This is a genomic window from Micromonospora sp. NPDC050495 (assembly GCF_040655175.1).
GTDB lineage: Bacteria > Actinomycetota > Actinomycetes > Mycobacteriales > Micromonosporaceae > Micromonospora.
Map to the genome: position 1 here is coordinate 1 of NZ_JBFAJK010000019.1, position 57671 is coordinate 57671.

The following is a 57671-nucleotide window of genomic DNA, read 5'->3' on the forward strand; positions in this document are numbered from 1 at the left end:
CGGATCTACATCTACCGCGCCGGGGAACTGGCGGCCGCAGCCATCAAAACGGCCCCCGACGCGGCCCGCCTTGCCGGATCGACGTCATACGCCCACCTGGTCATGGTGGCCGGCATCGTCGTCACCGCCGTCGGCGACGAACTCGTCATCACCCACCCGCTCGGACATACGCAACCGGCCTGGATCGCCGTCATCCTCGGCGGACCCGCACTCTTCCTCGCCGGGCGTGCCGGCTTCGAGTACGCAGTCTTCGCCCGCGTATCCCGGGATCGGCCGATCGGCCTGGTCGTGCTGGCCGCCCTGACACCGGCGATGCTCCTCCTGCCGCCGCTGCTGGTCGCCCTCGCCGCCACCACAGTCCTCGTCGGGGTCGCCATCTCCGACGCCACTCGCGCTCGAGCACATCCAGCCGAACCACCGTCGCCACCAGGAGCACCATCCTGACAGGTCGCGGGCAGCTACCCCCGGTCCGATCCACACAGAATCCCGGCCGGCCACCGCCTGTCCGCCAGCACGACTGTGCCGGGGCCCTGGGGCTGAGGTGGTGGTGCCGATGCGCTGGATCAGGGAACCCCGAGCGGAGCACGTCCCGTCGATGGCGTCCGATGTGGCCTCGGCGCCCGCGCAGGCGCCGCAGGCGGCCGGCCGCCAACCTCGCCACCGACTTGGATAGCGCAGCCCGTGCGCCGGCCATCCCGCCCCGACGCGGGATGACCTCGGTCCCGGCGCCGGCCGCCAACCCGTGGGCCGGGCAACTCTTCCACGTCGACGCCGCCCTCATGGTCGATCTGCTGTCCAGGGTGGTCATCGACGCCGCGGTCCGGCACGCCGCCGAGTCGCTGTGGTCGGGACGTGGGCGGGGTGGGAATAACGCGGAGGGCCCGGTACCGACAGCTCGACGCGGCCGCAATCGCGGTCGTCGCGCGCCCCGCCACGAGCTGAGTCAGCAGATTCCAGGGCAGAGGACCGTCCCGAGGCCGCTGGAATGTGCGCGCCGGTGGCGACCCGACTGGCAGTTACGGCCTTCCACCGCCGGTCACATCGCCGTGATCCGGTCGAGGAGGAACCGCGCGGTGGTGTCGATGACGTCGTTGAAGTACGCGCCGTTGCCGGGGTAGTGGAATCCGTGCCCGGCCCGGGCGTACTCGCGTAGCCGGCACTCGTTGCCGGAGCGCACCATCGCGTCCCGGAACCGCCGCACCCGGTCGATCGGCTCGATCGCGTCGCGGGTGCCGTGCTGAATCAGCATGGGCGGATGTCCCGGCCGGACGTACCGGATCAGCGAGTAGTCGGTCAGCCTGCCTGCGGCGACGCCGACCTGCTGGGCGAGGTGGCGCCGCGCCGCCGGGTCCAACGCGCCCAGGTCCAGTCCCGCGGGATTGAGGGCGACGACGGCTGCGACGCCGGCTTCCGGTGCCGGGGCGGGCCCGTGCGGGACGGTCATCGCGGCAACCAGGGCGAGATGCGCCCCGGCCGAGCTGCCGCCCGAGGCCAGCTGCGGTGCCGCCAGGCCACGCAGCGCGGCCAACTGCCGGACCTGTTCGACCGCGCGTCGAACGTCGGCGACGCAGTCGTCGATGCTGACCGCGCCCTGATCGAGCAGCCGGTACCCGGCGGACACCGCGAAGATCCCGCGCGACGCGAGTTTCCGGCAGTGCGGGGCGAGCCCGTCGGCCGATCCCGCGCGCAACGCACCGCCGTGGAACAGGACGATCCCGGCGCGGGGCCGCGCCCCGTCGCCCGGCTCGAAGAGCAGCAGCGGCAGGTCCCGGCCGTCATCGGCTTCGTAACGCATCGCGGATTCGCGGCAGGCCGTCATGACGGACGACGCTGCCAGGTACGGCTGTCGCGGCACCGCGGCGGTGGCCGCCTGCCGGCGCGGCTCACCAGCCGACCGAGCTGAGGCTGATCGGGGTGAGCCGGCGTACCTCCGGCTCGATCCACTGGGCCGCGGTGACCAGCTTCACCAGCCGGTCGATGGTCTCCGGCGGGCCGGCCACGAAGCTGCGCCGGTCGGCCGGGCAGCCGTACCGGTCGTCGAAACAGCCGCCGTCGAGGGCCCGGACCGCCATCCCGGCCTCGGTGGCCAGCAGCAGGCCGGCCGGCAGGTCGACCGCCTCCGGGCGGTAGCCGACGATGCCGTCGATGTCGCCGCGGGCCAGCATCACCCAGGACAGCAGCGGCGCCCACAGTTGCAGCACCCGCCGCGCGGTGGAGTCGAGCACCACCTTCAGGGCGCGGGCCGTGCTGTCGTCGCGGCGTACCTCGTGGCCCTGGGTCCAGGCCAGCACCGGCGCGGCCGGCACCGGCCGGCGCGGCGCGTGCAGCGGCCGGCCGGCGCCGCCACCGGCGTGCACGAAGGCGCCCTGGCCGCGCAGCGCCGACCAGGTGCGGCCGGCGACCGGGTCGTGCACCACGCCGAGCACCGGCGAGCCCTGCTCGCACAGGGCGATGCCCACCACGTACGCGGGCAGCCCGATCGCAAGGTTGTTGGTGCCGTCGAGCGGGTCCACCAGCCAGGCCCAGGACTCGTCGGCGGCGTACTGGCCGCCCTCCTCGGCGATCACCCCGTGCCCGGGCCAGCGGGCCCGGATCCGCTCCACGATCAGCCGTTCGGCCGCCAGGTCCAGGTCGGTGACCAGGTCACCGGAGTCGTTCTTGGCCCGGGCGTGCAGGTCGCCCCGGGTGCCCCGGCGGAGCAGCCGCCCGGCGTCCCGGGCCGCCGCCACCGCGAACCGGTGCGCCTCGCGCAGGTCGGGTCCGCCTCTGCTCGGCTCCACGTCCATGGCTCCTCCAAGCCGGTCAGCCCCGTGCCAACAGTCGGGATATCTCCCGGGCCACCCGGGCCGTCTCCGCCGGGTCGCAGCGGTCCCGGCGAATCCGGTGGCTGCGCCCGTCCACCGCGCCGAGGCTCAGGTCCCGCACGCCGGGGGTGGTCCGGCCCAGCGCCACGGTCACCGCCGGCTGCCCGGGCTCCACCTCAGAGGTGTGGAACCCGCCGGCGCGCAGCGCGTACGAGTCGCCGGCCGAGTGGCTCTCCACGGTGGCGGTCACCGCGGTGACCAGCCGGTCGGTGGCCGCCATCTCGTCGACGTCGCCCTGGCTGTGCACCTCGTACACCCGCCACGCCGGGTCGGCGCGGGTGTCGGTCACCTCGATCAGTTCGTTGCGGACCCGGCCGTGCAGCACGTGGCTGAGCAGGTCCCAGCTGTGCGAGTGCATCGTGGAGGTGGTCGGGCGCACCGGCGACGGGTCGGCCGGCCAGGCGTGCACGCAGATGCCGTCCGGGCCGGAGCGGTCCACCGGCAGGCAGGTGAAGCCGAGCGGGTGGCGTACGGCCCGTAGCGGCCGCCGCCCCGCCCCGACATCGTCGAGGACGTCCAGCACCCAGCCGCGCAGCAGCTCCGGTCGGGTGCCCCGGTCGATCTCCCGTTCGAGGTCGGCGTAACTCATCATGTGTAGGGGTTCCTCGCCTGGATGGCCCGGCCCACGATGTCGGCGACCTCGCGGTCGCCGAAGGACCGGGGCAGCGGCAGCCCGAGCGCGGTGAACAGGCGGCGGACCTGCTCCACCGAGGGCTCGTCGTCGAGTTTGACCGACGCGGCCGCCTCGATCGGCACCCGTCTGCTCTGCTCGCGGCTGTACTGGAGGTCGATGTTGAACCGGTTGTAGTAGAGCTCCTTGCGGTCGATCCGCAGCGCCGGGGTCTGCGGGTTCTCCTGGGTGATGATGACGCAGCTCGACGAGAGGTCGTAGCGGAAGGTGGTCATCTGCGCGGAGAGCCGCACGTCGATGGTGAGCAGCCCGGAGCGTTGCAGGTGCCAGCAAGCGGCCAGCACGGTGGCGTACGACTCCTTGCGGGTGCGGTCGACGGTCCACCGCTCCCCCGGCGCGTCCGGGGCGAGGCTGCGCCGGAACCGCGCGTACCGCTCGCAGACCTCCTCGTCGGTCGGGTCGATGATCTCGATGGCGACGTGCAGGGTGGCGTTGCGCCGGCGGGCGTGCTCCAGGCACTCGGGGAGGGTGACGGCCCGGGTGTAGGTGCCGGTGCCGCCCTTGAACGTCCAGCGGTCGGTGTGCCGGCGCGCCTCGGCCAGCGCCTGCCCGACCTCGCTGCCGTGCAGCACCCGGACCATGGAGACGCTGTCGATCGCCTCCCGGGCCCGGTTCAGCGCCCCCTCCGGCCCGGTGATCTCCCGCATCTGGGGCACCAGGTCGGTGAGCCGGTCCCGGGTGTCCCGGACCACCTGCCGGAGCTGGTGCTCGGCGGTCTCCCGGCGCAGCCGGTCGCGCAGCAGGGCCTGGGCGAGCAGGGCGAGGATCAGCAGGATCGCGCTGTTCACCACCTCCTGGCTGACCGTGCTGGTCAGCCCGAGGACCGCGACGGTCAGGGCGAGGAGCAGACCGATGAACGCGTCGAGATTGTTGACGACCCAGGTGAACAGGCGCGCCATGACATCCCCCGGTCGACGACGGAACCCCCATGATAGCCCTATGTCAATATCACCATCACGCGCTGTTCGGTCGCTGCGGCACGGCCGGTGACGGCGGCCCGGGCAGCCGGCGGGCCGCGCAGATCAGCGACCCGCCGAGCCCGGGCGCGACCCGGGCCAGCAGCCGGGAGGTGACCCAGCGCCCGCCGGGCAGCCGCCAGCCGACGTGGTTGGAGCGGAGAGCCACCGGCTCGAAGCCGACCCGGCGCAGCACCCGGCGTAGCAGCGACGCGGTGAACGGGCGGATGTGCAGCCACAGATACGGGTGCAGCGGGTCCACCTGGCGCGGCGCGCGGCCGGCCAGGAAGGCCAGTCGGTCCTGGACGGTCGCCAGGTTGGGGGTGGTGAGCACGAGCAGCCCGCCCGGGACGAGCACCCGGTGGCACTCGCGGAGCAGGGCCACCGGGTCGTAGACGTGCTCGATCAGCTCGCCGGTGAGCAGCCCGGCGAAGCTGCCCGCGCGGAACGGCAGGCCCCGGGTGGCGTCCAGGCAGACCGGCAGCGCCCGCCCGGCGGCGGCCCGCCGGGCCGCGCCGAGCGCGGTCTCCGCCATGTCGGCCAGCACCAGCGGGCCGGGCAGCCGCGCCGGGTCCAGCATGCCGCGCGGGCCGCAGCCCAGCTCCAGCACCGGTCCGCCGCCGCGCACCCCGGCGCGCACCAGCCGGGCCGCGACCGCCCGGCGGACCCGGTGGTACGGGTCGTCGACGTACCCGTTGACCTGCGCGCCGTCGTGATAGCTGCGCCGGTTGGCGCGGCGGCCGTGGGCCTGCGCGCTGCCCGACGGCACCCCGGTCGGCGGCTCGGCCATGGCACCTCCCCTGCGCTGGTCGCCGGCGGCGGCACGGCGGCCGCGCCCGGCGTCCAGCCTCGCACCGTCCCCGGTGTCCCGGTGGCATCCGGCGACGGTGTCGGCTCCCGGCCGCCCGCCCGCAGCCGGGCCGAAGCCGCACCGCAGCCAACCCTCATCCGGCGCTAAGACCGCCGTCACGGGCCGTTCCTAGCGTCTGCGGCGTCGGCGACACCACGCCTCGTCGCCGTCGGAGCAGGAACGGGGTACCCATGCCACCGACCATCGACGCCGCCTGGCTCAGCTGCGCGGCGGCCCGCCCGAGCGCCCGGCTGCGCCTGGTCTGCCTGCCGTACGCGGGGGCGGGCGGCGGCGCGTTCCGGCCGTGGGCGGCCCGGCTCGGCCCGGACGTGGAGCTGTGGACCGCGCAGCTGCCCGGCCGCGAGCGCCGGCTCGCCGAACCGCCGGTGACCACCATGGACGCCCTGGCCGCGCCGCTGGTGGCGGCGATCGTCGACCGGATCCGGCCACCGTACGCGATCTTCGGGCACAGCATGGGCGCCCTGATCGGCTACGAGGTGACCCGCCGGCTGGTCGACCGGGGCGGCCCGGCGCCGGAGCGGCTGGTGGTGTCCGCGGCGCTGCCGCCGCACCGCTCGGCCCGGGCCGGCGCGGCGCACACCCGCGACGACGCCGGGCTCACCGCCTGGCTGCGGGAGCTGGGCGGGGTGCCCGACGAACTGCTCGCCGACCCCGCCCTGCTCGCGCTGATCCTGCCCACCGTCCGGGCCGACCTGGCGGTGGTCGCCGGCTACCGGCCGGCGCGGGTGCCGGCGCTGCCGCTGCCGGTGGACGCCGTCGCGGCGGCCGACGACCCGCTCGTCGCGCCGGCTGCGGTGGCCGGCTGGGCCGCCTGCACCAGAGCCGGCTTCACCCACACGGTCGTCCCCGGCGGTCACCTCTACCTGCACGACTCCCCTCCCCCGCTGCACCGCCTGCTGGCCGGCGGGCCCGCGCCCGACCGGGCCGCCCACGCGTACGCCGAAGGGGCCACCCCATGACCCAGAACCTGCATCCGGACCTCGCCGACCTCACGCCGGAGCAGCGGGAGCTGCTGGCCCTGCGGCTGCGGCGGGCACGCGGGCGCCGCGCCGACCCGGGGGCGCCCCGGCCGCTGTCGGCCACCCAGGAGCAGCTGTGGTTCCTCGACCGGCTGGACCCCGGCACGCCGGTCTACAACGTGCCGTTCGCCGAGCGGATCACCGGCCGGCTGGACGTGCCGGCGCTGCACCGGGCGGTCAACGCGGTGGTGGCCCGGCACGACGCGCTGCGGGTGGTCTTCACCGAGGCCGACGGGACGGTCACCCAGCGGGTCCGGGACGCCCTGGAGGTGCCGCTGCCGGTGGTGGACCTGCGCGCGCTGCCCGATCCGGACCGCCGGGCGGCGGCCGGACGGGAGACCGTGGCGCACGCCGCCGTCCGCTTCGACCTGACCGCCGGCCCGCTGCTCGCGGTCCGGCTGCTCGCCCTCGCCGACGACGAGCACCTGCTGCTGGTCACCGTCCACCACATCGTCTTCGACGCCTGGTCGGCCGGGCTGTTCCGGGACGAACTGGTCCGCTGGTACGGGGAGTTCGCCGGTGCCGAACCGGCCCGGGTGCCGGCGCTGCCGGTGCGGTTCGTCGACCACGTGGCCGCGCGGCGGCGGCCGGACGGGGAGGCCGCGCTCGCCGCCCACCTGGCGCACTGGCGGGAGCGGCTGGCCGACGCCCCGGCCCGCTCGACGCTGCCGCCGGACCGTCCCCGCCCACCGGTGCAGACCCACCGGGGGCGCAGCCTGCCGTTCACCGTGGACGGCCCGACCGTCGCGGCCCTCGACGGGCTGGCCCGCCGGGCCGGCGCGACCGTCAACGCGGTCGCCCTGGCCGGGCTGGCCGCCCTGCTGCGCCAGGCCACCGGCCAGGACGACCTGCTGCTCGGCATGCCGGCGGCCGGTCGCTCCGGCACCGAGTTGGAGGCGCTGATCGGCTGCTTCGCCAACATGCTGGTGCTGCGGGTCGACGCCACCGGCGACCCCACGGTGCGGGACCTGGTGCGCCGGGTGCACGGCACGGTCAGCGAGGCGTACGCCCACCAGGAGGCGCCGTACGCGCGGGTGGTGGAGGAGGTCCGGCCGGCCCGGGACCCGAGCGTCAACCCGCTGTTCCAGGTGATGGCGACGATGACCGACGGCGACGCGGCCGACCGGCGGGCGGCGGGCGCGGTCTTCACCCCGTACCCGGCGGAGAACGGGCTCACCGACTTCGACCTGTTCGTCAGCCTCACCCGGCACGCCGAACGGATCGACGGCGCGGTCGACTTCAACGCCGACCTGTACCTGGACGAGACGGTGGCCGGCACGGTCGGTCGGCTGCCCGAGCTGCTGGCCGCGATGGCCGCCGCCCCGGACCGGCCGCTGTCCGAGCTGCCCGGGCTGCGCCGGCACCGGATCGCGCTGGCCGCCACCTTCACCGTCGACCCGCTGCGCGACCCGGTGCGTTTCTGGCTGGACTTCCTGCGCGCCCCCGCCGACGTCGAGCTGGTCGGCTACGGCCAGTTGGTGGCGCACCTGCTCGCCGGGCCGGCCGCGGCCGCCACGGTCGGCCTGCTGCGCTGGGAGGACTGGCTGCGCCGGCAGGACGGGTCCGACGAGGCGGCGCTCGACGCGGCCATGGACGACCTGACCGGGGCCGTGCGGGCGTACCGGGCGCGCACCGCGGCGCCGCTGCTGCTGGTGGTCTGCCCGGCCTCGCCGGCGTTCGCCGACGCGCGGGCCCGGGCGCTGTCCGGCCGCCTCGACGACCGGCTGTCGGCGCTGGCCGCGGGCACCCCCGGCGTGCGCGCCGTCTGGGCCGCCGACCAGGCCGGCCGGTACCCGGTCGGCGAGGTGTGCGACGTCCGCGCCGACGAGCTGGGCCACGTGCCGTACACCGCCGAGTACTTCGCCGCGCTCGGCACGGTGGTGGTGCGTGAGCTGCGCCGGGCCGCCGGCCAGCCGCGCCGGCTGGTGCTGGCCGACGCCGCCCGGCTGCCGGTGGACCGGATCGCCGGGGCGCTGACCGGGCACGAGGTGCGGGCCTGTCCGCCCGGCGGGTACGCCGCCGCCCTCGCCGACGCCGACCCGGCCCGCGCCGTGGTGCTCGACGCGGACCCGGCCACCGTCGCCGGGCTGCGCGCGGCGTACCCGGGGCTGCTCGCGTTGACCGTGCCGGCGGGGTGGGACGAGCTGCGGCCGTATCTGGCCCACGTCTGGGCGCTGGACCCGCCGCTGCCCACGGCCACCGCCGGCGCTCCGGCGGCCGGCGGGCCGGGCGGGCCGGGCCTCGACGGTCCGGGTGCCGGCCGGGCGGCGGCTGACGGCCTGGTCACCCCGATCGGGGCGGAGCGGGCGGCGTACCTGGCGACCGAACTGGACAGCCCGGCCGCGGTGGCCGAGCGGTGCCGGCCGGCCGCCGCCCCCGAGCCGGCCGGCGCCGAGCTGGTCGCCCCGCGCACCCCCACCGAGCGGCGGCTGGCCGGACTCTGGGCGGCCGCCCTCGGGGCCGAACAGGTCGGCGTCACCAGCGACTTCTTCGCCCTGGGTGGACACTCGCTGCTCGCCACCCACCTGCTGTCCCAGGTGCAGGCCGAGTTCGGCCGGGAGGTGTCGCTCTACACCCTCTTCACCCACCCGACGGTGGCCCAGCTTGCCAGCGTGCTCGACGGCGACGCGGCGCAGCCCGCCGGCCACGCGCCGATCACGGCGGCGGCGCCCGGCACGCCCGCCGTGGCGTCCTCGGCGCAGGTCCGGCTCTGGGCCCTCGACCAGCTCGGCGACGACGTGGTCCGGCACAACACCACCGCCGCCGTCGAGCTGCGCGGCGACCTCGACGCCGACGCGCTGCGCCGGGCCCTGGCCGACGTGGTCGCCCGGCACGAGGTGCTGCGGACCACCTTCCGGGACCGGGGCGGCGAGCCGGAGCCGGTGGTGCACGGGCACCTCGACCCCTGGCAGGAACCCCTCGACCTGACCGCGCTGCCCGACGCCCGGCAGGCCCGGGCGCTGCGGCGGGCGGTCACCGCCCACGCCGCCCACCGCTACGACCTGGCCGCCGGCCCGCTGCTGCTCGCCCGGCTGGTCCGGCTCGCCCCGCAGCGGCACCAACTGCTGCTCGGCATGCACCACATCGTCTGCGACAACACCTCGTGGAGCATCGTGCTGGCCGACCTCGCCGCCCGGTACGGCCGGCACCGCACCGGCACCGGTGGCGAGCTGCCGCCGCTGCCCGTGCAGTTCGCCGACTACGCCCGGCACCAGCGCGACTGGCTGGCCTCGGCGGCCGTCGAGCCGCACCTGGCGTACTGGCGGGAGCGGCTGCGCGACGCGCCGCCACTGCTGGCGCTGCCCACCGACCATCCCCGACCCGAGGAACGCTCCGACGTGGCCGGTTACCGGTCGCAGCGGCTGCCCGCCGGGGTCGGCGCGGCGGTCCGCGAGCTGGCCCGCGCCGAGGGGGTCACCCCGTTCGCCGTGCTGCTGGCCGGCTTCGCCGCGCTGCTGCACGCCGAGAGCGGCCAGCCGGACCTGGTGCTCGGGGTACCCACCGCCGGCCGGGACCGGGCCGAGCTGGCCGGCCTGGTCGGCTGCTTCGCCGACCTGCTGCCGCTGCGGGTCGACGTGGCCGGCCGGCCCACCTTCCGGCAGCTCGTCGGGCGGGCGTACCGCAGCGCGCGGGAGGCGTACCGGCATCAGGGGGTGCCCTTCGCCACCGTGGTGGAGGCGCTGCGGCTGCCCCGGCAGACCGCGTACCACCCGCTGTTCCAGTGCGTGCTCAACGTCATCGACGGCGCGGACGAGCTGCCCGAGTTCGCCGGCCTGGCCGCCGCCCCGGTGGACGTGCCGAGCGTCGGCGTCGACTTCGACCTGTTCCTCAGCCTCACCTGGCAGGACGGGGAGCTGCACGCCGACCTGGCGTACAGCGCCGACCTGTTCACGCCGGAACGGATGGCCCGGCTGCTCGGCGCGCTCGGCCGGGTGCTCGACGAGGGGCTGCGCCGCCCCGACGCCCCGATCGCCGGCCCGGCCACCGCCGCACCGGCCCGGCCGGCCACTCGCCCGGCGCCCCGGCTGGTGGTGGGCGGCACGGTCGAGGCGCCCGAGCTGGCCCCGACCGTACGGTTCTGGTCTGAGCTGCTCGGCGTGCCGTACGCCGTGCGGCCGTTGCCCGCCGGGGCGCTGCTGCGGCTGCTGCGCGACCCGGCCGCCGGCCTGGCCGCCGCCGCCACCGACCGCAACGCGCTGCTGCTGCGCTGGGAGGACCGGATCCCCGCCGGGCCGCTGGGCGCGGCGGTGCTCGCGCTGCGCGCCTACCGGGCCGAGCTGGCGTCCGCCCTGGCCGCCTACCGGGGCTGGTCGGCGGCCCCGCTGACGGTGCTGGTCTGCCCGGCCACACCCCGGTTCGCCGCTGCCCCGTGGGCCGGTGTGCTCGCCGAGCTCACCGCCGGGCTGCGGGCGAGCCGCCCGGCGTCCGGGGTGGACGTGGTCGCGGTGCCGGCCTGGGCACACCACTACCGAGTGCCGGCGCCGGACCGGGCCGACGGGTGCTCGCCGGAGCTGTCCGCGGTGCTCGGCACCCTGCTGGTGCGGCGGACGCTGCGGCACCCGGCGGTCGACCGGCTGGTCGTACCGGCCGGGCCGGCGCGGCGGCAGGCGGAGCTGGCCGCCGTGCTCGCGGCGCAGGCCCGAGCCGGGCGCCGGGTCCTGCTCACCACCGCGCCGCAGGCCCCCGAGCTGGCCGCCCTGGTCGCCGCCGGGCTGGTCGGCGTCGACCCGGCGCCGGCCGCCGCGCCGGGCACCCTGCTGCTGCACCCGGCGACCGAGCCGGGCCCGGCGGACCCGCTCGCGGTGCCGTTCGACCCGCAGGACGGGCCGGCGGCCGTGCTGCGCGGGCTCTGGCTGCTGGACCGCCCGGCCGGTGACGCGCCGGCCGGCGACGCCGCACCGGTCGACCCGGGCCTGCTCGCCGAGGTGGCCGTCGAGCTGGCCGACGCCGGCGCGATCCGGGCCGCGGTGGCCGACGGCTACCGGCGGCGCGCCGAGCGGGCCGCCGCCGCGCCGCGCACCGAGCGGGAACGGCAGCTCGTGGCGATCTGGTCCGACCTGCTGCGCACCGGCGGGCTGGGCATCCACGACGACTTCTTCGCCGCCGGGGGCGACTCGCTGCTGGCCATGCAGCTGGTGGCCCGGTGCGCCGAGGCCGGCATCACCGTCACCCCGCGTCAGCTCGTGCGGCATCCGACGGTCGCCGAGCTGGCCGCGAGCCTCGGCGCGGCCACCGCCGTCGACGCCGAGCAGGGCGAGGTGACCGGCGAGGCGCCGCTGACCGGGGCGCAGCGCTGGTTCACCGACCTGATCGCGCCCACCATGGGCCGGCCGGCGCTGTTCAACCATCCCTACTACCTGCGGCTGGCCCGCCCGCTCCCCGCCGACCTGCTCCGCGCGGCGGTCCGCCGGCTGGTGGCCCAGCACGACGCGCTGCGGCTGCGGCTGACCCGCCGGCCCGACGGGAGCTGGCGGCAGCACCACGCCGACCCCGCCGACGCGGTGCCGTTCACCAGCCACGACCTCACCGGCCTGCCGGTGGCCGAACGGGAGGCGGCGGCCGAGGCCCGGTGCGCCGCCGAGCAGACCGGGCTGGACCTGACCGCCGGTCCGCTGGCCCGGGTGGCGCACCTGCGGCTCGGCCCGGAGCTTCCCGACCGGCTGCTGATCGTGGCCCACCACCTGGTCGTCGACGCGGTCTCCCGGGGGCTGCTCCTGGCCGACCTGGAGGCCCTCTGCGGCCAGCTCGAGCGGGGCGAGGCGCCGGTGCTGCCGGCCAAGACCACCTCCTACCGGGCCTGGGCGGAACGGCTGGCCGGGTACGCCGGCTCGGCGCGGCTGCGCGAGCAGCTGCCGTTCTGGCTGGCCCAGACCGGGGACGGCGGGCTGGCCCGGCTCGCCGACGTCCCGGACGACGGTCCGTACCGACTCGGGGATCTGGGGCTGGCCTCGGTCACCCTCGACGCGGCGGCCACCCGTGGGCTGCACGCCGCCGCCCGACGGTTGCGCACCGGGGTGCGGGACCTGCTGGTGTGGGCGGCGGCGAGCACCGTGGCGGCGCGCACCGGCGGCCCGGTCACCGTGGCCACCACCGGCCACGGCCGGGAGCCGCTCTTCGACGACGTCGACACCACCCGCACCGCCGGCTGGTTCCAGGTGCTCTACCCGCTTCGGCTGGAGCTGCCCGCCGCCGGCCCGGCGACCCGCTCGCTGCGCGCGGTGATCCGCCAGCTCGGCCGGGTGCCGGACAACGGCATCGGGTACGGGCTGCTGCGGCACCTCTGCCCCGACGAGCCGGTACGCCGGCAGCTCGCGGCGATCCGGCCCCCGGCGATCGCGGTCAACTACATGGGCGGCTTCGGCTTCGACGACGTCTCCCCCGGCAGCCAGCTCCTCGACGTCTGCCCGGCCCCGTTCGGGCCGACCGAGGACCCGGACGGCCACTGGCCGTTCCCGTTCGACGTCACCGGCGCGCTCACCGGCGACGGGCTGCGCCTCGACCTCAGCTACGCCACCCCGGCCTTCCGGCCGGAAACCGCAGATGACCTGCTCGACGGCATCCGGACCAGCCTGCTGCGCCTGGTCGGGGACCACGGGCAACCGCCACGTCAGTAGGAGGACTTCCCATGGCGTTCCGACGCCCGTCCCGGTTCGCCGGGTTCACCACGATCTGGTTCGGCCAGCTGCTGTCGGCGCTGGGCACCCGGATGACGAACTTCGCCCTGAGCATCTGGGTGTGGGACGCCACCGGCCGGGCCTTCGACCTGACCCTGCTGATGGCGTTCGCGTTCGGCGCGACCGTCGTCTTCAGCCCGATCGCCGGTGCCCTGGTCGACCGGTGGAGCCGCCGGCTGACCGTGGTGCTCAGCGACATCGGTTCGGCGGTCACCACCGGCGCGCTACTGCTGCTCTTCCTCACCGACTCGGTGCAGGTCTGGCACCTCTACCTGGTCAACCTGGTCACCGGCGCGTTCCTGGCGTTCCAGCTGCCGGCGTACCAGGCGACCATCACGGTGATGATGGAGAAGGGCCAGTACCCGCGGGCCAACGCCATGATGTTCGCGGTCCGGACCATCCCGGTGATCTTCGCGCCCGGTTTCGCGGCGGCCCTGCTCGGGGTCCTCGACATCAAGGTCATCCTGCTGGTCGACGCGCTGTCCTACGTGGTGGCCATCGGCGCGGTGCTGCTGGTCCAGTTGCCGCCGGTGCCCCGGGCCGCGCACGACGACGGCGGTTTCTGGTCCGACACCGTGCACGGCTTCCGCTACATCCTGGCCAGCCGGGCGTTCACCGGGCTGGAGGCGATCATGTTCGCCATCAACGTGCTGGCCGCGGTCGGCTTCGCCCTGCTCGTGCCGCAGATCCTGGCCCGTACGGACAGCAGCACCAACGCGGTCGGCCTGGTGCAGACCATCGGCGCGGTCGGCGGCGTGGCGGGCGCCGCCCTGCTCGGGTTCCTGCCGAACACCCGGCACAAGATCCGCCGGATGCTGCTGGCCATCCTCGTGTTCAGCGTGCTGGGCCGGATCGTCTACGGCGTCGGTGACTCGATCATCGTCTGGTCGGTGGCGCTGCTCTTCCTGCACCTGTCCATCCCGTTCATCGACGGGTACGCCCAGTCGGTCTGGCAGGAGAAGGTCGAGCCGTCGGCCCAGGGCCGGGTCTTCGCGGCCCGGCAGTTCATTGAGGACCTGGCGTACCCGGGCGGCACCGCGCTGGCCGGCATCGCCGCGGACCGCTGGTTCGAGCCGATGATGCGCGAGGGCGGGCCGGGCGTGCCGCTCTTCGGCTGGCTGGTCGGCGACGGGCCGGGCGCCGGGATGGGGCTGATCTTCGTCATCGTCGGCGTGCTCGGCATCGGCGTGGCGGCGGCGGGCTGGCTCTCGCCGAGCATCCGCCGGATGGAGGTCGACCTGCCCGACCACGACGAGCCCGAGCCCGGCCCGGCCCCGCTGCCCGCGCCGAACGGCACCGACGAGCTGACCGACGACCGCGCGGTGGTGGCGAAATGAGGCTCGCCGAGGTGGTGGCCGGGGTGCTGGAGGTCGACCCGGCGGAGGTGACCGACGAGTCCGGGCCGGAGACCATCCCCACCTGGACCAGCCTGCGGCACCTGCAACTGGTGGTCACCCTGGAGGAGGTCTACGGGCTCTCCTTCGCCTTCGAGGAGATCCGCGACGTGCGCAGCGTCGGCGCGCTGCGCGACGTGCTGCGGGCCAAGGGCACGGTGCCGGCATGAGCGGCGACCTGTTCGCGCTGCGGTCCCGCTGGCAGGCGGTGTGCCGCACGGACCGGGCGCCGGTGCTGCGGATCGGGCTGCTGGCCAGCTACACGGTGGACCCGCTGGTGCCGTACCTGGGCCTGGCGCTGCACGACGCCGGGCTGCCGGCCACCGTCGACGTCGGACCGTTCAACCAGGTGGTCCAGCAGTGCCTGGCCGGGGACGGCTTCCCCGCCACCGTCCGCCCCGACGTGCTGCTGGTCGCGCAGCGGCTGGAGGAGGCCGGCGCGACCGGCCCGGCCGGCGCCGGCTGGGTCGAGGAGCTGCTGGCCGGCGCCGACGCGGCGGTCGCCGCCGCGCGCCGGCAGGGCGCCCTGCTGGCGTACGTGCTGCCGGCGATCCCCGAGGACCGCCCGTGCGGGTGCGGCGACGCCGTCGACGCCGACGGCGTGACCGCCGCCGCCACCGCCGCCCGGGAACGGCTGCGCGTCCGGCTGGCCGCCGACCCGAGGGTGCTGCTGGTCGACGCCGAGGAGGCGGTCCGGGCGGTGGGCGCCCGGCACGCGTACCACCCGGCGCTGTTCCGGTTCGCCAAGATCCCGTACACCGAGGAGGTGTTCGCGGCGCTCGGCGCGGCCACCGCCGGGCTGCTGCGTCGCTGGTACGGCGCGGCCCCCCGGGCGCTGGTGCTCGACGGCGACGCGCTGGCCGACCCGGCCGCCCCGCTGCCGGTCCTGCGCGAGCTGCGGGCCGCCGGGCTGGCGGTGGCGCTGCGGGCCGGCGGCCCCGGCTGGTGGTCGGCGGGGAGCTGCGCGGAACTGCTGCCTGTGCTGGACGGCTGGGTCACCGACGACCGGCCGGTGCCGGCGCAGCTCGCCGAGGTCGCCGCCGGGCTGGACCTCGCCCCGGCCCAGCTGGTCCTGGTCACGACCGGGCCGGACGCCGGCCCCGGCGGGCCGGACGCCCCCGGCCCGGTCGGTGCGACGCTGCGGCTCGGGGCGGATCCGGCGGGCTGGGCGGACACCCTGCGGGCCGCCCGGCTGACCGACCGGATCCCGGACCGCCGCTGGGCCGGCGGTGCCACCGGCGCCCCGGCGGTCGCGCCGGCGGACCCGCCGGCCGGCCTGTCCCTCGACGACTTCGTGTCCAGCCTGGACGTCCGGCTGGCGTACCGGCCGGTCGCCGCCGGCGACGTGCCACCGGTCGCTGAGCTGGTGGCCCGGGCGCACGACTTCGCGCTCTGCCCGGCCCCGCCGGCCGGCGTGCTCGCCGGCCGGGCCGGCGACCTGCTCGCCGTCGAGGTCCGCGACCGGCTCGGCGACTACGGCACCGGCGGCCTGGTGGCGGTACGCCCGGACGCCGACCGCTGGACGGTGGACCTCTTCTCGCTCTCCTGCCCGGTGCTCGGCAAGGGCGTCGAGGCCGCGGTGCTGCGCGAGGTGGCCGGCCGGGCGGCCGCCGCCGGCGCGGGCGAGGTGCGGGTCCACTGGACCGACACCGGACGCAACGGCGCCGCCGCGCGGTTCCTGTCCACCCTGGACGGGCTCACCGGCACGCCGGTGCCGGTCCGGGCCGTCCGGGTCGACGCGGCCGGCCCAATCGCGGCCGAGCCGGCCGGAGCGGTCCGGTGAGCGCGCCGCGCCACGCCGCCGGCCCGGCTGGGCCGCGGACCGCCGAGGGCCGCGCGCAGCCCGCCGGAGCGTCGGACGCCCCGCCGGTCGCGCTCGGGGTGGCCGCGCTCGCCCACGTGCTCGGCGAGCCGGTCGACGTGGCGGTGGCCGCGCCGCGGTACACGACCGACCTGGACCGGGTGCGCTCCTGGGAGTACCGGACCTTCCACCGGGCCGCCGACGGGATCGGGGTGACCGACCTGGCGGTGGTGGCCGGCGGCACCGCGCTGGACCGGGCCGGGGTGGCCGCCGCCGACCTGGACCTGGTCGTGCTGGCCGTCCCCGACCTGGTGGAACACCTCTACTGGGACGCGGCCGCGCACACCCAGGCCCGGCTCGGCGCGCACGACGCCGAGGCGGTGCTGCTCAACCAGGCGTGCGGCGGCGGGGTGGCCGGCTTCGACACGGTGGCCGGCCGGTTCGCCACCCATCCCGGCTACCGGACGGCGCTGCTGATCGGCGCCAACCGGGTCTGCGAGCCGTACTGGAACCGGATGGAGATCAACACCAGCGTCTTCTCCGACGGCGCCGCCGCGGCCGTGCTGGTCCGCGACCACGACCGGTGCCGGTGGCTGGCCACCGAGACGATCAGCGACGGCCGGTACGCCGGGTTCATGCGGATGCCCGTCGGCGGCGCGGCCGCCCCGTTCACCCCGGACGCCGGCACCCCGCGCGTCGGCGACCCGGCGGAACGGCTCAACGAGTTCTTCGCCGGGGACGTGCGGCGGATGTTCCGGTTCGTCGCCGCCATCCGGGACCGCAACCGGCGGGTGGTGGCCGCCGCGTGCGCCCGGGCCGGCGTCACCCCGGCCGACATACGCCGGTTCGTGCACTTCCACGACAACGCCCGGCAGTTCGCCGAGTTGGCCAAGGACCTCGGCGTCGAGCTGGACCGCACCAACGTCGACCTGGCCCTGGACCACGGCCACGTCGGCTGCGCCGACCAGCTCATCGGCCTGGAGCACCACCTGGCGCACGGCGACCTGACCGCCGGCGACCTGGTGGCGCTGACCAGCACCGGCAGCGGCATGCACTGGGTCTGCACCCTGCTGCGGGTCTGACCACCGACGCGACCCCGACCGACGAACCGCCCCGCCGGCCCGGCGGGGAGGAAGGACGACACGATGAGAGTCGAGGAGGCGCTCCTCCGGATCCGTCGGCTGCGCCGCCCGGACGCGGCCCCCGACCCGGAGCTGGCGGCCGCGCTGGTCCACCTGGACGACGCGCCGGTGACCACCCTCGCCACCGCCGGGCGGCTGCTGGCCGACGTGCCGGCGGAGAGGCTGGCCACCCCGGACTTCCCGCTGCGCCCGCTGCGGGTCGCGGTCACCGGCACCTTCACCTCCGGCACCGTCGAGCCGCTGCTGCGGCTGGCGCTGCTGCGCATCGGGATCGCCCCGGAGCTGCACGTCTCCGGCTTCGACCAGCTCCTGCTCGACCTCAGCGATCCGCGTTCCGCGCTGGCCGGGTTCCGCCCCGACGTGACGCTGTGCCTGCTGCACGACGGGTGGTTCCTGCCCGCCGAGTGGGACCCGGGCGACCTGGCCGGCCTGCGGGACACCCTCCTCGACCGGGCCGACGTGCTGGCCGCGGCCGTCGCCGGCCACACCGCCCGCAGCGACGGGGCGCTGCTGCTGCATACCGTGCCGCTGTCCCCGGTGGAGCACCGCAGCCTGGTCAGCTTCCGCGGCCGGGCCGGGCTGGGCCGGATCTGGCGGGAGCTGAACGGGCGGCTGCTGGAGCTGGGCGAGCGGGACGGGGCGTACACGCTGGACCTGGAGACGGTGCTGGTGGACCACGACGGGCCGGTCCGCGACGAGCGCCTCTACCGGTACGCCAGCATGGCCTGGACGCCCGGGGTGGAGCGCCGGTACGCCCACGAGGCGGCCACCTTCTGCCGCGCGGCGCTCGGCAAGGCCGCGAAGGTGCTCGCCCTGGACCTCGACAACACCCTCTGGGGCGGGGTGCTCGGCGACGACGGGCTGGCCGGCATCGCCCTCGGCACCGACTACCCGGGCAACTGCCACCGGGACGTGCAGCGCCGGGCCCTGGCGCTGCGCCGGCAGGGCGTGCTGCTCACCGTGTGCAGCAAGAACGACCCCGACGTGGTGGCCGAGGCGTTCGCGCAGCACCCGGACCTGCTGCTGCGCGCCGACGACTTCGTCGCGCAGGCGGTGAACTGGGGCCGCAAGGACGACAACCTGCGCCAGCTCGCCGGCACGCTGAACCTGGGGCTGGAGAGCGTGGTCTTCGCCGACGACAGCCCGTTCGAGTGCGAGCTGGTCCGGCGGGAGCTGCCCACCGTACGGGTGGTGGAGCTGGCCGGCGATCCCGCCGGGTTCTCCCGCCGGCTGCTCGACGAGGGGCACTTCACGGTGCTGGCCACCGGCGCCACCGACCGGGAGCGCACGGCGCTGTACCGGGCCCGCGCCGGCCGGCAGCGCTTCGCCGCCACCTTCGCCTCAGCCGAGGACTACCTGCACGAGCTGAAGCTGCGGGTGGTGGTGCGCCCGGTGGACGAGCTGAGCCTGCCCCGGCTGGCCCAGCTGGGCCTGCGGACCAACCAGTTCACCATGACCGACCGGGCGCACACCGAGGCGCAGACCCGCCAGCGGGCCGCGGACCCGGGCCGCCTGGTGCTCACCGTCGAGGTGGCCGACCGGTTCGGCGACGAGGGACTGGTCGGCGGGGTGTGGCTGGACCGCGGCGCCCCGGACCGCTGGGTGGTGGAGAACTTCGTGCTCAGCTGCCGGGTGTTCGCCCGCGGGATCGAGCAGGCGGTGCTGCACCGGGTGGCCGAGCTGGCCCGGGACGCGGGCGCCACCGGGTTGGAGGCGCTGTTCCGGCCGACCGCCCGCAACAAGCCCGGCGGCGCGGTCTGGCCGGCCGCCGGGTTCACCGTCGCCGCCGAGGAGGACGGCACCACCCGGTACGCGCTGCCGCTGCACCCGCCGCCCCGGCTGCTGCCGGCGTGGATCGCCCTGAAGGAGAAGGGAGACGTCCGTGCCTGAGCTGTTCGCCACCGTCGCGGACCTCGTCGCGCAGGTCGCCGACGTACCGGCCGGGCAGGTCACGCCCGAGGTGCGCTTCGACGCGCTGGCCAACTGGACCAGCCTGGAGGCGCTGCGGCTGCTCACCGTGATCGAGGACGACCTCGACGTCCGGCTGGACCTGCGCGAGTACCTGGCGGTGACCGACATGGCCGGGCTGGTCGCGCTCATCGCCGCCGAACGCGACGGGGTGCCCCGGTGAGCGCCACCGCGACCGCCGCGCCGGCGCCGGCGCCGGCCCCGTCCCGCCTCGACGACGACGACCTGGACCTGCTGCTGCTCATCCGGCACTTCGAGCTGGCCCTGCTGGACATGTTCGGCCGGGGCGAGCTGCACGGCACCACGCACACCTGCCTCGGGCAGGAGTACGTCCCGGTGGCGCTGCGCCCGCTGCTCGCCGACGGCGACCACGTGTTCAGCAATCACCGCGGGCACGGGCACTACCTGGCCCGGTTCGCCGACCCGCACAGCCTGCTTGCCGAGGTGATGGGCCGGCAGGGCGCGGTCTGCGCCGGGGTCGGCGGCAGCCAGCACATCCTGCGCGACCGCTACCTGTCCACCGGGGTGCAGGGCGAGAGCGTCCCGGTGGCCGCCGGGGTGGCGCTGCACCTCAAGCGGGCCGAGCCGGGACACCTGGCGCTGGTCCACCTCGGCGACGGCACCTGGGGCGAGGGCGCGGTCTACGAGGGGTTGAACATGGCCGCGCTGTGGCGGCTGCCGCTGCTGCTGGTGGTGGAGCACAACGGCATCGCCCAGTCCACCCCGACCAGCGCCCAGCTCGCCGGCGACCTCGCCGGCCGGGCCCGCGCCTTCGGCGTGGCGCACACCCTGGTCACCTCGACCGACACGAACACGGTGCGGGCCGCGCTGGCCCCGGTGCTGCGTCGGGTCCGCGAGCAGGGCACGCCCGCGGTGGTGGAGCTGCGCACCCACCGGGTCGGGCCGCACAGCAAGGGCGACGACACCCGCCGCCCGGAGGAGATCGGGTACGCCCGCGCGCAGGACTGGTACGTCCGCTACGCGCGGGCGTACCCGGAGCAGTTCGCCGCGCACGACGAGCGGCAACGGCGGCAGGTCGCCGAGGTGGTCCGGGAGGTCGCCGGGCGGCCGGCGAGCCGGTGGGAGGAGGCCGGGCGTGGCTGAGCGGGTGGTGGAGAACCTCAACCAGGCGCTGCACGCGCTGCTGGCCGACGACCCCGGGCTGTACCTGCTCGGCGAGGACCTGGTTGACCCGTACGGCGGGGCGTTCAAGGTGACCCGGGGGCTGTCCAGCCGCTGGCCGGACCGGGTGCTGTCCACCCCGCTGAGCGAGGGCGGCATCGTCGGGGTGGCCGGCGGGCTGGCGCTGGCCGGGCAGCGGGCCATCGTCGAGATCATGTTCAGCGACTTCGTGGCGATGGCCTTCGACCAGATCCTCAACTTCGCCAGCAAGTCCACCGCCATGTACGGCCGTCCGGTGCCGATGCGGCTGGTGGTGCGCTGCCCCACCGGCGGCAACCGCGGCTACGGGCCGACGCACAGCCAGAGCCTGCAGAAGCACTTCGTCGGCATCCCCGGGCTCACCCTGTGCGAGGTGTCGCCGTTCCACGACAACCGGGCGGTGCTCGCCGGGCTGCTCGACTCGGGGCGGCCGGGGCTGCTCTTCGAGGACAAGGTCCTCTACACCAACCGGATGTACGCCGACGGCGTGGTCGACGAGCTGTTCCGCTACGACCTGGTCGGCGCCGACGGCGACGTGGCCCGGGTCTGGGTGGACGACCCCGAGCAGTGCGACTGCGTCCTGGTGGTGCCCGGCGGGCTGGCCGTACGGGCCGTCGCGGTGGCCCGCGAGCTGCTGCTGCGCGACGACATCGTCTGCCAGGTGCTGGTGCCGTCCCGGCTCTGGCCGCTGGACGTCGACGGGCTGCTGCCGGCGGTCACCCGGGCCGGCCGGGTGGTGGTGGCCGAGGAGAGCACGGCCGGCGGCACCTGGGGCGCCGAGCTGGCCCAGGCCGTGCACACCCGGCGGTGGGGGGCGCTGCGCGCGCCGGTGCGGCTGGTGCACTCCGCCGACCAGGTCATCCCGACCGCCGCGCACCTGGAACGCACCGTGCTGGTGCAGGACGCGGACATCCACCGGGCCGTGAAGGAGGTGGTCACCGGTGCGTGACCTGATCGTGCCGAAACTCAACAACAACGACACGTCGTACGTGCTCACCGACTGGCTGGTCGACGACGGCGGGAAGGTCGCCGCCGGTGACCCGGTCGCCGAGGTGGAGACCTCCAAGGCCGCCGAGGAGCTGGCCTGCGACCACACCGGGGTGCTGCACCGGCTGGTCGCGGTCCAGCAGGAGTGCGCCCCCGGGCAGGTCATCGGGCACGTCTTCGACGACGAGGAGGCCCGGCAGCGCTGGCTGGCCCGGGCCACCCCCGCCGCGCCGGCCGCCGCCGGCGACGAGGCGTCCGGGCCGGTGCTCACCGACTCGGCCCGGGAGCTCGCGGCCGCGCACGGCGTCACCGACGCGGAGCTGCGGGCGCTGGGCCGGGCCGTGGTGCGCCGGACCGACGTGGAGCGACTGCTGGCCGACCGGGCGACCACCCCGGAGCCGGCCGTGGTGGTGGCCGCGGCGGCGCTCGCCGCCGGCGACGCGCCCCAGCCGGACGACCCGCGGCCGGTGCACCCGCTGCCCCGCTCGCAGCGGGCGGTCGCCGCGGTGGTCACCGAGTCGCACCGCGAGGTGCCGGCCGCGCTCGCCGTGATCAAGGTACGGGTGGACGCCGCGCTGGCGGTGGCCCGCCGGCTCACCCGCGCCACCCGCACCCTGGTCGGCCTGCCGGAGCTGCTGGTCAAGGCGGTCGGCGGGCGGCGCGAGGAGCACCCGTTGCTGTTCGCCTCCCCCGGTGACGGCAACACGGTACGGCTGGCCGAGGCGGCGAACGTCGGGGTCACCATCGACGTCGGCACCGGGCTGTTCATTCCGGTGATCCGCGACGTCGAGGAGCTGACCTGCGCCGAGCTCGCCGAGACGCTGATGGACTTCCGCACCCGGGCCGGCGCGGAGGGCTTCCGGGCCGGCGAGCTGACCGGCGGCGCCATCGTGGTCTCGCTGCACACCGACCCGGACGTGGTGCTCGCCGGGCCAATCGTCTTTCCCGGGCAGACCTGCGTGGTGGCGCTCGGCGGCACCCAGGACGAGCTGGCTCTCGATCCGGCCGGTCAGCTGGTCACCCGCCGGCACGTCAACATCAGCGCCGGCTACGACCACCGGGTGGTCAACGGCCGGGAGGCGGTCGCCTTCCTCCAGGCGGTGAAGGCGGCCCTGGAGGCGCCGGACCGGCTCGCCGAGGAGTGAGCGCCGGGGTTACCGCTGCCGGCGTCCGCGGCGGACGATGCGGACGCCGGCAGCGACCACCCCGATGATGAGCACGGCGCTGAGCAACTGGAGGCCCGGCGAGTCGTCGGCCTCCCCGTAGACGAAGCCGGCGGCGCCGAGCGCCACGGCGAGCAGACCGACGGCGGCGAGGACGTACCTCATGGGGTCTCCTTCTCGGGGTGGTGCGCGTCGTCGACCCACTCGAGCAGGTCACCGGGTTGGCAGTCGAGCACCCGGCACATGGCCTCCAGGGTGCTGAACCGGACGGCCTTGGCCCGACCGTTCTTGAGCACCGCGACGTTGGCGGGGGTGAGCCCGACCCGCTCGGCGAACTCGCCGACGCTCATCTTGCGCTTGGCCAGCTCGACGTCGATGCGGACGACGATGGGCATCAGATCACCGCCTCCATGTCGGTGCGCAGCGTGGTGGCCTGGCGCAGCAGCGCCCGCATCACCACCATCAGCAGGCCCAGCACGGCGACCCCGACGACCAGCAGGAACAGCAGCAGTGGCAGCCCCGGGTCGTGGGCGTGGAACCCGACGTAGAGGAAGACGCCCACCAGCACCACCCACGCGGCGGCGACGGCCCAGACGATCGCGTCGACCCAGACCAGGGCGGCGTCGCTGAAGATCCGGTCGTTCTTGACCATGGTGAGCAGCCGCCAGGTGGCCACGATCACCACCTGCACGCAGAGCACCCAGAACACCGACACGGCGGTCGCCGGCCAGCGCAGGTAGGCCATGTCCGGGTCCTCCTTCGCCATGTGCGCGAACTGGCCGGGCAGCGAGAGGGTCTGGAACACGACCAGGACCCCGAACAGCAGGACGAGGAAGATTCTGAGCGGGGCTACCGCTCGACGCTCGATGAACACCTACCGAGTGTCGCTAGTTTCCTATCGATTGTCAATCGGTACAGCGGAAGCCAGACGGCCCAGCGACGGCCCGGAGCCCTCATCGCCGGCATGCCACAGGACATGTCACTCCCACAGGTCGGCATCCTCGTTGCCGGACGCGTCCGTCTCCCCCAGAGATTCATGGAGCGCTCCGATCTCGCGGCCCGTCGGGTTGCACTCCGCGTCCGTCTCGATCAGGTGCCAGCCGGGGTCGCTCTCGCGCGCGTTCGGGTCCCCGCCCTCGTCAAGGACGCCAACTGCGGCGACGATCGCCTCGTACGCTTCAGCTCGTGCGACCAGCAGCACATCGTGGGGATCCGCGCCTGCGTCAATCAGCCGCTGGGCGGCCGCAATGTCGCTCAGGGCGCTGGCATCCATCCAGGGAGATATGGCCTCCCGCCACAGGGCGGGCGCGCGGTTACGGATCGGACACGAAACCCGATCGGCCTGCTGTGATCTAGGGTCAGCCCGTGGAGTACGGCACCTTCGGTCCCCTCGGCCTACTCGCCTGCGCAGGATGCAGTTGCCTGTTCCTGCTCGCTGTCATGGGGCTCCTCGCTGCTTGGTGGAAGCCGAAGAGTTGAAGCGGAACTCTCGGCGAGCCGGTCCGATCGGGCTGGGTACGAGGTCAAACGGCCTGGTGAGGCGGGTCTTGGCTCGGTTCGGCTGGCACGGTTGCTGTACTTCGCTGCTGTACTGCTGGCATCAGACCAGGCGCTGGACGCGGACCTTCGGGCGCTCGTTCGTGAGGTGGCCTTGCTTGTGCTGGCGGACCTGCTCGTCCCAGACCTCCTGGTCGTAGTCCGGGTTCGACGGGATCCACTTATGGGAGCCGTCGCTCTGGCGTGCTTGGGCTACTGCCACGTGGACACGGTGACCTACCTGGCCTTATTCGGACTGTCCCTGCTACTTCGCCGGGGACGGGGGCTCCGTTGGGCGGCCGGCGCGGAGTCGTGCGTCTGCAAGGGCGACTCCGAGTAGGACGACGGCAGCGGCGATGGCGGCGAGCAGTGGTGGGGCGAAGGACAGCGGCGGTGCCAGCAAGACTAGGGCGGCGATGCCGATGAGCCGGCGGATGGCGATCCGGTTGAAGACGACCTGCTCCAGCCGGATGCGGCCGATCAGGAAGAGCGCCGGCCCGCCGAGGATGACCGCGAGCCAGGCCGGATGGGATGGCCCGTTGGCACGTGACAGCACGACTTCCGAGCCGGCTGCGGCGGCGATGATGCCGAGCACCATGAGCAGATGGGCCACGCCAGCCATGCGACCGGCGGCCGCCCGGTTCGACGACATCGCGACGGCGTCGGCCAGCAGCTCGCCAGAGCGATAGTAGTAGATCTTCCACATCAGCACGGTTGACAGGAACGAGATCGCCAGAGCCGTGGTTGCCACGAGCGTGGCGGGGTGGTGGGAGTAGACGAGGCCACTTGACACCACCGTCTCCCCGAAGCGCGATCAGCAACAGTTGCTCGTGGCGCTCGGGGAGATGTCTGCTGCTGACCATTCCCCATGGGCTTATAGATGGTCGGCGCATGCCGGGTATCGGCCAGTTCCGCCGCCCCGCAACTAGGTCCACCGTGATGGCGATCAACCACAGAACGCCCCGCGCGGTTCCGTGCATCACCGCGCCAGCGAGCCAGACTACTCCGGACACACTGAACCAGATGGCCATGCGGGTGTAGAGCGCCTGTATCTCCCCGTAATCTCGCAACAGCGGCCGAAGCAGCAAGGGGCGTCCGACGTGCAGCAACACGTACACGACGGCGAAGGTGGCGCCCCGTGCGTGGGTCGCGCGCGGCAGGGCTGCCGCCATGATTAGCAAGCCGAACGCGCTGAGTAGGACCAACAGCTGAATCCAACGGTTACGGCAGTCGAACCGGCTGGTGATGTAGGCGGTGGTCGCCCACAAGTAGATCAGCGGCAGGGCCAGAATGCCCGTGAACACCAAAGAGCGCCAGTCCGGCTCCTCGGCGAGTAGCTCCGGCACCAGTCGGGTGACGACCCCGATCAGAGCGAAGACCAGCACCAGGTCAAAGAACAACTCCAGGAAGCTGGCCTGCCGGGCGTCCTCCTCGCCGCGCAGGATGCCCCCGGCCTGCACCGGCACCGATGGCTGCTCCACCCGGCCATGGTCTCGTGCTGATCATCCTGCGCGCACCGATTTGGCCGGCTCCCTCGACCGGCGGGTGACAGTGATAAGGCTGGCGTGAACCAGACACCGGACGACACCCGCGCAAGATCCCTCTGCGTTTGGGGGCACCTAGCTCGTTCGCTCTCGACCCAGGACGCCCGACAGGCGCTCGTGCGATGGCATGATCGACGCCGTACGGGCCCGGTCCGTCGGGATACACCGCCTTGGCTACTCGTGTGGCTACTCGTCTTCTGCATCAGCGGATGGCGTCTACCACTACTGAGGGCTTCACAATCGACTGTGGGAATCCCATCCTGAACAGTCCTTTTGAATGAGCAAGTTTCGCGAACGAACGTGAGACACGCCCACACGCCGAGGAGTGTTCGTTCAGCTCATCTAGGTGAGCGACGTAGAGGGTCGCTCCTTAGCTCCTCGGAGTAGAACATGACTGATCCCGACCCCGTGCTGCCGGGACCGCCGCGCCCCACGGCCAGATCATCGCGATCATCGATAGGCCCATGACCAGGTGCAACATCTCGGAGAGTCGATGCTCCGCCACCGGACAGAGCCACGCAGCGGGTGGGCGAAGGCACCGGAGCAGGTGAAAGGCGGCCGCCCCTCCGAACGCCACTGTCAGCAGCCATCGGAGAGGGGCAATGCCGATCATCGGCCCCACGAACGGTGGCGGAACCTCCGGCAGGCGCCGAACGTCAGTGGCAGCACTGGTGGTCGCTGCCCGTGGGTGCCGTGGCGCCCAGGTCGTCGTCACGGCCGGCGGCAAGGCGCGACCACTGCGAGGTTGGCCGGCCGTCGAGGCGGAACTGGTCGCCGTCGGTCCGGAAGCGCTGCGGCCACCCTTCCGGCGAGTCCTCCCAGTCCTCCTGGCGGCCGTAGACGGTCATGTCGAGCAGGCCGTACGACGGCGCCATCGCCTCGACGCCCCGCCCGGTGGTCCAGTAGGTCTCGAACACCCGGTCGCCCTGGCGCAGGTAGCACGCCTTCATCCCGAACGCGCGCCCGGCGACGAGGGAGTCGAGCGACTGCTCGGGCACCGAGTACCAGGGCGCCTGCCAGCCCATGAAGTCGCGATAGCGCTTCGTCTCCTCGAACGGCCCCTGGCAGAAGACCGCGAAGGTGACGTCGCGCGAGTGCAGGTAGGACAACTCGAGCACCTGGCCGGTGAAGAACGTGCAGCCCTCGCACTGGTCGGCGGCCGGCCTGCCCGTGTGCCACATGTGGTACGACGCGAACAGCTGGGTCCTGCCCTCGAAGACGTCGAGCAGGGGCACCGGGCCGTCGGCGCCGACCAGGGGGGTGGTCGAATCGACCTCGACCATCGGCAGCCGCCGGCGGGCCGCGGCGATGGCGTCGCCCTCACGGGTGTGCGCCTTCTCGCGGAGCCGGAGTTCGTCGAGTTGCTTCTGCCAGGTCTCGCGGTCGGTGATCGGGGGTGTCGCTGGGGTGGTCATGGGCTCCTCCTCGAGTCAGTCGCTATGAGCGTAATAGTGACTGCTAGGATCGAGCAAGTAAGAATTCTTGAACTCACCAGTGTGACGAACGGGCGGCGCGGTTCCAGACAAGGCGTAGGGAGGTTTTCGGTGCCGACTCAGCGGGGTTATCGGCAGGCGTGCGGCGTCGCGCGCGGCCTCGACATCGTGGGTGAGCGGTGGTCGCTGCTCGTGGTGCGCGAGCTGCTGCTCGGACCGAAACGGTTCACCGACCTCCAGCAGGCGCTCCCGACCGCCAGCCCGAACGCGCTGTCCGACCGGTTGCGCGAGCTGGCCAACGCGGGCGTCGTACGCCGTCGGCAGCTGCCTCCGCCAGGCAACGTGCGGGTCTACGAGCTGACCACGTGGGGTCGCGGCCTCGAGCCGATCGTCGTCGCGCTCGGCACCTGGGCGCTGGCCGCCCCGCCGAGCGCGGAACAGCTCTTCGTGAGCGCGGACAGCGCCATGCTGACCATCCGCACCTTCTTCATGCCGACGCCGCAGCAGCCCGAGGTGACGCTCCGGATCGAACTACGCGACCACGGCCCTGCCGGGGTGTTCGGCGTCCGCCTCACACCGGACGGCGCCGAGGTCACCCACGAGCCACCCGAAGAGCCGGACGCCGTCCTGATCACCACGACGGACACCCTCCTCGCCGCCTTCGGCAGCGACGACCTCGCCGGGCTCGTAGCTGCCGGTGCCGCCATCATCGGTGATCGCGAGGTCGTACGCCGTCTCGTCGCGGGCGCGCGAGTCCCGGGCGCCACAGGTCAAAGCTCAAACGGCAACCCCGGGCCAAGGGGGGCGGGCGGATAGCCGCCAGAGACTGCCCGAAAGGTGACCTATTGCCCCGGCAGATCCGGCCCGCCCTGTTTGGTCGACACTCTGGTCCGGCGTCGACCAAGGTCACGTGCACTGATAGCCGCGATGCCCGCGCTACACACTGTCACGCCGAGCTGACGCCGATGCCGCTGGGAGCCACCGCGACCATCATCGGCTGGCGGTTCGCGCCGGGCCAAGCGGACAAACCTTGCGTATACCCCGCAAACGCAACCAGGAACAAGGCAAGGCCCAGCTCAACGAGCCAGACCTCACCTCGAACGAAATGTCCAGATTGTATAGGTGGGCGATACTGGGGTCGAACCAGTGACCTCTTCGGTGTGAAGCAGGACGCCGCACCGACTCTGACCTGCGAAAACGAGAACTTGCAGGTCGTAGTGGGTGCAGTTGGATGCCGTTCAGTGCCGTTGGACGCTGTCCAACGCCGTTCATTGCATGCGTCTGCTCCCAACCTGCTCCCCCAATCTCGGCACGCGATTGCCGGTAGCGGTTTACCCTGCTCGAATGCCGAATTGTGACCTTCCGGGTTAACCTCAGCACCATCGGCAGGTCCGAGTCGAGGCGGCAGGTCATGCTCATCAAAGGGTGGCGAAGTCAAGAATCCATCGATGTCAGCCCTTTGAAGAACTTGTTCTTCGCGATGCCCGGGTGGGCCGCCATCAGCCTGGTAGCCATCGTGCCCAGAAACACGTTGACAGCGTCCACCAATTCGTTCATTCCAATCTCATAGGCCACTTCTGATGTCGAGTCTCTCACCTCGACCGACTCGCCGCGCCGCACGAAGGAGATAACGGCCGTGTTTTCAGTAAAGTCGAATTCCGCTTCACCATACCGATCTAACGCATCCGGAACTTTTTTGATTGAGGCGGCAAAGTCGAGCAGAGGCATGCTGCCCCATCGGGCACCAAGATCGAATCCGTCTACATCGAACTCGATCCGGCTCCAGAAATATTCGTACCTCAGATCCATCTCAGCAACCGCCCCTAGGTCGATCTTGTCGCCAGGTCGCCAAAGGGGGGATACCGACCTGTCCAAGGGCAAGATCACGAAATCGATAGCCAGCAAGTCAGCTCCTAGCGCCTCTCTTGATGCTTCCAACACAGAATTCCACTGACTGATCTTAGATTGGACGGCGGAGCCAGACCTCGATCGCAGATGCGGCGGCATCACTTTTGCAGGGCGTTTCATCACAGACAGGTGTTTCCGTTCCGCGCCGGCGCGCTGCGGACCTCCGGATCAGCAGCTATCCGCAACGCAATATCAATGCTACGGACAGTGACATGGTCACCGTCGATGGGAGGGGTTGCCGACGAAATCGGTCCGCAGGAAGCGATGACACAAACCCAAACCCGGGTCTGTGTCATCGCCAAGCCCAACGCGTCACGCTCAATTTCGGCCCGGCGCGTCGGTCTGCCTGAGAAGCTCCCCGAGAAGGGCACTTCACAGGCTATCGTTCAATGTGGCGCTAGAACGGATGTGCCGTACGCAGCGTACCATCCGGGTTTACGACAACCCGCACTTGCTGCGCCTCCCCACCTCCCTGAGTCCCACTCTTCTCACCAATGGGTTTCCCGAAGTCCCATTCATACACGGTCCCATCACGTCCCTGAGTATTCCTGCGAGGACGTCCACGCTGAACCGTCTGGCGGATCAGATCGCTGGAGCACCACGGCGGTGAAGGTCATCGGATAACGTGATACGTCAGGTCCTGGTGCCCGGGCGCAAATGACGTTCGGGCACCAGGCACCCAGCACCCGGTCGATGGTGACTTCGATTAATCCATGCATCCGCAGCGGAGTGCCGAAGGCCGATAATTGATCTGGCTAGACCAAGAGTGACCGCTTGTGATTGTCCCCCGTCTTCACTCTCCCCCGCAGGGGTTGCGAAGATAGGCGATCTTCGACGACACTCCCCCGGACCGTCCCGCCGGACACCGGCAGGCCTGAGCGCGCAAAGGATCCCATGCAGCCGTTGCACCCGGAGGCGACCTCACGACGTTCGGTCTGGATGTGGGTCGGCGGCGCTGCGGGCCTCGCCCTCGCACTCGCCATGTTCCTCAACAACAGCCGACCGCCCACCCCCGCCGCGACGAGCCGCCCAGCCACCAGCACCTTCGTGGTTTCCGGCGCGGTGGTCCTCGGCAACACCGCATCCTTCGCCCGGGACGACCGCGGCGGCTGCGCCGGCACCGGAGCCCACGCCGACGTCATCAACGGTGCCCCGGTGCTCATCACGACCACGGGCGGGCTGGCCACCGGTCAGCTCACCGACCCCCGCGCGCTCACGGACGGCACCTGCCGATTCTGGTTCTCCGTCCTTGGCGTGCCGACCGGGCAGGACGCCCACCTGGTCATGGTCGCCGACCGAGATACCCGCCAGTACGCCGAGCAGGAACTGACCGGCGCGCTGGTGAGCCTGCGCGTCGACTAAACCCGACCCGCCGATTAACCGCCCCAGGTTTGTGACCAGGCAGGGCAAGGAGACCCCGGCGCCTCTTCCTGGCTAGCTGGATCGGCCTCCGAACAAAATTCTCAGCCAGCACGAGGAGCCTCAGGAGACGGGGACGAACGCCACCTCTCCTGTCTTCTCTGAGAGGTCACGACGGACCGCTCGACCGCATCACCGCAGGTCAAAGCCCTCGGCTCGGTCCAGTGCCGGTGAGCCCTTCGGGTGCGGTGACCACTTCGCCAACCTGCACCCAATCTGCTCCCACTTGCAAGGCCACGGCCCTGTTGTCAACCCGACATGCTCAGGTATGCCGCGCCCTATCAGCGGCAGATCCGTGCGCGTTGCCGCAGCCGTGTCCGGGAATGAGGGTGACAGGGCTACAGATCTTGAATGGTCAGGTTGTGTCGGGTTCGAGTGTCAGGCCGGTGTGAGCGAGGAAGCCGTCGAGTAGGTCGGTGTGGTACTGGATGCTCTTGAGTCGGTTCTTGATGATCGCGAGGAGATGGTCGACGCCGGTGACGGCGAGGTTGCCGATGCTGCGTTTGAGGTGGGACCAGACGGCCTCGGTCGGGTTCAGTTCCGGGGCGTAGGCGGGTAGCCGGATGACGGTCAGCCAGTCTCGGGCGTCGATCATCTGCCGCATGGCGGCGGAGACGTGGGTGTTCAGGTTGTCCCAGATGCACACGATCGGGCCGTCGAGCTGTTGGTGGGCGGCGTCGAGCAGGGCGATGTAGTCGCGCTCGCTGAAGCTGCGGCGTTCGTTCTTGCGGCCGCGATGGGTGATCGTGCGGTAGATCAGCCGGGACCGTTGTCCGGGCCGGTAACAGGTCAGCCCGGCGATCGAGACGCGGCCGGAGCCCTTGCCCGACACCGGGACCACGGGGGTGTGCCCGCGTCGTCCCCAAGTCCGCGCTTTCGGTGGGCGCAGCGTCTGACCGGCCTCGTCCTCGAAGACCAGCCACGCCTGCCGCTGCGCCGCTACCGTTTTCCCGCCGGCCACGTCTCCCGCCGCCAGGTGATGATCGCGGCTTCGTCCCGCTCGACCGCACGGTGCTTGGGAACCTGCACCGACCAGCCCAACCGGTACATGATGTTCGCCGTCCCGCGCAGCGTGTACCGGGTGTGGAACATGCGGGCGATCAGGTCCGACACCCGGGCCAGGGTCCACCGCTGATCACTACCGAACCCGTGCGCCGCCGGCCCCTGCTCCAGGGCATCGGCCAGCCGCCGCAACCGGCCCTCATCCAGCCGACACCGAGACCCACCCGGCCCCTTCGAGGCCAGAGCCTGCTCACCACCAGCCCGCCACCGCTTACGCCACCCATACACCGCGGTCTGCGACACCCGCAACCGACGCGCGATCTCCGGCACCGACACATCCTCGGCGAACCACCCGGCCGCCTCCCGCCGTACCGCCTCACGCTTCGCCCGCCCCCGCGCGGACAACCCACCTCCATCGGGATACCTCATCCCATCGACCTACCCCAACCCCAAGCCATCACACAGACCACATCGGACGAACCTGGCCATTCAAGATCTGTAAGCGTGGCTGCGTGAAATAGCGCCGTTACCGTAACGCGATGGGTCATGGTGCGATGGAGCAGCCTCGATCCGACAAGCGGCGGGGAAGGGGACACCTATGCAACTGGTCGCGGGCGAGCCGATGGAGTACCTGGGCGGCGACATGGTCGTCGAGGTGGATCATCCGGCAGTGCGGGCGTTAGCTGATGAACTACGCGCGGCGCATCCGGACGACGTCGACTTCATGCGGACCGCCTTCGCATGGGTTCGTGACCGGATCCGGCACTCCGTGGACGCCCAGGATCCACGGATCACCGTCACCGCTGGCGAGGTGCTCAGCGCCGGCGTCGGCCTCTGCTATGCCAAGTCGCACCTGCTGGTGGCCGTGGCCCGGGCCGCCGGCGTTCCGGCCGGATTGTGCTACCAGCAGCTGACCGACGGGCGAGGGCCCTTCCTGCACGGCCTCGTTGCCGTATACCTCGCGGGCCGCTGGCATCGCCAGGACCCGCGCGGCAACCGCACCGGCATCGACGCCCAATTCCGGCTCGAGCGTGAGCAACTGGCCTACCCGATCACCAACGGATCAGCCGGCGTCGACTTTCCTGAAGTGCACGTGCGGCCCTCCCCCAACGTGATCGCAGCCCTGCGCGGTGCTCGAGACGCTCTAGAACTGTGCCGCGCCGGGCTACCCGCTACACCCTGAGCCGGGACAGCGAATGCCAGCCACGGGCAATTCGCAGCCACACACTCTTCTCGGCATGAGCGAACGTCGCCGGCCCGTGAAGCGGAGTCGTCGGGATCGGGGCGCGCGGCGCGTCCGGCGGGCGGGTGTCGCACCGACCGAGCGCGGAGTTGAGCATCGACTTGCCGGGCAGCTTCTCCGCGTCGACCAGACGATGTCGCCGGTGCCGAGGCCGGCGAGACCGGCGGCGGCGCCGGCGGTACGGAACAGGCGAAGACGGGTCAGCGGCATGGCGACCACCGAAGATCGACGCGGTGTCCGCCAGGGTCGCGGACGATCATCCTCGGACAGGAGACGCACTGGCGGTTCCGCTCGGCCTGCCCCGCCGACCAGTCGCCGACCAGTCGCCGAGACGCTTCAGCGAAGGCTGGTGGAGGACTGTTTCGTGATGGTCCTGCAGAGCAGGCCCGTCCCTGCTGTCAGCGGCAGAGCAGCGAAGACGGTCAGCCAGACCCACACATCCAGCGAACGGACAGGATCGTGTCGGATGAAATGGAGGCAGCACATGCAGCAGTGTCGAGAACGGCTGTGACGGTAATCAGCACAGCCAGCTTGACGCACCTCCCAAACGCGGGACCGGCCCACCGGTTAGCGACGGCATCGGCAACCAACAGCGGCGGCCAGACCAGTGCACCCACCACCACAAGTCCAATGAGGATCAACGCCACCAGGGTAGGCGGATACAGGAAGCAGACAGCAGCAGCGGTGGATTCGTCGTGATACAGCAGTCCGGTCGACTCCCCGGGAAGCTGACTAACCAGAACAAGCTGAATCAGAACCAGCAACCAACTCACCAGCAAGACGCTGCCCGGCATCTCGGACCGTCCAGCCTCAGGCCTCCGCACAATCAACTCTCTGTTCCTCGTAAGCTCCGCTGCGGCAAAAGCATGCAGCAATGCTCGCGGCATCAGATAACGGATCCACTGGTACCGGGTGAGGGCCAACGCGTCGGCGTAGGTGTGCTGCTGTAAGCGCCACGGCTCGCCCGCATTGGGCCGCCAGACCTCGGTGCCCGGTGGCATCACGGCCAGTCCGGCGATCGTGCCGTCCACCGCGACCAGATGCTCCATGCAGACCAGGACGGCATTGCCGTTCGGATCGTTCACACCGTCGGAAACCAGCCAGTCACCCTCAGCATCATGGACTACCGATCTGGCCGGCTCCGTGCCGTCGAGCACAGTGCGCTGGACCACCACCCCGAGGTGCCGCGGGAACCGGTTGCCGGGATACGGCCAGGCCACGCCGCGGACGACTACATCTGCCATCCGGCCAGCATGCCAAAGCCCACCTCCCACGCTTGCCCATCAGAGATCTTGGAGCCTGGTCCGGCCGGGTGGAAGACTCCGGGTGTCTCAAGCGCCCACCTCAGCGGCCCGACGGCGTACCTGTTTCAATGCCTGCGCTGCGGCGCTCACCTCGCGTCCTGGGTCATCGACTGACCCACCTCGAGCCATGCCAGTCCCACGGGCTCGGGAGCACGGCGACGGCCGCGGTGCTGTCACCGGATGCCCCCGAGCGGCGGCATGCGGGGCCATCGCGAGAATGAATGGCACGAGGACTGATGCCCTCGCCTACCCTGCTCGGGTGAAGGCACACGGAGAGGTGCGTCAGGTGAGGTTGTGGTGTCGGTGAACCGCGATGGGGACAGTGAAGCATCCCCGGCCGGCGACCGTTCGGACGCGCATCTTCAGGCCCTCGCCCAGTGTCTCGATATAGCGCCCCCCGCGGACGATAGCGACGAACATCAGCGGTGGTCGCTCTATCAGGGTGCGATTTGCAATGACGCTTGCCATCGCAGCTTACTCGCCGCACTCTTCCTCGACCCGGACGACGTGCTGGTCGCCGCCGTGGTGACCCAGATGATGGAGTGGGTCGAGGTGCCCCAGCGCGAGCAGTGGATCGGATTGGCACGCAACGAAAGCGACCGGCAGTACGCCTGCCGGCGCGCGCGAGAAGCGGACATCCTGCGGGTCCAGGGCGCCGTTCCGGAACTCAGCCGCGAGACGCTGTCGACCTGGACCGACTGGCTTCAGATCAGGCTTGCAGAGACGTCCACGGCGTCGCGCACCCTCGATCACCTGGCGAGGTTCGGCAGAACGAAAAGGATCCGGCGGACCGCTGCGAAACGGCTGTCCACCGTTTGACTCCCGACACACTCATCTCGGCAGACCAATGCGCGATTCGCCGCGCGGAACATATTTGATCAAGCGGCGCCGTCACCCTGCCCGAGCCAACGACGGACCGCCGAGAAATCCGCTTCGGTCAGGCCCACATATGGCTCAACACGGTGCAGCAACGCTCGCCCCGGGTGGTGTGCTGCGACCCATCGCCGGTCAGCATCAGTCGTCTCGTCGTCAAGCCAGACGAATGGACGTCCCGCTGCCCACTGGGTAAGGCAGACGGTCTTCCAGTGCAGACCGCGCTCTGGATCCTCGTCGCCGTCCGGACACTCGACGACGGGCAGGTCTGCAAACCCGAGCCGTGGCGAGATGACCTCGTTCGCCTCCGCCATCCAGGTCGTCGCCCAGACCAACTGGCATCCCAGCGCCAAGAGCCGACGCCCGTCACCTGGGTCAAGCCAGTCCAGCAGAGGATTGCCAGTACCGTTCAGCGGCTGCACGACGGCGCTGTCCACGAAACGCTCGCGGCTAACCGGCCGGGCTTTGAACGGGATCAGCGGCCCATCCACATCGAGGAAGATTACGGGGCGGTTGTCCATGCCGGGCACGCTCGAACCGTATCGTGACCCATCGGGGCCGAGTGACGCGCATGCACTTCCCCTCGGCAGGTCCGGATGCTGGACCGAGCGACGTCCGCGACGGCACGTGGCAGCGCTCGAACGGCGCGCCGTATCAGCGGCAGACCGCCACGCGCAGCCGGCCCCACGAGAGGTGAAGAAGTAATCGCTACCGGAAGCCGCCGCGCACGAACGGTTGCACAGCCCAGTGGCGAGCGGCGGCCGACGGCACCGAGCCGACGGCGAGGACCCACTCGTCGTAGAGCGCGCCGATAACGAGGTCGCCGTTCTCGAACCGCAGCACGAGACCAGCGCAAACCGCGTCGCCGTCGTGGCCGAGGATCACGGCGCCGTCGGTGAGCCGGGCCCCGATGAACCTGGACAGCACGTCAGGCTCCTGTGCCGGGCCGACCCTGGTCTCCCCGTACTCGCCCATGTCGTAGAAGCCGCCGGGGTCGTCCTTGGCGAGTATGAGATGGTCACCGCAGCCGTGCAGACCGACCGGCACGGCGTATTCGAAGAACAGCCAAGCGTGCAGCAAGCTCTCGGCGTCCGGCTCGCGCCGTCCCTCATGCCAGTGCCGGGCCTCCGTCACGGCGTCGAGCCGTCGGCCGCACATGCTCGTCAGCCACGACGCGACCATCTCGGGATCGCTGAAGCCCACGTACGGCACCGCGTTCTCGACGCGCAGCGCCTCCCACACGGCATGCGCGGTGGCCTCATAGACGTCACCCACGCTCGTGTCGATCTCATTGACGACCACGTCGGTCACGGTCACCTTCACCGCCGCGGGAAGGTGACGCAGAGCCCACCAAGCACCCAACTCCGCCTCACGCCGGTGTTCGTCGGCAGCGGTGGCGGTCACCTCCACCTCGCGCCGGCTCGACGCCGCTACCTCGACGCTGACCTGAGCGAACCGCGACGAGCGATTCGTCTGTCTGAACAGACGGAAGGTGGTCATGCCGCTGATCGTTTCAGCCGGGTCCCGCCCTCAGCATGCCGGACCGCGAGCAGACCGACAGACACCCCCTTCGTCCGGAGCGGCGACCTGCCCGGATGCGTCTCCTGCCCGAGGTGGCGCCGCGGTCGCTGGCCCACGGATGGCCCGCGCTGGCCCTCGAATTGCGGGGAGGTCGCAGGTGGCCGGTCGAGGGGTTGCGCACCTGGTCAGGCGTCTATTGTTCTGAGGCGGCCAGCGCCATGTGCGGGGTCCCCGTTTTCAGGGACAGCACTACCGCCCGCTCCGCCGCCTCTGCTGCTACCTGCTACTTGTCTGCTACCGGCCATCCGTAGCGATGCAGCCTTGAGACGACAGCCAACACCAGTCAGGCGGGGAGCTGCGACGCGTGACCACTTCGGTGTTCTCTGGCAGGTCACGCCGCACTGCTCGACCGCAGCACCGCAGGTCAAAGCCCTCGTCCCTATCCGGTGTCGGTGAGCACTTCGGGCGCGGTGACCACCTCGCGAACCTGCACCCAACCTGCTCCCACTTGCAACGCCCGACCCCTCGGCGGCTCCTTACCGCCTTGACCTGCGCATACTCTCCTACCAGGCGACATAAATTGCTGTCGACTGCTACCCAGAGCCACTGAGCACTCCGTCTGAAGCAGGACGCCGCACCGACTCTGACCTGCGAAAGCGAGAACTTGCAGGTCGTGGTGGGTGCAGTTGCGTGCCGTCCGGTGCCGTTCGGTGCGGTTGAGGGCCGTTCAGTGCACCCTGCTGCTCCCAACCTGCTCCCCGATCCAGGGCTCAGGCGGCTGCTGCGGCCACGCTGAGACGGAACGTCTTGCAGGTCGATCGTTAGAGATCCTGGCCGCTTGCCCGAGCGGCACTGGCGAAGCCGACGCCCGGTCAGCGGCGGTTAGGCCCAGTCGCTCCCGTCCCGCTCCGACGGCCCGGTCGTCGACTGGACGTGCTCAGGAATGCCGCGCCTTGTCAGCGGCATGTCCGGACGTTCTTAGGCGCGTTGCCCGACCGCGGGAGACGGGGATCCGGCCCGGCGCGGCACAGCTGCCTCGTCGGCTGCCGACGGTGCCCTTGCACCGTCATTGTCAAATGGGTGGCGTGGCTGACGACATCGAACAACGGCTGACCTCGGCCGCCGAGGCGCTCCGTGAGTACGAGGTGACCACCCGGCGCAGTGCGGATCTGCACCGCCGAGCAGACGAGCTGACCACGCAGCTCGCCGCGCTGCGCGCACGGCACGCCCGCGAGCAGGAGGACGTCGAGCGGTTGGAGGGCCTCTCCCTGACCCGGGTGCTGGCCTCGTTACGCGGCGCCCGTGATGACGCGCTGGCGCGTGAACGTGCGGAGGCCGACGCCGCACGCTACCGGGTAGCCGAGGCGGAGAGCCGGCTTGAGGCGCTACGACAGGAGCACCGCGCAGCACAGGCACGGCTGGGCCAGCTCGCCGCAGCGCCGAGCAACTATGCCGCAGTACTCGATGCCAAGGAGCGACACCTGAACGAGTCCGGCGACCCGCGCCGGGCGCGGCTGCTGGAGTTGGCCGACGAGCGAGGACGGCTCACCGCTGAGATGCACGAGTTGACCGAGGCCAAGCAGGCCGCACGCACCGCGTGGCAGGCCCTGACTCAGGTACGGGACAAGCTCGACAGCGCATCCGGCTGGTCGACCTACGACACGTTCTTCGGCGGCGGCGCGATCAGCAGCACGATCAAACACTCCCGATTGGACGAGGCGGCAGAGGCCGCAGCCCGCGCCGACCGTTGCCTCGCCGTACTGCGAACCGAACTCGCCGAGGTCCCTGGGATGGCGCTGACCGCCCCGCAGCTGGCAGTCGGCGGCCTGACCCGGTTCGTCGACGTCTGGTTCGACAACATCTTCACCGACCTCGCGGTACGAGACCGGATCAAGCAAGCCCAGCAGAACGTCGCCCAGGCCCTGCAACTGGTGCGCGAAGTGCAAGCCCGGCTGGAGCAACGGGCAGCCCACGTGTGCGTGAGGCTCGCCACGATCGACAGCGATCGCTGCGATCTCCTCACCCGATAGCAAAGGCTCGGCGCAGGTCGAGGCTTTGCCGACTCGCACGATGTGGCCAAGCTTTCCGAGAATCGTTCCCGCGACGAGGGACCCGGTCAGCCATAGCGCCGTCATGGTGGCAACCGAGCGCAGTCCCAGCAGGTCGCCCGACGTGCCGTCCTGGGCGAAGGCCTAACCGAATGGCCCTGTAGGGGGATGTGGGCGACTAGTCACCGACGAATCTCCCGCACATACTGCTGATAGAGCCGCCACGCACGGCGTCCGGTGACACAGGGAGGCACGCATACCGGCAGACGCAGCGCTGCCGATCGCCGCCGGAGGGGATGCACCCTCGATCGTGGCTGGCGGATGAGGTGGGGCCACCGCAGGCCGGTCGCCGTCGACTGATCGTTGGGTTCCGTCCTGCGCACCGGGATCGGTGCGGGCAACGCGGAGGTGATCATGTACCCAGCGGGGAAGGTTCGCATCGTTCTGGCGGCCGCGGCTCTCAGCCTCGCCATGGTCGCCTGCCAGTCCTCACACCCACCGACGCCCGGGCCGTCCACCCCTGATGCGGCACGCTCCAGCTGGTCCACGCTCGGTGGGTGGGGTGGCGGCCGGCTGGCCACGCCGTCCACATCGACCGCGCAGCCGCCCACGGAGGCCCCGGGCACGTCACCGGCGCCGGGACCGTCCGTTCCGGCGCCGAGCAAGTCGGCCAGCCTGACCAAGTGGCAACTGGCCGGGCAGCGGATCATCTACTCCTATCCTGGGTTGACACCACCGGCGAGCCTGTTGAGGATCATCCGCGCCGGTGAGGCCGCCGGGGTGATCTTCTTCGGGGAGAACATCGCCGGCACCGCCCAGATCAGTTCGGTGATCGCCCAGTTACGACGAGCCCAGGCGCAAAGCCCGGTCCACCTGCCGCTGCTGCTGATGGTCGACCAGGAGGGTGGCCTGATCCGGCGGCTGCCGGGGGCGCCCGCGCTGTCGGCGAAGCGGATCGGCCAGTCCGCCGATCCGGTCGCCGCGGCGGCCGCGGCGGGCACCGGAGCCGGCCGCACCCTCGCCGACGTGGGCATGAACGTCAACCTCGCGCCGGTTCTCGACGTCTACTCCACTGCCGGCAACTTCATCGACCAGTACCAGCGCTCCTACAGTGCTAACCCCGGCACCGTCGCGACTTTGGGGCGGGCGTTCATCACCGCCCAGCAGCGCAGCGGCGTGGCCGCCACCGCCAAGCACTTTCCCGGACTGGGACGGGCGGCAAAGGGACAGAACACCGACACCGGGCCGCTCACCCTGTCCCAGTCGCTGGCCACGTTGCGCAGCACCGACGAGTTCCCGTACTCAGCCGCCGTCGCCAGCGGCGTCGACCTCGTCATGGTGTCCTGGGCCATCTACCCGGCGCTGGACCCGAACCGCCCAGCCGGCCTGTCGCCGACAGTGGTCGGGCAGGAACTGCGCGGCCGCATCGGGTTCACCGGGGTGACCGTCACCGACGCCCTGGAAGCCGGCGCGCTGGCTCATTACGGCAGCACCGGCCAACGCGCGGTCGCCGCCGCGACCGCCGGCATGGACCTCATCCTGTGCTCCGCCCGTGACGTCAGCCAGGGCGAAGCCGCCACCGCCGCCCTAGTCAACGCCCAGACCGGGGGCCAGCTCGACACCGCCAGCTTCATCGCCACGACGGATCGGATCGCCGACCTGCGGGCCCGTCTCCACTGACTGTCTAGTAAGGCGGCCGTCCAACGCGGCTCCGCTCTCCCCCAACCGGCCCGCGAACGACCCAAGCACCCCAAGTCAGGCGTCACGGAGGCCGGCGCCCAAGACAGCCGGCGGACCGAGAAGGCCGCCGGGGCCGAGGATCCAGGACGGGTCGAGCGCTCTCTTGGCGGCGCGCAATTCGAGCGCGACCGGTCAGCAACATCCTTCCAGCCGCCCGCGGGGCAAGCCATCTCGAATGTCACGTGTCGGTGCAGCAGAACCCCAACTCTCACCGTCGAAGCCGCCGACACCACCTTCCGCGTCCACGCCGGCAACCAGCTCCTCACCGAAGTGCCCCGCACCACCACCAAGCCCATCGCTCGGTTCAAGGCTCGTAAACCGGAACCACCACGGCAGACGACGATGGGCAGGCGAGGCGGACAATGAACCCTCCACCTGCCAGCACGGGTACGGAGCCAGCTGCCCGCCACGCCACCGTCAGCCGCTCCCTCAGGCTCGACAACGACTCCGCGGAAGCCTCGTCGGAAAGTACGAAGCGGTTCACGGCGTCCCGGACCGACGGCAGCGCAGGGTGCTCCGGCCCGTTGAACACGGCAGAGCGGTCGCTCAACTCCCCGGCCAGGGCAGCCACCTCGACCTTGAGGGCACGCGCGATGCGATCCAGCATGTGAATGCGCGGCGGCAGGATCCGGTCGGTCTCCACCGCCTTGACCCACTCGGCGCTGCGGCCCACCAAGCCGCCGAGCACCGCACGAGTCTTCCCGGACCGCTCCCGGTAGACCTTCAGCCGCTGCCCGAAAGTCAACTCCGGCAAGGAATCCACCCCGAACCTCCTCGTAGCGCGGGATGCACCATCGACACCCGGGCCACCGTGGCGCCAACGCTACCGGGCTGACTGCCGCCCCAGAACCCTTCGCCTGACGCGCGTCACCCTCCACACCCGCCAGAAGATGCCTGGGCCTCTCACCGAAGTTCTGGGCGCTCCGTCTGGACGCGTCCGTCCGCAACCGTGGGCTCGGGCGACTGTGCGCGCCCGACGACCGCCGGCGTCCTCGCCCCGGGCTGTTGCCGTCACCGTTGCTGTCGACAGCCGCGCCCCTGGGCCCGGCTTGAGCCAGACCGGTTCATCGTCTTCGCCCAGGGACACGCATCCGCAGACCACGCGGTGGCCAGTCGACAGGGCATCCGTGCCTCGACGATGGCCGGTTATCCTCAAGGACGCGACCGTGCAGGGAACCTGCTCGTCAAAGTCGAGACCGCCGTAGCAGCCCTCGATGACGGCGACTTGCCAGAGGGCGGAGAGCGCCTGCTGTAGGCCTGGGTCGTTTGGAGTACCCGACTCGATGGCCAGTTCAGAGAACCACCCGACCAGTTCTCGTCACCGGCCGCGGACGCTGGCTCCGGCATGTCGTGAACTCCGGTTGCCGGGGGCGGCCGCACTGAGCCCGGGACTGCTGCCTCGGCACGATAGCCGAACGCATGGCTCTCGGCGCGACTGGATGCGATCCAACACATCAGGGATGAACGGCAAGCCCGGCGATGGCCAGCAGATCCTCCTCGGACATGTCCAGTGCCTCGGCCAGTTCCGCGACCAGAATCCGGTGTGGATTCCAACCGCCGCTGCGCACCATGTTGATCGTTGACATCGACCGGCCGCACCGTACGGCCATCTCCCTGACCGAGATCCCGCGCAGGTCCATCAGCGTGCCGAGCACCGAACCGAAAGGGTGCCGCTCCGGCACGCCCGCCGCGGCGGATCCCGGCCCGATGACGACGTCGCCCACCTTCGCCTGGAACCGGATCAGCAGGTCATCGCTGAACCGGACCCGCGCGGACAGCGGCAACGTGTCCCCGGCGCCACGGCTGACCGTGCCAGGCACGGTCACCTCGGTGAACCTCGAAACGGCACGCGGTTCGTCCCGGGCGATCTCACACGGATGGGCGGGCTCGACCCGGGTCACCCGCCAGGCGCGGTCCCACCAGGGCCACTCGTCAAGCAGCTCGTTAAACCACGTCGGCAGGACCGCGAGATCCACCGGCGTCGGCGCCACCTGGTGAACAATTCCTGGCCAGTACGTCAACGCCTCGATCACCGCGGGACTTAGCGGACGGTCTGCCGGACTCACCGTCAGAGCGTAGCCATCGGTGGACCTGCGGGTCCACAGCGGAAGCCGAACAGCGGGTCTGCCATCAATCTACGTAGCGCCGTGTTTGCGGCATGAGCGTGCACTCGTGCTGGCGCTCGCAGTGGTGGTCACAGTGACGCGGCCGTGGCGAAGGTGCATATCGCAGCGGTAAGGATCAGCCTATGCAAGATCATGTGCTCCAGGTTTGGTCGTGGCCGGTCGCCGATGGGTGGCAGCACGGTCAGGGTGTGCGCGTAGGTGCGGGCGCGCAACTCCGACCAGGAGACGTCGGTTCCTGCCGTCGCCCACGGAACGGTGACGCTACCGGGCAACTCAATTCATCGCCGGGTCAGCGGGGTCTCGGATTCGACGCGGGTCAGCTTCTCCGGATTGCGGACGTAGTAGAGGCCGGTGATGCGGGCGTCCTCGACACGGGCCGCCATGATGCCGTCAATCTCGCCGTCGAGGCGCACGAGGAGCGCTGGATTGCCGTTGACCACGGTCGGTTCAGCGGTGAGCGTGCCGTCGACCTTGCCCAGACCACCGAAGAGCATCCGAACCGCCTTCTCGGCGCCGATGACCGGCCGGAGGGCGGCCTGCTTGACGCCGCCTCCGTCGCCCACCAGGACTACGTCAGGAGCAAGCACGTCGAGCAGCCCCTGCAGGTCCCGGCCTTCGACCGCGCGCTGGAACGCTCTCAGAGCCGCCCGAGTCTCGCTCGGGGAGACCACCTGACGAGGGCGGCGGGCGTCGACGTGCTGGCGGGCGCGGTGCGCGATCTGGTGGACGGCCGAAGGGCTCTTGCCGACGGCGGCGGCGATCTCGTCGTAGCTGACATCGAAAGCCTCGCGTAGCACGAAGACGACGCGTTCCGTCGGCGACAACGTCTCTAGGACGATCATGAGCCCGATGGACACGCTCTCGGCGAGCTCTACGTCCTCGGCCACGTCCGGCGCGGTGAGCAATGGATCGGGCAGCCAAGGGCCGACGTAGGCCTCCTTGCGGCGTTTCGCGGCACGCAGCCGGTTGAGCGACTGCCGGGTCGTGATCCGGATCAGGTAGGCGCGCTGGTCGCGCACGTTCTTCGCGTCCACCTTGATCCACCGCAGCCAGGTCTCCTGGAGGACGTCTTCGGCGTCGGCCGCCGATCCGAGCATCTCGTACGCGATGGTGAAGAGCAGGTTGCGGTAAGTGACGAAGGTGTCCGTCGCCGGGTCGGTGACGTGGCTCATGTCGTGGCCCTTCTCTGTCGCGGGCGGCCCTGGTCGCCGGAGACCTTCGGCCCTGCGTGATCCGCACGGTGGCGCTGCTGGCTGTGTTGCTGCCGAGGTGCTGGTTTTGGCAGGACCGGCGACGCCGCGCGCGTACCCGATCCAGGGTCTGCCGGATACGGGCTGGCCGCGACCGGTCGGGTCAGCCCGGCCGGAGCCGCTGCCGGGGCGCCGGCCGGTCGGGACCGCGGCGCCAACACGGCGTTACCTCGCCATCGGCACATCTTCGTCAGCCGGTGAACGGCTCAAGGCCGAAGCGGCCCCATGCGATGAAGGCCGCGAGCGCAACGTAGCCCAGGTTCACCACTACCAGCCGGGGCTGGCCCAGGCGGACGTGGATGATCGTCGCGCCGACCATGAGCAGAACCCAGCAGACGGCGGTCACCGGCACCATGAACGGCGCGATGTCGAGAACGGCGGGCAGGGTCAGGCCCACCGCGCCCAGGAGCTCGAGAACCCCGATGGTCCTGATGAAGCCCCTGCTGGCATGTCCGGTCCATTCCCCGCCTTTCAACGCAGCTAGTTTCTCCTTGGGTACGAGCGTCTTGGTGATGCCGCCGGTCAGGGAGACCGCTGCCAGCAATCCGGCAGCGATCCACAGCGCGAGATTCATCCGGTTTGTCCTTACCTCTGACTCGGGTGCCTCGAAACCCATCCGGCACGGACGGAGCTCCACCGGGACACCCGTGGTAGCTGGTAACCGCTTGAGCTGGGATCATCGATGGTTGGCGCAGGCTGTCCGTTAGCGGCGAATCGGCGCCTCGTCGCGCTTGGCCCGCAGCAACTCCTGGCGCTTGTCATCCTTGACCCAGGTGAGCGAGCCGGGCTTGCGTGCCTCGTTCGTCAGGTGCTGCACGGTGTGCTTGCAGACGAACTCCTTGAGCTTCGCGCCCGGGCCGCCGCCGATGTACAAGCCGTTCGCGGTGTCGTCCCTGGCGGCGAACTGGAAGATTCCGGCGCGCCGCCCCAAACTCATGCACTGGCCGAAGAACCCCAGGTTGATGGGCACCGGCTGCTCACCCCTGATCCGGGCCAGCACCGTGTCGGCGGCGTGCGCGCCGATCCTCGTCGCGGCCTGGCAGCTCATCCGGAACGGCAGGTCCGACGGTGCCGCCGAGTCCCCGGCCGCGACGATGCGCATGTCGTCGACGCTGGTCAACGTCTCATCGGTGAGCAGGCGGCCCAGGGCGTCGGTGCGCAGTCCGCTGCGCGCGGCCAGGTCCGGCACACCGAACCCGGCGGTCCAGACGGTCACCGTGCTCGGCAACTCGCGGCCGTCCACGAGCTGCACGGCATCGCGAGTCACGGTCGTCACCTTCGTGTCGGGCCCGTCCACCACGGTCACCCCGAGCTTGGCCAGCCGCCTGGCAACCGAGCGTCGCGCCCGAGGATGCAGGTACGGGCCGAGCGGCCCGCCGCAGACCAGGGTCACCGTACGGCCGGCCTCTGCCAGCTCGGCGGCGGCCTCGATGCCGGTCGGACCGGCTCCCACCACCGTCACCGAGGCCATACCAGGGAGACCGTCGAGGACCAGCCGCAGCCGCTGCGCCTCCTCCAAGCTGGCAATCGGGTGGGCGAACTCGGCCGCTCCGGGCACGCCCGGAGCGGCGCTGGCGCTGCCCACCGCGTAGATCAGGTAGTCGTAGCCGACCGTGCCGCCGTCCGCCAGCGTCACGCAGCGCTCGGCCGCGTCGATCCGGGTCACCGTGTCGACCACCAGCCGGACGCCCTCGGCCAGGACCTCTCGGTAGTCGACGACCGCGTCATCGGACCCGCCCACCACCTGGTGCAGGCGGATCCGCTCGACAAACGTCCGGCGCGGATTGATCAACGTCACAGCCACGTCGCCGCGCTGCGTCAAGCGATTGGCCGAAATGACCCCGGCGTACCCGCCGCCGACCACGACCACATCGATGTTCCCAGGCATAGCGCTTCCTCCGATCCAAGGGTTCGGCCTCAAGACACCGAGTGGCCGATCGCGCTGACATCGTGTGAGCCAGGCCACTGCGCAGGCCGGGCTGAACAGGCGGAGTTCCGCCGAGGCGAACGCTTCGCGGGGGCTTCGGCGGCGGCCACCGCGGGGGCGGTGTAGCACTCCCGCACCGCGGCACGACTCTTCGGCTCGCGGCTCGGAAGCCGGCCGAGATCGTGGAGTTCGACATTGCCTTGACCGCCGCGCGCCGCCGGGCCGAGACGTGGACGGTGTGGGCCGCCGGCTATCGGATCATGTCCGGCCTGTGCTCCGGTGACGGCGTCTGGTACTTCCTACCGTGGCTGGTCTGCTGTGCTGCCGCTGGCCTCGGCCGGCACGGTCAGGATCCACGACGCGGCCGGTCGGTGCGCCGAGCTCCTCCGCCGGGACCGGACGTGGACGCCGAAGGCGGTCACGGGGATGTGTGCCACGACCTTCGTAGCGTGCCGGAGCCCTCGCTGCCGAGTGGCCTGGCGCTGCGCCCGGTGTGCCGCGTCCCCGAGGACGTGCGGGACGGGGTGCCGTTGACGGATGCAGTTGCGGCCGCCGGACGAGCGGCGCCAGCGGGTGAGGTGTCGACCGCGGCGCTCGTCACGTACCTGAGGTCGCTGCCGGAGGGTCCCCGGCTCTTCGCGGCGGTCGACGACGACGGCATGGTGCGAGGTACGAGCGGTTCGCGGACGTTCTGTTCGGAGGCGTTCGTGTTCTTCGTCAACACCGATCCCGGCTGGCGCCGCCGCGGCGTGGGGCTGTCGATGACTGCGGCCGCGTTGCGCTCCGCGGCGGAGTCGGGAGCTACACGGGCCAGCCTCGACGCAAGCGGGCCAGGCATCCCCCTCTACCGGCGATTGGGCTTCACTGCCGTTGCCCAGATGACCCAGTTCTCCCGTTCCGGCTGATCAATGTGCCATTGGCTCCTTCGGCAGTCTGGCACGCGGCGGAATGACGCGCGCTGCTCGCGGCAATTGAGCGCGCGACGCTGATCGCCTGCCGCCGGAAAACCGATTGGCCCCTATTGCGCTGACCTGCGAGGATCCGCCGATGTTCCACAACACAAGGCATCGTCGGCTTGCCGCGCTGCGCGCCTGCGACCGAATCCTTTCCGGCATCCGGCCCGCGACCATGAGGGATCGGCTCGCGGACATGGACGCAGGCGGTGATCTGGATGGTCAGCCCGACTTCTACGGCGACGGTCCGGTGACCACGCTGGAAGAACGCGTGGCAGAACTACTGGGAACCGAGGCCGCCGTCTTCTTCCCCACCGGCACGATGGCCCAGCAGGTCGCGCTGCGCTATGGCGCCGACCGCACCGGCCACCCGACGGTCGCTCTGCACCCGCTCGGCCACCTGGAGGTGGACGAACGGCATGCCTATGCCTACCTGAGCGGCCTACGCAGTACGTGGCCGACCACCGCGCCCCGCAACGCCACCGCCGAGGAGATCACCGCGCTCGCCGAACCGGTGAGCACCGTCGTCATGGAACTCCCGCTGCGCGACGCCGGCTTCGTCCTCCCCTCCTGGGACGAACTCACCGCCGCATCCGCCGCGGCGCGCGCCATCGGCGCCCGCGTACATTTCGACGGCGCCCGAATCTGGGAATCCACCCCACACCTGGCGCACACCCTCAGCGAGATCGCCAGCCTCGCCGACAGCACCTACGTCTCGTTCTACAAGACGATCGGCGGTATCAGCGGAGCGGCGCTCGTGGGCACCACGGCGCTCGCCTCCTACGCCCGCATCTGGCGGCACCGCTACGGCGGCGAGGTGTTCCAGCAGTGGCCCGCCGCTCTGAGCGCACTCGCCGGTCTGAACAGGGAGCTGCCGCGCATCCCCGAGTATGTGCGCCACGCACGAACAGTCGCTGCGGCGCTCACCGCGCTTCCCGGCGCGCGGGTGTATCCAGAACCTCCGCATACCCATCGATTCCGTCTCTGGCTGCCCCACTCGGCGCAGGCACTGAACGACGCTGCGCTGGCACTCGCCGAGGAGGAGAAGGTGTGGTTTGTCGCCGGCTGGCAGGAAGCAGCGGTGCCGGGTATGGCGATGACGGAGGTCACCGTCGTCGCGCCCGCCCTCAAGTGGACCACCGACGACATCGCCGAAATTGGTGAGCGCTTCCTCGGCCGCGTCGTCGACCATTGACCTTCAGGCGCCTGCCACAGCGGTGCCCGGCGAACTCGCGCATCCGCGCCGCGGCCAACACCTCGATCACCTACGGTCAACCGCTGGCGAACGCCCCAGTAGTGACGCCCTCATCTCGGCATGCGAGAGACCTTGATCTTGGCTGGGTTGATGTCGACCGGAGTTGTCGCATCCGGGCCGCGTTGTGCGTAGCTACGGTGAGAGGCGGTCCACGAAGGCGCTGTCACGACCACAGGAGTTTCCACCGATGACACACCCGCAGACCAAGGTCCACCGCATGTTCGAGCTCGTCGAGCCGATCGCCACCGTCACCTTCTCCGAGGTGCCGAACGAGGCGTTCCTGGCCATCGGCATGCGCAACTACTGGGACGGATACTTCGCGGGTCGGGCCGCACCGCTGGGGCTGGCGCCGGCCGAGGTGGTGCACGCGGTCTTCTACAACTTCGCCGACGGCGAGGTGGCGCGCCACATCCCATGGGTCTGGGGGAAGACCACCCCGCAGGAGGCGATCGCGGTACGCGAGCGGGGCAGCGCCGCCGCGCTGCGGCAGATGATCGGGCAGCTCGCCGACTCCCCCGATCTGGTGCGGGTCGCCGACCTCGCCACCCGAGCAGCGGTCAGCGCGCCGACTGAGGGCCGCGCACTGTACGCAGGACTCCGGGCGCTCGACGTGCCCGCGGAGCCGGTGGCCAGGCTCTGGCACGCGGCGACGCTGCTGCGGGAGCACCGCGGGGACGGCCACAACGCGGCCCTCCTGGCCCACGGCATCGGCGGCACCGAGGCCCACGTCCTGCTCGCTCTCTCCCTCGGCATGCGGGCGGAGGAGTTCGGCCGGATCCACCACCTGCCCAAGGCGCAGCTGACCGCTGTCGTCGAAAGGCTGCGCGGTCGCGGCCTCGTGAGCGCCGCCGGCGGATTCACCGACGCCGGCCGGGAGACCAGGGAGCGGATCGAGACCCTCACCGACGAGCTGGCGGCGCCGGCCTACGACGTGCTCACCGCCGACGAGCTCGACGAGCTGGTCGCGGGGCTCGAGCCGATCGCCGCCGCGGTACAGGCCGTCGACGACTGAGCGGGTGCATCAGGCGACGGCCACGACACCAGCTCACCCGGCACCTGCGGCAACGCATGGACGGCGACGATCCCTGCTCCCAGCGGCAGCGCCGTATCAAGGGATCAGCAGCTCCGTGCGGTAGTCGGCCGCCGGCGCGACGGCGCGATTCTGCCGTTCGGCCTGCTCCTCGTCGGTGAGAGTCCGATTCGGTGAAGAGGCCCCGGTCCGAATTCGATCGACAGGTTGGTCGAACCGGCCGTACCGTCGCGCGATGCGACCCGGGGAGATCGTGGTAACGGTCCAGCAAGTCCGCGCCCTGATCGATGAGCAGTTCCCCGAGTGGTCGGACCTGCCGATCGTGCCGCAGCCGGTGACCGGCACCGACAACGCGCTGTTCCGGCTGGGTACCTCCCTGACGGCGCGGCTGCCACGGGCGCCGTGGGCGGTCGACCAGGTGGCGACCGACGCGACCTGGCTGCCGCGGCTGGCGCCGCACCTGCCGGTGCCGGTGCCGCTGCCGGTCGCGGTCGGCCAACCAGGTGGCGACTATCCGTGGCCGTGGACGGTCGTCCCGTGGCTGGACGGGCGCAATCCGGAAGCCGGGCAGGACCACGTGGACCTCGCCGTCGACCTCGCCGGCTTCGTGCGCGCGATGATCGCGATCGAGCCGATGGGCGGGCCGGTCAAGGAGGGCATCCTGCGCGGTGTGCCGCTGGCGCGGCGGGACGAGCTGACCCGCCGGTCGATCGCCGCGCTGGGCGACCGCATCGACGGGCGCGCGGTCACTGCGGCGTGGGACGAGGCGATGGCGGCCGACGAGTGGCCCGGACCGCCGGTGTGGCTGCACGGTGACCTCCTGGCCGGCAACCTGCTGGTCGACCGGGGCCGGCTCGTCGGCGTGATCGACTTCGGCGCCTTGGGCCGCGGCGATCCGGCGGTCGAGGTGCGGCCGGCCTGGAGCCTGTTCGACGCCCGCGCGCGGGCCGCCTACCGGGAGGCACTCGGATTCGACGAGGCGACCTGGGTGCGCGGCTGGGGCTGGATGCTGTCGGGCTCGCTCTACTGGCTGGCCGACCTGTGGGACTCGATCAGCGAGCACGACCGCGACGACACGATCCGCCACCTCGACCACATCGTGCGCCACCGCCACGACTGACCACCGCCGGGAGCGGCACGACCGGCGTGGGCGGGCAATCTTCGCCGGGTACCCGCGGGCTTGTGGTCGACGCCCGCCACCGGTCAGCCCGCCTGTCCGGCCAGGTGCTCGCGTACGCTGCGCGGGCGCAGGTCGGTCCAGGTGTGCTCGACGAACGCCAGGCACTCCTCCCGGCTGCCGGCGCAGCCCGTCTCCCGCCAGCCGGCCGGGATCTGCTTGTGCCGGGGCCAGAGCGCGTACTGTTCCTCGTCGTTGACCAGGACCCGGTGCTCGTCAGCCATCGCCGTTCCTCTCCTCGTGTCGGGCCAGGTGCAGTTCGCGGGCCAGGCGCTCCGGGGAGAGCGCGCGGATCTCCGCGAGCAGGTCGGTGAGCGGGTCGTCCGCGTCGTCGGCGGGTTCGCGGGGCGCCGGCGCGGTCAGCGCGGCGACGGCCCGGGCCAGGCCCGCCGGGGTGGGTGATTCGAAGATGGTGCCCGGGGGCAGGTCGACGCCGAGCGCGTCGCGGATCCGGGCCACCACCCGGGTGCCCAGCAGCGAGTGCCCGCCGAGTTCGAAGAAGTCGTCGTGCGGGCCGACGTCGTCCACCCCGAGCAGCTCCACCCAGATCCGGCGGACCACCTCGTACGCGTCGTCGCGCGCCGCGCCGGCCGGCGCCGGCCCGGCCACCGGGTCTGGCTCGGCGGCCTCCGCCGCGGCGACCGGCGCCGGGGGGTGGCTCGCCGGCGGGTCCACCCAGTGCCGCTGCCGGGCGAAGGGGTACGTGGGCAGCGGCACCCGGCGGCGCGCGCCGTCGCCGGCGTCCGGGGCCAGTGCCGCGCCGCCCAGCCAGAGCCGGCCCAGCGCGGTGGCCACCGCGACGTCCTCCCCGGCCGGGGAACGGTCCGCCGGGAGGGTGGTGACCACGGTGGTCGCCCGGGCCGCAGGGTGCTGCCGGGCCAGGGTGGCCAGGGTGCGGCCCGGGCCGACCTCGGCGAGGGCGTAGCGCTGGGCGAGCAGCAGTTCCACCCCGGCGCTGAAGGCCACCGGCCGACGCAGCTGCCGCACCCAGTAGTCCGGGTCGGTGGCCTCGTCGTCGGTGAGCCAGCGACCGGTCACGTTGGACACCACCGGCAGGGTGGGCGGCCGCAGCGGCACGGTACGCAGGTGCGCGGCGAAGGCGGGCAGCGCGCCGTCCATCAGGGCCGAGTGGAAGGCGTGCGAGGTGCGCAGCTCCCGGCAGGCGACCCCGCGCTCGCGCAGCGCGGCGGCGAGCGCGGCGACCGCCGCCGGCTCGCCGGAGACGGTGCTGAGCCGGGGCGCGTTGGCGGCGGCCACCGACACCCGCGGCGGCAGGAGCGCGGCCACCTCGTCGGCGGGCAGCTCGACGGAGAGCATCGACCCGGGCGGCTGGGCCTGCATGAGCCGGCCGCGTACGGCGACGGTGGCGAGCGCGTCGGGCAGCGTGAAGACGCCGGCCAGGCAGGCGGCCACGTACTCGCCGAGGCTGTGCCCGGCCAGCGCCGTCGGGCGCAGCCCTCGGTGGCGCAGCAGCTCGGCGAGGGCGTACTCGACGGCGAACAGGGCCGGCTGGGTCAGCCGGGTCTCGTCCAGCTCGCCGGTGGTCGGCGGTGCGTCGCCGGGCGGGCAGAGCAGCGCCCGCAGGTCCCGGTCGAGGTGCGGCCGGAGCAGCTCGGCGCAGCGGTCGAGGGCGGCCCGGTAGACCGGCTCGGTGCGGTAGAGGGTGCCGCCCATCCCGGCGTACTGCGCCCCCTGGCCGGGGAAGAGCAGCGCGACACCGGCCGGTTCGCCGGCCAGGCCGGTGCGGACCAGCGCGCAGTCGGGGTCGGCGAGCTGCGCGGCGGCCTCCTTGCCGCTGCCGGCGACGGTGACCAGGCGGTGCGGGAACTCCCGCCGGGTGGTGCGCAGGGTGTACGCGACGTCGGCGAGCGGCAGGTCGGGCTGCTCGGCGAGGTGGGCGGCGAGCCGGGTCCGGGCCCGGTCCAGCGCGTCGGCGTCCCGGGCGGAGAGGACGAGCAGCCGCGGCGCCTCCGGTGCGGGCGCGGCCGGGGCGACGGCCGGGGCGGCCTCCAGCACCACGTGGGCGTTGGTGCCGCCGATGCCGAAGGAGCTGACTGCCGCGCGTGGCGGCGCGCCGAGGTCCGGCCAGGGCAGCGGCGTGGTGTTGACCCGGAACGGCCCGTCGGCCAGGCCCGGGTGCGGTTCGGTGCAGTACGGGCTGGGCGGCACCACCCGGTGCTGCAGCGCCAGCACCGCCTTGATCAGCCCGGTGGCCCCGGCGGCCACGTCGAGGTGGCCGACGAGCGACTTGACCGAGCCGAGCGCGCAGCGGCCGGGCGCGACCCCGCGAAACGCCTCGCCGAGCGCCCGCAGCTCGATCTGGTCACCCAGGTCGGTGCCGGTGCCGTGCGCCTCGACGTACCCGATGGTCGCCGGGTCCACCTCGGCGACCTGCTGGGCGGCGCGGATCACCGCGACCTGCCCGTCCACGCCCGGCGCGGTGAAACCCACCTTCATCCGGCCGTCGTTGTTGACCGCCGAGCCGCGGATCACCGCGTGGATCGGGTCGCCGTCGCGGCGGGCGTCGGCGAGCCGGCGCAGCACGACCACGGCGGCGCCGTCGCCGCCGACGGTGCCGGTGGCGCGGGCGTCGAACGGGCGGCAGTGCCCGTCGCGGGACATGATGCCGCCCGACTCGTACCGGTAGCCGGTGCCGCCGGGCAGCCGGACGTGTGCCCCGCCGGCCAGCGCCACGTCGCACTCGCGGGCCAGCAGCCCCTGCGCCGCCAGGTGCACCGCGACCAGCGAGGAGGAGCAGGCGGTCTGCACCGCCACCGCCGGACCCCGCAGGTCCAGGTGGTACGCCACCCGGGTGGGCAGCGAGTCCTTGTCGTTGGCGAGCATCAGCTCGTACTCGGAGACCGTGTCCAGCGCCGGGTTGCGGAACAGGTGGTGCAGCAGGTAGCCGCTGGCCGCGCAGGCGGCGTAGACGCCGACCAGCCGGTCCGGGTCGCCGGCGAGGTGGCCGGACCGTTCCAGCGCCGCCCAGGCGCACTCCAGGAAGAGCCGCTGCTGCGGGTCGATGAGCCGGGCGTCGCGCGGCGAGTAGCCGAAGAACGCGGCGTCGAAGCGGTCCACCTCGGGCAGCGCGCCGTGCGCGGGCACGTGGTCGGGGTGGGCGCGGTCAGCCTCGGTGAGCCCGGCGGCGGCCAGCTCCTCCGGGGTGAACCGGGTGATCGCCTCCCGGCCGGCCAGCACGGTCCGCCACAGTTCGTCGACGTCGCCGCCGCCCGGGAAGCGCCCGGCCAGCCCGACGACGGCGATCTCCAGCCCGGTCTCCTGCTCGGTCATGGCCGTCCCTCCCCCACCGGCACCCGCCGGGCCCGCCGGGCCCGGTCGGCCAGCGCCTGCTTGCGTTCGTCCCGGCGCCGGCCGGCGTCCGGGTCCCCGGCCGGTACGGCCGCCGGTGTCGCGTCCGCGCCGCCGAGGTGGCGGGCCAGCAGCGCGACCGTCGGGTGGCGGAACAGCTCGACGGCGGGCACCGGCCGGCCCAGCCGTTCGGTCAGCCGGGTCTGCACCCGGGAAAGCAGCAGCGAGGTGCCGCCGAGGTCGAAGAAGTTGTCGTGCGCGCCCACCTCGGCCAGCCCGAGCACCTCCCGCCAGGTCTCCGCGACGGCCCGTTCCAGCTCCCCGGTCGGAGCGACGTACGCGCCGGCCGGGCGGGTCGGGGCGGGGGCCGGCAGCCGGGCGGGATCGAGCTTGCCGCTGGCCGTCATCGGCAGGTCGGGCACCGGCACGAGCGCCGCCGGCACCAGGTAGCGGGGCAGTTGGCGGAGCAATTCCCGGCGGACCTCCTCCACGTCCAGCCCGTCGCCGACGAGGTAGCCGACCAGCCGGCGACCGCCGGGGCTGTCGGTGCGTACCACGGCGGCGGCCCGGCGCACCCCGGGACACTCGCGCAGCCGGGCCTCCACCTCACCCAGCTCGATCCGGTAACCGTTGATTTTGACCTGGTCGTCGGCCCGACCGAGGAAGACCAGTTGGCCGTCGGCGCGCCAGCGGACCAGGTCACCGGTGGCGTACATCCGCTCGCCCGGGACGTACGGGTCGGGCCGGAACCGCTGCGCGGTCAGCGCCGGGTCGCCGAGGTAGCCGCGGGCCACCCCCGCGCCGGCCAGGTGCAACTCCCCGGGTACGCCGGGCGGCACCGGGCGCAGCTCGGCGTCGAGCACGTAGGCGCGCACCCCGGCCAGCGGCCGGCCGATCGGCAGCTCCCCGTCGTCCGGACCGCAGCGGGCGGCGGTGGCGGTGACGGTGGCCTCGGTCGGGCCGTACCCGTTGATCAGCAGCCGGCCGCGCGACCAGGCGGCGGCGACGTCCGGGGCGCAGGGTTCGCCGCCGACGGTGAGCACCCGCAGCCCCGGCACGGCGGCCGGGTCGAGCGCGTCGAGGACCACCGGCGGCAGGTCGGCGACGGTGATCCGGTGCCGCACCAGCGCGGCGGCCAGGTCGGGACCGGGGGCGCGCTCGTCCGGGCCGAGCAGGCGCAGGGTGGCGCCCGCAGTGAGCGCGGTGACCAGGTCGGACAGGGACACGTCGAAGCTGACCGAGTGGAACTGCAGCACCCGGTCGTCGGGGCGGACGCCGACCAGCCGCGCCTGCGCCTCGGCCAGGTTGCGCAGCCCCCGGTGGGTGCCGACGACGGCCTTCGGGCGGCCGGTGGAGCCGGAGGTGTAGATCAGGTAGGCGGCGCCGTCCGGATGCGGGCTGGGCAGCGCGGCGGTGTCCGGAGCCGGCTCGCCCACGACCGGTCCTTCGCGCGGGACGACCTGCCCGGCTGGCTCGTCCAGGCGCAGCAGCGGGGCGTCGGTGGCGGGCAGCGCCTCGACGGCCCCGGCGGCGGTGACCACCAGCCGCGCGTCGGCGTCGGCGAGCAGGTGGGCCAGCCGGGCCGCCGGTAGCTGCGGATCCAGCGGCAGGTAGACCCCGCCGGCTTGGAGCACGGCGAGGAACGCCACCACCCACTCCGGGCCGGCCGGCAGGCAGACCCCGACGGTGTGCTCGTCGCGTACGCCGCGGGCGCGCAGGGTGCGGGCCAGCCGGGTGGCCGCCGCGTCCAGCTCGGCGTAGCTCAGCGTCCGGTCCAGGTACGCCACGGCGACCGCGTCGGGGGCGCCGGCGGCCCGGCGGGCGACCAGGTCGGGCAGGGTGAGCCGGTCGTCGACCGGGGGCGCGGCGGCGGCCCAGCGGTCCACCAGTTCCCGGCCGTCGGCCGGGCCGAGCAGCGGCAGCCGGTCGACCGGGGTGTCCGGGTCGGTGAGGGCGGCGGTGAGCAGGGTGTCGAGCTGGTCGGCGAGGGCGCGGGCGGTGGCGGAGTCGAAGAGCCGGGTGCGGTACTCGACCCGGCCGTCGATGCGCCCGTCGTGCGGGATGACCGTCAGCGTCAGGTCGAACATGGAGGTGCCGGTGTGCGTCTCGCCGCTGGCCAGCACGGTGAGCCCGGGCAGGGCGAGCCGGTCCTCCCAGCCGTCCTCCACGGCGAACATCACCTGGGCGAGCGGGTGCCGGCCGGGGTCGCGCTCGGGTCGCAGCTCCTGGACCAGGGCGTCGAACGGCACCGGGTCGGTGAGCGCGCTGAGTGCGCGGTCGCGGAGCTGGTCGAGCAGGCCGGCGAAGGTGAGCCCGGCGTCGAGCCGGCTGCGCAGCACCAGGGTGTTCACGAAGAAACCGACGGCGGTCTCGCTGTCCAGGGTCTGCCGGTTCGCCACCGGGGTGGCGATGAGCAGGTCGGCCTGCTGGCTGCGCCGGTGCAGCAGCGCCGCCCAGCCGGCCGCGAAGATCATGTACGGGGTGGCGCCGATGCGCCGGCCCGCCTCGGCGACCAGGTCGGCGAGGGCGGGCGGCCAGCAGAACTCGATCTCGTGGCCGGCGTCCTCCAGCTCGGCCGGGCGGGGCCGGTCGGTGGGCAGGTCCAGCCCGGGCGGCGCGCCGGCCAGCGCGTCCCGCCACCAGGCCAGCCGCCGGGCCAACTCGGCCGGGTCGAGCAGCCGATCCTGGTGCAGGGCCGCCGGCACGTCCCGGGGCACCGGCGGCAGCGCGGGGGCCTGCCCGGCGCGCAGCGCCGCGTAGGCGGTGGAGAGCTCGTCGAAGAGCAGCCCCATGCTCCAGCCGTCGCAGACCACGTGGTGCAGGGAGAGCAGCAGCGTCCAGTCGGCCGGACCGGTGCGGCACAGGGTGGCCCGCACCAGTGGGCCCCGGGCCAGGTCGAACGGGCGGACCGCCTCGGCGGTGGCGAACCCGTCGAGCTCGTCCGGGGCGAGGTCGACCACCGGCACCGGCAGCCCGGCCGGCGGCCGCACCAGTTGGTGCGGCTGCCCGCCCAGCGGCACGAAGACGGTACGCAGCGCCTCGTGCCGGGCCACCACCAGGTCCAGGGCGGCGCGCAGCGCGGCCACGTCCAGCTCGCCGCGCAGGTCCACCCGGTACGGCACGTGGTAGGCGGGGCTGTCCGGGCGCAGCTGGGCCAGCAGCAGCATCCACTCCTGGGCGGCGGTGAGCGGGTGCACGCCGTAGCGGTCGCCGTCGGCGCGCACCGCAGCTAGGAACGCCCGGCGCCGCTCGGGCGGCAGCGCGTCGACCCGGCGGCGCAGCTCGTCCGGGCCCAGCGGGCCGCTCACCGGGCGCCCGCGCCATGTTCGAGCTGGTCGAGCAGGCCGGCCAGGTCGGCCGCGGGCGGCCCACCGGGCAGCGGATCGGCCGGGCCGGCCGCGGCGACCGGCCGGCCCGCCGCCGCGGCGATCTCGTCGGCCGCGGCGGCCAGCGCGGCGACCGTCGGGTGGTCGAAGACCAGCCGCAGCGGCACCTCCGCCCCGATCGCGGCCGACAGCCGGGACCGGACCCGGGTCGCCTTGAGCGACCGTCCACCGAGGTCGAAGAAGTCGTCGTCGCGGCCGCGGACCGGCACCCCGAGCACGTCCTGCCAGATCTCGGCCACCGCCTGCTCGGTCGGGGTCAGCGGCAGGTCCGGCGCGGGCTCGCTGGCCGCCCCGGGGTCGGGCAGCGCGGCCGCGTCGACCTTGCCGTTGCGGTTGAGCGGCAGCGCCGGCAGCGCCACGAACACGGCCGGCACCAGGTGGTCGGGGAGCTGCTCGCGGGCCCGGGCGCAGATCGCCGGCAGGTCCGCCCCGGCGGCGGGCACCACGTACGCGACCAGCCGGGCATCGCCGGCGGCGTCCCGGTCGGCCCGGACGTACGCGTCGTCGACCAGCCCGCCGCCGCGCAGCGCCCCGGTCACCTCGCCCGGCTCGACCCGGTACCCGCGGATCTTCACCTGGTGGTCGACCCGGCCGACGAACTCGATCAGCCCGTCCGGGCGTTGCCGCACCAGGTCGCCGGTGCGGTACAGCCGGCCGCCGGGGCGCGGTCCGAACGGGTCGGGCAGGAACATCTCCGCCGTCTGCCCGGGCCGGCCGAGGTAGCCGCGGGCGACCCCGTCGCCGCCGATGAACAGCTCGCCGAGCACCCCCGGCGGGACCGGCTGGAGCAGGTGGTCCAGCACGTACACCCGGGTGTTGGCGACCGGGCCGCCGATCGGCACCACCGGGTCGTCGTCGGCGAGCCGGGCGCAGTCGTACGTGGTGGTGTAGGTGGTGCCCTCGGTCGGGCCGTACCCGTTGACCAGGGTGGTGTCCGGGCAGGCGGCGCGCAGCCGGCGCACGGCGGTGCCGTCGGCCTGCTCCCCGCCGAAGGTG

The 57671-nt window shown here is 72.5% G+C and carries 48 protein-coding genes and 3 pseudogenes (1 of these 51 running past the window's edge); 23 read left to right on the plus strand and 28 right to left on the minus strand.

Translation table 11 applies throughout. From position 1 onward, the window contains the following. Positions 1-444 (plus strand): low temperature requirement protein A (locus tag AB0I11_RS19410; protein WP_357321930.1); only part of this gene is annotated, 444 nt, incomplete at its 5' end. A 592-nt stretch (positions 445-1036) separates the two neighbouring features. Here the strand turns inward: AB0I11_RS19410 and AB0I11_RS19415 are convergent. The 5 genes from AB0I11_RS19415 to AB0I11_RS19435 form a co-directional block, all read right to left on the minus strand. Further along, a complete protein-coding gene (locus tag AB0I11_RS19415) occupies positions 1037-1795 on the minus strand; it encodes an alpha/beta hydrolase (protein WP_357321932.1) in 759 nt (252 codons plus the stop codon). Positions 1796-1883: 88 nt separating this feature from the next. Continuing rightward, positions 1884-2786 (minus strand): inositol monophosphatase family protein, encoded by a 903-nt coding sequence (locus AB0I11_RS19420; RefSeq protein ID WP_357321935.1) that lies wholly within the window; start codon positions 2784-2786, stop codon positions 1884-1886. 16 nt (positions 2787-2802) lie between these two features. Further along, on the minus strand, positions 2803-3456 hold the full coding sequence (locus AB0I11_RS19425; RefSeq protein ID WP_357321938.1) for a hypothetical protein: 654 nt from the start codon (positions 3454-3456) through the stop codon (positions 2803-2805). Beyond that, complete coding sequence (locus AB0I11_RS19430) at positions 3453-4454, minus strand: hypothetical protein (protein WP_357321941.1); 1002 nt, start codon at positions 4452-4454, stop codon at positions 3453-3455. The genes AB0I11_RS19425 and AB0I11_RS19430 overlap by 4 nt, the downstream gene beginning before the upstream one ends. A gap of 55 nt (positions 4455-4509) precedes the next feature. Further along, positions 4510-5301, minus strand: a complete 792-nt coding sequence (locus tag AB0I11_RS19435) for a class I SAM-dependent methyltransferase (protein WP_357321943.1) — start codon at positions 5299-5301, stop codon at positions 4510-4512. Between the two features lie 251 nt (positions 5302-5552). Between AB0I11_RS19435 and AB0I11_RS19440 the strand changes: the two genes are divergently transcribed. The 11 genes from AB0I11_RS19440 to AB0I11_RS19490 all read left to right on the plus strand — a co-directional run bounded on the left by AB0I11_RS19440 (position 5553) and on the right by AB0I11_RS19490 (position 22673). Then, positions 5553-6341: an alpha/beta fold hydrolase gene (locus AB0I11_RS19440; protein ID WP_357321946.1), complete on the plus strand. Its 789-nt coding sequence runs from the start codon at positions 5553-5555 to the stop codon at positions 6339-6341. Continuing rightward, positions 6338-13015, plus strand: a complete 6678-nt coding sequence (locus tag AB0I11_RS19445) for a condensation domain-containing protein (protein ID WP_357321948.1) — start codon at positions 6338-6340, stop codon at positions 13013-13015. The genes AB0I11_RS19440 and AB0I11_RS19445 overlap by 4 nt, the downstream gene beginning before the upstream one ends. Before the next feature lie 11 nt (positions 13016-13026). After that, positions 13027-14412, plus strand: coding sequence for an MFS transporter (locus AB0I11_RS19450; RefSeq protein ID WP_357321951.1), 1386 nt, complete (start codon positions 13027-13029; stop codon positions 14410-14412). Further along, complete coding sequence (locus tag AB0I11_RS19455; RefSeq protein ID WP_046563514.1) at positions 14409-14639, plus strand: acyl carrier protein; 231 nt, start codon at positions 14409-14411, stop codon at positions 14637-14639. The genes AB0I11_RS19450 and AB0I11_RS19455 overlap by 4 nt, the downstream gene beginning before the upstream one ends. Continuing rightward, positions 14636-16252, plus strand: coding sequence for a hypothetical protein (locus AB0I11_RS19460; protein ID WP_357321956.1), 1617 nt, complete (start codon positions 14636-14638; stop codon positions 16250-16252). The genes AB0I11_RS19455 and AB0I11_RS19460 overlap by 4 nt, the downstream gene beginning before the upstream one ends. Continuing rightward, complete coding sequence (locus AB0I11_RS19465; RefSeq protein ID WP_357321959.1) at positions 16249-17352, plus strand: 3-oxoacyl-[acyl-carrier-protein] synthase III C-terminal domain-containing protein; 1104 nt, start codon at positions 16249-16251, stop codon at positions 17350-17352. The genes AB0I11_RS19460 and AB0I11_RS19465 overlap by 4 nt, the downstream gene beginning before the upstream one ends. 63 nt (positions 17353-17415) lie before the next feature. Then, positions 17416-19302 (plus strand): HAD-IIIC family phosphatase, encoded by a 1887-nt coding sequence (locus AB0I11_RS19470; protein WP_357321962.1) that lies wholly within the window; start codon positions 17416-17418, stop codon positions 19300-19302. Beyond that, positions 19295-19543 (plus strand): acyl carrier protein, encoded by a 249-nt coding sequence (locus AB0I11_RS19475; protein WP_357321966.1) that lies wholly within the window; start codon positions 19295-19297, stop codon positions 19541-19543. The genes AB0I11_RS19470 and AB0I11_RS19475 overlap by 8 nt, the downstream gene beginning before the upstream one ends. After that, positions 19540-20484 carry a thiamine pyrophosphate-dependent dehydrogenase E1 component subunit alpha gene (locus AB0I11_RS19480; RefSeq protein ID WP_357321969.1) on the plus strand — a complete coding sequence of 315 codons (945 nt, stop codon included), beginning with the start codon at positions 19540-19542 and terminating at the stop codon, positions 20482-20484. Before AB0I11_RS19475 ends, AB0I11_RS19480 begins: the two co-directional genes overlap by 4 nt. Continuing rightward, positions 20477-21490 (plus strand): transketolase C-terminal domain-containing protein, encoded by a 1014-nt coding sequence (locus AB0I11_RS19485; protein WP_357321972.1) that lies wholly within the window; start codon positions 20477-20479, stop codon positions 21488-21490. The genes AB0I11_RS19480 and AB0I11_RS19485 overlap by 8 nt, the downstream gene beginning before the upstream one ends. Beyond that, positions 21483-22673, plus strand: a complete 1191-nt coding sequence (locus AB0I11_RS19490; RefSeq protein ID WP_357321975.1) for a 2-oxo acid dehydrogenase subunit E2 — start codon at positions 21483-21485, stop codon at positions 22671-22673. The genes AB0I11_RS19485 and AB0I11_RS19490 overlap by 8 nt, the downstream gene beginning before the upstream one ends. 9 nt (positions 22674-22682) lie before the next feature. Here AB0I11_RS19490 and AB0I11_RS19495 read toward each other — a convergent pair whose 3' ends face one another. The 8 genes and pseudogenes from AB0I11_RS19495 to AB0I11_RS19530 all read right to left on the minus strand — a co-directional run bounded on the left by AB0I11_RS19495 (position 22683) and on the right by AB0I11_RS19530 (position 27186). After that, positions 22683-22856 (minus strand): hypothetical protein, encoded by a 174-nt coding sequence (locus tag AB0I11_RS19495; protein WP_357321978.1) that lies wholly within the window; start codon positions 22854-22856, stop codon positions 22683-22685. After that, positions 22853-23086, minus strand: coding sequence for a helix-turn-helix transcriptional regulator (locus AB0I11_RS19500; RefSeq protein ID WP_357321981.1), 234 nt, complete (start codon positions 23084-23086; stop codon positions 22853-22855). The genes AB0I11_RS19495 and AB0I11_RS19500 overlap by 4 nt, the downstream gene beginning before the upstream one ends. Then, on the minus strand, positions 23086-23565 hold the full coding sequence (locus AB0I11_RS19505) for a DUF2975 domain-containing protein (protein ID WP_046563521.1): 480 nt from the start codon (positions 23563-23565) through the stop codon (positions 23086-23088). The genes AB0I11_RS19500 and AB0I11_RS19505 overlap by 1 nt, the downstream gene beginning before the upstream one ends. A 105-nt stretch (positions 23566-23670) precedes the next feature. Continuing rightward, positions 23671-23964, minus strand: coding sequence for a hypothetical protein (locus AB0I11_RS19510; protein ID WP_357321984.1), 294 nt, complete (start codon positions 23962-23964; stop codon positions 23671-23673). Between the two features lie 327 nt (positions 23965-24291). Then, positions 24292-24450, minus strand: coding sequence for a hypothetical protein (locus tag AB0I11_RS19515; RefSeq protein WP_357321987.1), 159 nt, complete (start codon positions 24448-24450; stop codon positions 24292-24294). Between the two features lie 42 nt (positions 24451-24492). Beyond that, the gene (locus AB0I11_RS19520) at positions 24493-25020 is read right to left on the minus strand and encodes a low temperature requirement protein A (protein WP_357321990.1); all 528 of its coding nucleotides are present in this window, start codon (positions 25018-25020) and stop codon (positions 24493-24495) included. A 25-nt stretch (positions 25021-25045) separates the two neighbouring features. Next, positions 25046-25708 (minus strand): annotated as a pseudogene (locus AB0I11_RS19525) (low temperature requirement protein A); the annotation flags it as partial. A 719-nt stretch (positions 25709-26427) separates the two neighbouring features. Further along, positions 26428-27186 (minus strand): DUF899 family protein, encoded by a 759-nt coding sequence (locus tag AB0I11_RS19530; protein WP_357321992.1) that lies wholly within the window; start codon positions 27184-27186, stop codon positions 26428-26430. A gap of 129 nt (positions 27187-27315) precedes the next feature. Here AB0I11_RS19530 and AB0I11_RS19535 point away from each other — a divergent pair, with 129 nt between their 5' ends. Beyond that, positions 27316-28020, plus strand: a complete 705-nt coding sequence (locus tag AB0I11_RS19535; RefSeq protein ID WP_357321995.1) for a helix-turn-helix domain-containing protein — start codon at positions 27316-27318, stop codon at positions 28018-28020. A 618-nt stretch (positions 28021-28638) separates the two neighbouring features. Here the strand turns inward: AB0I11_RS19535 and AB0I11_RS19540 are convergent. After that, positions 28639-29013 (minus strand): hypothetical protein, encoded by a 375-nt coding sequence (locus tag AB0I11_RS19540; RefSeq protein WP_357321998.1) that lies wholly within the window; start codon positions 29011-29013, stop codon positions 28639-28641. A gap of 993 nt (positions 29014-30006) precedes the next feature. Here AB0I11_RS19540 and AB0I11_RS19545 point away from each other — a divergent pair. After that, positions 30007-30474, plus strand: a complete 468-nt coding sequence (locus AB0I11_RS19545) for a hypothetical protein (protein WP_357322001.1) — start codon at positions 30007-30009, stop codon at positions 30472-30474. A 412-nt stretch (positions 30475-30886) separates the two neighbouring features. Here AB0I11_RS19545 and AB0I11_RS19550 read toward each other — a convergent pair whose 3' ends face one another. Together AB0I11_RS19550 and AB0I11_RS19555 are read right to left on the minus strand one after the other, a co-directional pair. Next, positions 30887-31492, minus strand: a complete 606-nt coding sequence (locus AB0I11_RS19550; protein WP_357322004.1) for a transposase — start codon at positions 31490-31492, stop codon at positions 30887-30889. Then, positions 31471-31962 (minus strand): winged helix-turn-helix domain-containing protein, encoded by a 492-nt coding sequence (locus AB0I11_RS19555; RefSeq protein ID WP_357322007.1) that lies wholly within the window; start codon positions 31960-31962, stop codon positions 31471-31473. The genes AB0I11_RS19550 and AB0I11_RS19555 overlap by 22 nt, the downstream gene beginning before the upstream one ends. 169 nt (positions 31963-32131) lie before the next feature. On the opposite strand from AB0I11_RS19555, the gene AB0I11_RS19560 reads away from it, so the two are divergent. Next, on the plus strand, positions 32132-32716 hold the full coding sequence (locus tag AB0I11_RS19560) for a transglutaminase family protein (protein WP_357322010.1): 585 nt from the start codon (positions 32132-32134) through the stop codon (positions 32714-32716). Between the two features lie 482 nt (positions 32717-33198). Here the strand turns inward: AB0I11_RS19560 and AB0I11_RS19565 are convergent, their stop codons facing one another. Then, on the minus strand, positions 33199-34020 hold the full coding sequence (locus AB0I11_RS19565) for a hypothetical protein (RefSeq protein ID WP_357322012.1): 822 nt from the start codon (positions 34018-34020) through the stop codon (positions 33199-33201). A gap of 354 nt (positions 34021-34374) precedes the next feature. On the opposite strand from AB0I11_RS19565, the gene AB0I11_RS19570 reads away from it, so the two are divergent. Continuing rightward, entirely contained in the window at positions 34375-34899 is a 525-nt protein-coding gene (locus tag AB0I11_RS19570) for a hypothetical protein (RefSeq protein ID WP_357322014.1), read from the plus strand. Positions 34900-34958: 59 nt separating this feature from the next. Here AB0I11_RS19570 and AB0I11_RS19575 read toward each other — a convergent pair whose 3' ends face one another. Together AB0I11_RS19575 and AB0I11_RS19580 are read right to left on the minus strand one after the other, a co-directional pair. Further along, entirely contained in the window at positions 34959-35474 is a 516-nt protein-coding gene (locus tag AB0I11_RS19575) for an HAD domain-containing protein (RefSeq protein ID WP_357322187.1), read from the minus strand. 187 nt (positions 35475-35661) lie between these two features. After that, the gene (locus AB0I11_RS19580) at positions 35662-36453 is read right to left on the minus strand and encodes a hypothetical protein (RefSeq protein ID WP_357322017.1); all 792 of its coding nucleotides are present in this window, start codon (positions 36451-36453) and stop codon (positions 35662-35664) included. 1106 nt (positions 36454-37559) lie between these two features. On the opposite strand from AB0I11_RS19580, the gene AB0I11_RS19585 reads away from it, so the two are divergent. Both AB0I11_RS19585 and AB0I11_RS19590 read left to right on the plus strand, forming a co-directional pair. After that, positions 37560-38504, plus strand: coding sequence for a hypothetical protein (locus tag AB0I11_RS19585; protein ID WP_357322020.1), 945 nt, complete (start codon positions 37560-37562; stop codon positions 38502-38504). A 765-nt stretch (positions 38505-39269) separates the two neighbouring features. Then, positions 39270-40202, plus strand: a complete 933-nt coding sequence (locus tag AB0I11_RS19590) for a glycoside hydrolase family 3 N-terminal domain-containing protein (protein WP_357322023.1) — start codon at positions 39270-39272, stop codon at positions 40200-40202. 460 nt (positions 40203-40662) lie between these two features. Here AB0I11_RS19590 and AB0I11_RS19595 read toward each other — a convergent pair. From AB0I11_RS19595 to AB0I11_RS19615, 5 genes and pseudogenes are all read right to left on the minus strand, one after another. Further along, positions 40663-41025: pseudogene (locus tag AB0I11_RS19595) on the minus strand (helix-turn-helix transcriptional regulator); the annotation flags it as partial. A 691-nt stretch (positions 41026-41716) separates the two neighbouring features. Then, positions 41717-42295: a helix-turn-helix transcriptional regulator gene (locus AB0I11_RS19600; RefSeq protein ID WP_357322026.1), complete on the minus strand. Its 579-nt coding sequence runs from the start codon at positions 42293-42295 to the stop codon at positions 41717-41719. 371 nt (positions 42296-42666) lie between these two features. Further along, positions 42667-43560 (minus strand): RNA polymerase sigma-70 factor, encoded by an 894-nt coding sequence (locus AB0I11_RS19605; protein WP_357322028.1) that lies wholly within the window; start codon positions 43558-43560, stop codon positions 42667-42669. A 268-nt stretch (positions 43561-43828) separates the two neighbouring features. Then, entirely contained in the window at positions 43829-44212 is a 384-nt protein-coding gene (locus tag AB0I11_RS19610; RefSeq protein WP_357322031.1) for a DoxX family protein, read from the minus strand. A 129-nt stretch (positions 44213-44341) separates the two neighbouring features. After that, a complete protein-coding gene (locus tag AB0I11_RS19615) occupies positions 44342-45604 on the minus strand; it encodes an FAD-dependent oxidoreductase (protein WP_357322034.1) in 1263 nt (420 codons plus the stop codon). Between the two features lie 122 nt (positions 45605-45726). On the opposite strand from AB0I11_RS19615, the pseudogene AB0I11_RS19620 reads away from it, so the two are divergent. From AB0I11_RS19620 to AB0I11_RS19640, 5 genes and pseudogenes are all read left to right on the plus strand, one after another. Continuing rightward, positions 45727-45870: pseudogene (locus AB0I11_RS19620) on the plus strand (DUF4240 domain-containing protein); the annotation flags it as partial. A 96-nt stretch (positions 45871-45966) separates the two neighbouring features. Continuing rightward, entirely contained in the window at positions 45967-46470 is a 504-nt protein-coding gene (locus AB0I11_RS19625; RefSeq protein ID WP_357322037.1) for a GNAT family N-acetyltransferase, read from the plus strand. A gap of 142 nt (positions 46471-46612) precedes the next feature. After that, positions 46613-47713 (plus strand): beta-eliminating lyase-related protein, encoded by a 1101-nt coding sequence (locus AB0I11_RS19630; protein WP_357322039.1) that lies wholly within the window; start codon positions 46613-46615, stop codon positions 47711-47713. 277 nt (positions 47714-47990) lie between these two features. Next, positions 47991-48785 (plus strand): MarR family winged helix-turn-helix transcriptional regulator, encoded by a 795-nt coding sequence (locus AB0I11_RS19635; RefSeq protein ID WP_357322042.1) that lies wholly within the window; start codon positions 47991-47993, stop codon positions 48783-48785. 253 nt (positions 48786-49038) lie between these two features. Then, positions 49039-49923 carry an aminoglycoside phosphotransferase family protein gene (locus tag AB0I11_RS19640; protein ID WP_357322045.1) on the plus strand — a complete coding sequence of 295 codons (885 nt, stop codon included), beginning with the start codon at positions 49039-49041 and terminating at the stop codon, positions 49921-49923. A gap of 83 nt (positions 49924-50006) precedes the next feature. Here the strand turns inward: AB0I11_RS19640 and AB0I11_RS19645 are convergent, their stop codons facing one another. The 4 genes in view from AB0I11_RS19645 to AB0I11_RS19660 are tightly spaced (each overlapping or abutting the next) and all read right to left on the minus strand, a layout consistent with a single transcriptional unit that may run on beyond the window. Further along, positions 50007-50204: an MbtH family NRPS accessory protein gene (locus AB0I11_RS19645; RefSeq protein WP_357322049.1), complete on the minus strand. Its 198-nt coding sequence runs from the start codon at positions 50202-50204 to the stop codon at positions 50007-50009. Further along, positions 50197-53271: a beta-ketoacyl synthase N-terminal-like domain-containing protein gene (locus AB0I11_RS19650; protein ID WP_357322052.1), complete on the minus strand. Its 3075-nt coding sequence runs from the start codon at positions 53269-53271 to the stop codon at positions 50197-50199. The genes AB0I11_RS19645 and AB0I11_RS19650 overlap by 8 nt, the downstream gene beginning before the upstream one ends. Next, entirely contained in the window at positions 53268-56597 is a 3330-nt protein-coding gene (locus AB0I11_RS19655; RefSeq protein WP_357322055.1) for an amino acid adenylation domain-containing protein, read from the minus strand. The genes AB0I11_RS19650 and AB0I11_RS19655 overlap by 4 nt, the downstream gene beginning before the upstream one ends. Next, positions 56594-57671, minus strand: the end of a protein-coding gene (locus AB0I11_RS19660) for a non-ribosomal peptide synthetase (RefSeq protein ID WP_357322058.1). Its footprint extends 1400 nt past the window's final position; only the last 1078 of its 2478 coding nucleotides appear in the window; its start codon lies off the right edge, out of view; it ends in the stop codon at positions 56594-56596. The genes AB0I11_RS19655 and AB0I11_RS19660 overlap by 4 nt, the downstream gene beginning before the upstream one ends.

Bases quoted from the DNA above. Each gene is read 5' to 3' on its own strand.
- AB0I11_RS19575 (WP_357322187.1), bottom strand. From the start codon at position 35,474: ATGGACAACCGCCCCGTAATCTTCCTCGATGTGGATGGGCCGCTGATC.
- AB0I11_RS19630 (WP_357322039.1), top strand. From the start codon at position 46,613: ATGTTCCACAACACAAGGCATCGTCGGCTTGCCGCGCTGCGCGCCTGC.
- AB0I11_RS19560 (WP_357322010.1), top strand. From the start codon at position 32,132: ATGCAACTGGTCGCGGGCGAGCCGATGGAGTACCTGGGCGGCGACATG.
- AB0I11_RS19495 (WP_357321978.1), bottom strand. From the start codon at position 22,856: ATGAGGTACGTCCTCGCCGCCGTCGGTCTGCTCGCCGTGGCGCTCGGC.
- AB0I11_RS19460 (WP_357321956.1), top strand. From the start codon at position 14,636: ATGAGCGGCGACCTGTTCGCGCTGCGGTCCCGCTGGCAGGCGGTGTGC.
- AB0I11_RS19455 (WP_046563514.1), top strand. From the start codon at position 14,409: ATGAGGCTCGCCGAGGTGGTGGCCGGGGTGCTGGAGGTCGACCCGGCG.
- AB0I11_RS19440 (WP_357321946.1), top strand. From the start codon at position 5,553: ATGCCACCGACCATCGACGCCGCCTGGCTCAGCTGCGCGGCGGCCCGC.
- AB0I11_RS19425 (WP_357321938.1), bottom strand. From the start codon at position 3,456: ATGATGAGTTACGCCGACCTCGAACGGGAGATCGACCGGGGCACCCGA.
- AB0I11_RS19580 (WP_357322017.1), bottom strand. From the start codon at position 36,453: ATGACCACCTTCCGTCTGTTCAGACAGACGAATCGCTCGTCGCGGTTC.
- AB0I11_RS19565 (WP_357322012.1), bottom strand. From the start codon at position 34,020: ATGGCAGATGTAGTCGTCCGCGGCGTGGCCTGGCCGTATCCCGGCAAC.
- AB0I11_RS19545 (WP_357322001.1), top strand. From the start codon at position 30,007: ATGCAGCCGTTGCACCCGGAGGCGACCTCACGACGTTCGGTCTGGATG.
- AB0I11_RS19610 (WP_357322031.1), bottom strand. From the start codon at position 44,212: ATGAATCTCGCGCTGTGGATCGCTGCCGGATTGCTGGCAGCGGTCTCC.
- AB0I11_RS19445 (WP_357321948.1), top strand. From the start codon at position 6,338: ATGACCCAGAACCTGCATCCGGACCTCGCCGACCTCACGCCGGAGCAG.
- AB0I11_RS19555 (WP_357322007.1), bottom strand. From the start codon at position 31,962: ATGAGGTATCCCGATGGAGGTGGGTTGTCCGCGCGGGGGCGGGCGAAG.
- AB0I11_RS19500 (WP_357321981.1), bottom strand. From the start codon at position 23,086: ATGCCCATCGTCGTCCGCATCGACGTCGAGCTGGCCAAGCGCAAGATG.
- AB0I11_RS19415 (WP_357321932.1), bottom strand. From the start codon at position 1,795: ATGCGTTACGAAGCCGATGACGGCCGGGACCTGCCGCTGCTGCTCTTC.
- AB0I11_RS19470 (WP_357321962.1), top strand. From the start codon at position 17,416: ATGAGAGTCGAGGAGGCGCTCCTCCGGATCCGTCGGCTGCGCCGCCCG.
- AB0I11_RS19450 (WP_357321951.1), top strand. From the start codon at position 13,027: ATGGCGTTCCGACGCCCGTCCCGGTTCGCCGGGTTCACCACGATCTGG.
- AB0I11_RS19430 (WP_357321941.1), bottom strand. From the start codon at position 4,454: ATGGCGCGCCTGTTCACCTGGGTCGTCAACAATCTCGACGCGTTCATC.
- AB0I11_RS19635 (WP_357322042.1), top strand. From the start codon at position 47,991: ATGTTCGAGCTCGTCGAGCCGATCGCCACCGTCACCTTCTCCGAGGTG.
- AB0I11_RS19420 (WP_357321935.1), bottom strand. From the start codon at position 2,786: ATGGACGTGGAGCCGAGCAGAGGCGGACCCGACCTGCGCGAGGCGCAC.
- AB0I11_RS19640 (WP_357322045.1), top strand. From the start codon at position 49,039: ATGCGACCCGGGGAGATCGTGGTAACGGTCCAGCAAGTCCGCGCCCTG.
- AB0I11_RS19645 (WP_357322049.1), bottom strand. From the start codon at position 50,204: ATGGCTGACGAGCACCGGGTCCTGGTCAACGACGAGGAACAGTACGCG.
- AB0I11_RS19510 (WP_357321984.1), bottom strand. From the start codon at position 23,964: ATGGATGCCAGCGCCCTGAGCGACATTGCGGCCGCCCAGCGGCTGATT.
- AB0I11_RS19540 (WP_357321998.1), bottom strand. From the start codon at position 29,013: ATGGATCTGAGGTACGAATATTTCTGGAGCCGGATCGAGTTCGATGTA.
- AB0I11_RS19530 (WP_357321992.1), bottom strand. From the start codon at position 27,186: ATGACCACCCCAGCGACACCCCCGATCACCGACCGCGAGACCTGGCAG.
- AB0I11_RS19650 (WP_357322052.1), bottom strand. From the start codon at position 53,271: ATGACCGAGCAGGAGACCGGGCTGGAGATCGCCGTCGTCGGGCTGGCC.
- AB0I11_RS19605 (WP_357322028.1), bottom strand. From the start codon at position 43,560: ATGAGCCACGTCACCGACCCGGCGACGGACACCTTCGTCACTTACCGC.
- AB0I11_RS19435 (WP_357321943.1), bottom strand. From the start codon at position 5,301: ATGGCCGAGCCGCCGACCGGGGTGCCGTCGGGCAGCGCGCAGGCCCAC.